Origin of the sequence: uncultured Roseovarius sp., from assembly GCF_947259555.1 — a bacterium.
Taxonomy (GTDB): Bacteria; Pseudomonadota; Alphaproteobacteria; order Rhodobacterales; family Rhodobacteraceae; genus Roseovarius.
This window is the reverse complement of the sequence record NZ_CAMYMD010000083.1, coordinates 1-54997: the sequence shown is the minus strand read 5'-3', so window position 1 is coordinate 54997 and position 54997 is coordinate 1. Positions and strand designations below refer to the sequence as shown.

Genomic DNA, 54997 nt, shown 5'->3' with positions numbered 1-54997 from the left:
GTAAAGTGTCAGCGCCGCAAACGGGGGCGTGGGTCCCATTCATGGTGACGCACGACACCACCGGGAGAGCGCAGGAAATGTTCTGCGTGGCCTTCCCGGACTTCCTGATCTGGCTGGCGACAATCACGCCGTCCCGCGTCAAGGAGGAGGCGCGCGCCGCGCTGATCCGCACCCGTGCAGAGATCAAGCAGGTCATTGCCAATCACTACCGCGAGCGCCTGTTGGGCGAGGCGGTCGCCGTCGAACAGGCCACGCAAGCCTTCGAGACGGAGTGGGCGGGCGCAAAATCGTGGCGTCCCGCGATCCTGATGGGCTGTCGCAACGGCTGGAGCTTTGCCCGGATCAGGGCGGCGGCGCGGCCCTCGACCCCGCAATGGCGGATTGCGGAGGATATCCGCAATGCGCATCGACTGGGACTGATCGACTGGATGCCGCAGGACACGCCCGCGCCGCGCGTTGCGCCGCAGCCGACGCCGGAGACCGATCCGCGCCAGATCAGCATGTTTGCGGAGGGCTGAGCGATGCAGTTTCTTCCGAAGGATGTGCCCGAACGCCTCGACGAATGCCGAGAGCGCGTGTGCGAAGCAATCTACCCGACGATAGACGAGGAACCCGGCATCGTTCTCGTCACGCTCGCCAATATCTGCGGAACACAACTTGGCGCGTCGTCCAAAAGCGTCGAGGAAGTGGAGACGGCGTGCGCCGCGCTCGCGGAGCTCATTCTTGGCAAGGCCACGGATACGTTCGAGATGGCCGAGCGGAATGGGATGCTCGACCATCAGCTTGCGGCGCGCTACGGCGGGCAGCCCGATGCCTGATCCCGATCCGCGCGACGAATTGCACGAGGCAACCATGGCCCTCTGGGGCGTGGTCAACCTGCTGTCCCTGTGCGACGAGCCGGTGGAGCGGCGCGGGATGGAATACATCCTGCGCACCATCCACGACCGGCTGGAACCTGCCAGCGAGGCGCTTCAGGACTTCCGCCCCCAGCAGTGACACCGCGCGGCCCCTTCTGATCGGGGGGGCCGCGTCATGAATCGGTCCCTCCACAAACTTATCTTCGCCGCCTGCCGCCAGTTGGGCCTCGACGACGAGGCGCGGCGCGACTTGCAGGTGACTGTAACCGGCAAGGCGTCCCTGCGCGACATGGACGATGGCGAGCTGAAGCTTGTGGTCAACCGGCTGAAGCAGGACGGCTTCGAGGACAAGCCCCGCACTCCGCGCCACAAACCCGCCCCGCGCGCTGATCTGCGCATGATCCACGTCCTCTGGCGCAAGCTCGGGCAAGCCGGCGCGCTGCGCGATCCCAGCCGCGCCGGCCTCAACACCTTCATTCGGGCGCGGTTCGAGGCGACATGGGGCTCGGTCCCGGCCGATGTGGACATGCTGCGCGACTGGCAACAGATCGATGCCGTCATCCAGGCGTTAAAGTCGTGGGGCCAGCGCGCCGAGATCGAGTTCGACTGGGAGGATCACGCGCGGTGAAAAAGCCCCTGCACCCCGTCACCGATCACGCTGTGATCCGCTATCTGGAGCGGGTGAAGGGCGTTGATATCGAGGCGCTGCGCCGCGAGATCGGGCGGGTGGCGGATGCCGGGATTGAGGCCGGGGCGACTGGGGTGATCAGCGGTGGCTTCGTCTACCGGATCGAGACGGGCGTGGTGATCACGGTTCTGCATCACAACCGTGCCGAGCGCGGCAAGCCCCGGAGGCGTCGCCGTGGAGCATGAGCCAACATGGGTGGATGAGCTGCGCGCCGATATCGGCGATGCTCCGGTCGATCGGTTTCTCGCGCGCGCTGGCGGCATGCGGGTCTACGTGCCCGGCGCGCGCCTCGCAGGCAGCCTGCTCGTGACGCTGGCCGGGAGGGATATTGCCAGATGGATATCCGACCGCTACGCTGGCGAATATCTCGACGTGCCCTCGGCCCGCGCCCAGGCGCGCGACGGTCTGAAACAAGCGCTCCGAGAGGCCCCGGACACACCGGTGAATGAACTGGCCAACCGGTTCGGCGTCTCCGCCCGCCGCGTGTTGCAGGTCAAGGCGGAGCTGGCGGCGGAGGAAGAGCCGCCCCTCCTGGCCGCCATGCGAAAGGCTTCATCTGAATAAGAGCGCCGCCGCTCTCTATCCTGCCCTTACCCAAGTTGGTTTTTTTGAACCTCGAACGGGAAAGGAGTGCGGGATGTGAATGTCCACGAGATTGCAACAGAGATCGTCGCCCGTGAGGGAGGCTTTGTAAACGACCCCGACGATCCGGGCGGGGCCACGAATTTCGGCGTGACGATCCACACCATGCGCCAGCTCGGTCTCGATCTGGACCGGGATGGCGATGTGGATGTGGCCGATGTGCGGCTGATGAGCCGAGAGCGCGCCGTCGACATCTATATCGAGCATTACTTCAAGCGGCCCCGCATCGCCGAGCTGCCGGAGCCTCTGCACGCGAGCGTGTTCGACATGCAGGTCAATGCCGGGGCCAATGCCGTGAAAATCCTGCAGCGGCTGGTGACGCAGATGGGCTTCAACGCGACGGCGGACGGCGTGATCGGGCCGAACACCCTGCGCGCGGTCCAGGCGGCACATGACGCGGCCCCGGACTACATTGCCGACGCTTATGCGATCGCGCGGCGCAACTACTATTTCCGCCTGGCCGATGCGCGGCCCGCGAGCCGCAAGTTCGCCCGGTCGCGCTCGGGTGGCAAGGGCGGCTGGATCCGGCGCGCCGAGGAGTTCATGAGCCCGCGCTATCGGATGACGCAGGCACAGTTCGATGAAAGGGTTTCAGCATGGGGTGGTTGAGAACGATCTTAGGGGCCGTGTTCGGGTCGGGGCGCAACGTGATCGCCGAGACGGCCGAGGTGTTCCGCCCGAATGCCGAGGCGGCAGACGCGCGCGAGGCCGCCTTCCAGCAGGCCGCGCTGAGCCAGATGGCGGCCGAGTTCACCGGTGGCGGCGGCTGGTGGGCGCAGCTCGTCGACGGCCTCAACCGCTTGCCGCGCCCGGCTATGGCCTTCGGCTGCATCTTCCTCTTTGCCTCGGCGATGCATGACCCGATCTGGTTCGCGGAGCGGATGCAGGGGCTGGCGCTGGTCCCCGAGCCGCTCTGGGCGTTGATGGGCGCGATCGTGGCCTTTTACTTCGGCGCGCGCGAGCTGCACAAGTTCCGGGGCTCGTCGATGCAAAAGGAGGCCGCGCGGATCATCGCGCAGGCCCCGGCCGTGGCCCGCAATGTCGCCACCCTACGCGCCCTGCGCCATGACAGCCCCGGCGCCGCCGATCCGGGCCCCGACGCGGAGGTGGCGCTGGCCGCGATCGAGGTTACCGACAATCCCGCGCTCGCAGACTGGAAGCGCGCGGCATGATGGAGTGGGATCTCTTTTGGAAGGCGTCTGGCGTGATCCTGCCGCTGCTCACGGCGATCTACGCCTTCATCGCGACGCGTCGCAAGGATCTCGACCGCAAGCTCGAAGATGGCCGCGCGAGAATGGACCGCCACGCCGCCCGGATCGACCGGCTGGAGCAGACCTTGCAGGGAATGCCCGGCAAGGATGACATGCACGCGCTGCAGCTAGAGCTCATCAAGCAGACCGGCGCGATGGAGAAGATGGCGGCCGTGATGGAGGGCAACGCCAAGATCACCGAACGGCTGGAGACCATCGTGACGCGCCATGAACAGCACCTGCTCGACGGAGGCAAGAAGTGACCGACTATCATGCAACCCTGCGCAAGCACCGCCGCCTGGCGATCCTGCGCCATCTCGAGCAGGTCTCGGGCTACACCACCAATGCCTCGATCCTGCGCGACGTGTTGCACGGCGTGGGCGTCGGCTCGACCTTTGACCAGGTGATCACCGAGCTTGCCTGGCTGCAGGAGAACGGCATGGTCACGATGACCGATCACGGCGAGTTCGTGATTGCCGAGGCCACGATGCGCGGCATCGAGATCGCGCGCGGCGAGGCCACGCATCCGGATATCCAGCGCCCCCGCGCGCGGAGGCTCTGACATGCCCCCGCGCCGGAAGGTGGACCTTTTGCCGAGCGAGCTGCGGTCGTGGCTTCAGGATGAGCTGCGTGCCTGCGGTTTCGCCAATTACGAGGAAATAGCGGATCGCCTGAATGCTCGCTGCGAGGAAGAGGGGATCGAGCTGCGCATCGGCAAGTCTGCCATTCATTCCTACGGGCAGGAGTTTCGCGAGTATGCGCAGATGCAGGAGCGCGCGCAGGATGAAATCCGCACCTTTCTGGAAGAAGCCAGCCTCAAGGAAGAGGTCGATGTGACCTCCGCGCTGTTCCAGCAGCTGACAACCATCCAATGGCGGTTGCAGATGATGATGGCCGACCCCGACGAGATGCCCGACCCGCGCGGCATGAAGGACCTGACCACCGCGCTCAACAACCTGATCCGTTCGACCAGCCTGCGCGACGGCATTCTCAAGGCAGAGCGCAGCGCGCAGTCGGCAAAGCTGGATCAGGCCATCGAAACCGGCCGGATCGACGCGGCGGCCGCGCAGGCGGCGCGGGAAGTGATGGGGCTGGCATGATCACCGATAAGGATAGTTCGATCAGGTCGCTTGCGACGCTCCCCAGTTCTGACATGTCGATCGGGGCCGTCGTGCTGGTCGGGGACTACAACTGGCGCAAGGGGCCGCACTGGCCGTCACTTTGCGCGCTGGTCGTGGGTCGGCGCCAACGGTTCACCCATCTCGGCATGCGCTGCACCGTGGCGTGGTGGCGCGATCAGCCTTTCCTGATCGGAATGCGCGAGGCACGGCCATGATCCGCGCCATCGAGCTCCCCGACCCGGCCGAGTTTCGGCGGCGCAAGCTGCCGGGCAGTTTTCATATCGACCTGACGCAGGGCGGCCCGAATGGCGCGGCCTTCTGGTTCTTCTGCCCCTGCGGCTGCGAGGGCTTTCACCAGATTATCGTCGGCCTGGGCCACAAGCCCGCCTTCAGCCCGAGCTGGAACTGGAACGGCTCAGTGTCAGAGCCGACGCTCACACCGTCGGTCAATCAAACGCGCTGCGGCTGGCACGGCTGGCTGCGCGGCGGCTACTGGGAGAGCGTGTGATGGCGACCCCGGCGCAGATCGCAAACGACATGGCTGCGCATGCGGCCTACTGGGCAAAGCGTGATCGTGAAATAGAGCGCGTCTGCCGCGATGCGGCGCGCGTGATCCGTGCGCTTATGGCGGGCGAACCCGTTGACGGCCGCACCTATGGGGGGCTTCATATGCGCCTCCTCGAGCGGGAACGTCGTCGGCCGGACTGGCATCCGGACTGGCATGTGCAAGGCTACCCCGACTTTGACCGCGCAAGGCTTTGCATGGAACGTCTGCGCCGGGAGGCGGGCTGATGCCGAAGGTGGACCTAAGGACGGCGATTGCAGAGGCCGAAGATCGGAAAGGCGATCTTTGCCGGTCTTGCACTGCGCCCGCAGAGGAAAGCTGGGAGCCGTATTGCGCGTCCTGTGGGTCTTATTGGCGGGATGTCGATGAGGGGGTGTTCCAGGATGGCTGACCGCGTCATCACCTTCTTGCCCTATCAGAAGCGCTGGCTGCAGGATGCCAGCCGGTTCAAGATCGGCATGTTCACGCGGCGCGGCGGCAAGACCTTCGGGGCGATGGGCGAGGCGGCGGATGACGCGATCCGCGCCGAGATCGAGGGGCGTCGCACGCGCTGGACCATCCTGTCACGCTCGGAGGCCACGGCCAAGGAGGCGATGGAGGACGCGCTCAAGCCCATCGTGCGCGGCTTCTGGGCGGCCTATAACCGGATGGCGCGGGGCGCGGGCCCGGTCTTTGAAGAGGGCGAGTTCCACGCGCCGGAGATGGACGCGACCTACAAGACCCATGAGGTGCGCTTTCCCGGCGGGTCGCGCATCGTGGCCCTCTCGGCCAGCCCGGATGCCGCGCGCGGCTTTGGCGGCAATCTCATTCTCGACGAGTTTGCCTTTCACCGCGACAGCCGCCGGATCTGGGGCAGCGCCTTTCCAGTCGCCGCGCGGGGCGGGCACAAGATCCGGGTTATCAGCACACCCAACGGCAAGGGCAACAAGTTCTACGAGCTGATGACCACCGAGGACGGCACCTGGTCTAGGCATCACGTCGATATTTACCAGGCCGTTAAAGAGGGGCTTGAAGTCGATATCGACGAGCTGCGCGCGGGGATGGCCGACGAAGATGCCTGGGCGCAGGAATTTGAGCTGCAATGGCTCGACGAAGCGGCGAGCTGGCTCGATTACGATCTGATTGCGGGCTGCGAGCATGGCGCGGCCGGGGATCCGTCGGGCTATACCGGAGGGTCGGTCTTTGTCGGCGTCGATATCGCGGCGCGCAACGACCTCTTCGTGATCTGGGTGGTCGAGGAGGTCGGCGACGTGCTCTGGACGCGCGAGATTATCGCGCGCAAGCGGATCAGCTTTGCCGAGCAGGATCAGCTGCTGGCGGGCGTGTTCCGGCGCTACCGCGTGGCGCGGGTCGCCATCGACCAGACCGGCATGGGCGAAAAGCCCGTTGAGGACGCGCAGCGGCGCTACGGCTCGGTGCGGGTGGCGGGTGTGCTCTTCACATCTGGCGCCAAGCTCGACATGGCGACCACGCTGAAAGAGCAGATGCAGGACCGCCGGTTGCGCATTCCCGAGGGCGATCCGGTGTTGCGCGCCGATCTGCACGCGATCCGCAGCCGCGTCGGGCCCACGGGCATCCGGCGGCTGATCTCGGACGGCGAGACGGACGGTCACGCTGACCGGTTCTGGGCCGGCGCCCTCGCCGTGTCCGCCGCAGACGGGGGCGAGGTGCCGATGGAATATCAATCGACTGGCCCGCGCCCAGGCCTGACGATCGGGGATTTCACGGGAGCGCTCGGCGGGCGGCGCATGGGCTTTGCCCGGGGCGGCGGCGGTATGGATTTCGGAGGGTTCGGAGATGGCTAGGAAGACCACGACCATGCGGCTGCGGGCCGTGCGGATGCGCAACCCGATGGAGCTGTCGGGCATCCAGAACGGCCGCGATATCACGCGGCCCTGGATCGGCCCGCTGCTGGAGCCCACCGACCCGATCCTGCGCACGCGGGGCGGCGGCAGTTTCGACATCTACAAGCCGATCCTGACCGACCCGCAGGTCAAGTCGGTGATGACGCAGCGCCTCTCGGCCGTCACCAGTCGCGAGTGGGAAGTGGTTCCGGGTGAGGATACCGCGCAGGGACGCCGTGCTGCAGACTGGCTGCGCGAAGAACTGCTGGCGATGAAGTTCGACCGGCTGACCGAAAAGATGCTCTGGGGGCTTTTCTATGGCTATTCGGTGGCCGAGCAGATGTTTCGCCGCGACGGGCAGCTCTGGGGTTGGGAGGAAATCCGCGTGCGCGACCGCGTGCGGTTCCGCTTCGATGAAGACTGCGGACTGCGGCTGCTGACCATGTCGGACATGCTCATCGGTGAAGAGATGCCGAGCGAGAAGTTCTGGGTGTTCTCTACGGGGGCGGATCACGATGACGAGCCCTATGGGCTGGGCCTCGCGCATTGGCTCTACTGGCCCGTGTGGTTCAAACGCAACGGGCTCAAGCTGTGGCTGATCGCGCTCGACAAGTTCGGCATGCCGACGGCGCGCGGCAAGTACCATCCGCAGGCCTCCGAGGACGAGCAGAAAAAGCTGCTCGAGGCCGTCATGGCAATCCGCTCCGAGGCCGGTATCATCATTCCGGAGGGCATGGAGATCGATCTGCTGGCCGCACCCGGCGGAGGCTCAAGTTCGCTCGACTACACCAAGCTGCACGATACAATGGATGCTGCGATCTCCAAGATCGTCCTGTCACAGACCATGACAACCGATGACGGATCGTCGCGCAGCCAGGCCGAGGTGCATGCCGACGTGGCCGATGCGGTCAAGAAGAGCGATGCCGATCTCGTGTGCCAGTCGTTCAACGAGGGCCCGGTCGCGCGGCTGTCGGCGTTCAACTTTCCGGGTGTTGCCCCGCCGCGCGTTTGGCGCAAGATGGAAGATCCCGAGGATACCTCGGCGGCGATCGCGCGCGACGAGAAGTTGCATCGCATCGGCTGGCGAATGACTGAGGAAAGGGTCAAGGAGACCTATGGCGACGGCTATGAGCGCGGCACGCCGGCGGGCGAAAACGGCGGAGAGGCACAAGGGACCCCGTCGCCCCCCGATTTTGCCGAGCACGCCCACGACAGTGCGCTCGACGATCTGGCGGCGCAGATCATCGCCGAGGGTCATGCCGAGGCGGCTACCGCGCCGCTGTTCGCGGATATCGCCCAAGTGCTCGAAGGGCTCGGCCCCGAGACCACACTGGAGGAGCTGCGCGACCGGCTCGACGGCTTGCGCGATGCTCCGGGTGACAGCGCCGCGCTGGTCGATCTGCTGACCGAGGCGAGCTTTGCCGCGCGCCTCGCGGGCGAGCTGGGCGCGGTCATTGATGACGAGGAGGCCCCGGACGGCGCGGACAGCCTGCCGGGCGCGGTGGCCCCGTGATCGATCTCAAGCGCCTGCGACCCGAGGATGCGCTTTCGTTCTTTCGATCGAAGGGCCTTGCCCCGCCCGACGCGCGGTTCGATTTCCGCGATGTGTGGCGCAATGAGCATGCCAGCAACTTCGTGGTGGCCAAGGCGATGCGCACCGAGGTGCTGGAGACGATCCGCGCCGAGCTGGACGAGGCCCTGGCAAATGGCGGCACGCTGCGGACCTTCACGGACCGGCTCGAGCCGGAGCTGAAGCGTCTGGGCTGGTGGGGCGAGGGGACGGAGCGCGACCCGCTCACCGGCGAGATGCGCAACGTCCAGCTCGGCTCGCCGCGGCGGTTGCGGATCATGTTCGATGCCAACATGCGTGCGAGCCACGCCGCCGGGAAATGGGCGCGCATCCAGCGGGTCAAGGATGCCTTCCCGTTCCTGCGCTACGTCCAGGTGCAGCGCGACACCAAGCGCGAGGCGCATGCGCGCTATCACGAGATCATCCTACCCGTCGATCACCCCGCCTGGGAGCGCATCTTTCCGCCCAACGGCTGGCGCTGCGGCTGCACCGTCCAGCAGCTGAGCCAGGGCATGCTGGATCGGCGCGGCCTGAAGGTGACTGAGGATTTCACGCTGGGGGAGCGCGGCGTGCTCAATCGGCGCAGTGGTGAGGTCGAGCCGACGGCACTCGGCGTCGATCCCGCCTGGGATGGCAATCCCGGAAAGGCCTGGCTAGATCTGAGCGGGCGGCACGCGCCGATTTCGGGCGATATGCCGCCTGCGGCCGCCGCGACGGAGCTGGGGTTTGCATCCCGCGCGCGGCTCTTCGGCCTTGCCGACGGTCGCGAGCGTCTCGGGGCATTCGATCTCGGGACCGGCCAGGAGATCGATTGGATCGCGGGCCGCGCGGATCGGGTCAGTCTCGGGCCGGAGATCGGCCAGCGCCTCCGCGCCGGAGGCGAACTCGGGCTTGTGCACAACCATCCCACTTCCGCGCCGCTCAGTCCGCAAGACTTGTCCACGATGTTCGAGAGCGGTGCCACCTCCATTCTGGCGGTGGGCCATGACGGGTCGCTTTACAAAGCGATCCGCCTCACGACGGCGCGGGCGAACATTTTTGGCTTTCAGCAGGTCGCGGGTGAAATGATCGACGAGGTCCGGCCGGATCTGGATATGAGAGACCGGGACCACGCAATCCGCCTGGTTGTTCTTGGCGTGTTGCGATCCCAGGGCCTGATCCTATATAATGAAAGTCCCGCAGCGCGCTCTCTCGCCGTTCGCCAGAACGTGGGAGGCCCGGTCGCACAGGTTGTCCGCGCAATCAACGAAATGCTGGAGGAGTGACGATTGGATTATCTGTTGACCGAACCCAAGGGTTTTGAGCGCACAGACTATGAAGACGCGTTGCGCGACGCCGAAAGCCTGCCAGACGACGACCCGGACAAGGCCGCAATCATCGCAGCCCGGGAAAAACAGGTCCAGATCATGTTCGGCTCCGCCCCCCGCCGCACCCCCGAAGAGCGACGCGCGATGCTGCGCAGATTTCTCGACGATCCGGTCTCCTGAACGCGTTTCTCTGGCGTTTTGAGCGCGCAGATGCGCCTACGGTCGGCCCCGTCAAACGCAATGGCCCCGTAGCGCGCCATTAAATACCCATTTAATACCCCCCTCGGGCTTTCCACGGCCCCACGCCCCAGCCGAGCAATAATCGCACTCAGCGGGCCGATATGGGCCCGTGGCCGAATGAGACTTGCCCGGCGCCCCCGCCTCCGGCTAGGGTGCTCTTGTCACGCGCGGACAATCTGCAGCCTTTCCGGTGAAGCCCTTCATCTGATAAGCGCGTCCGCCCCGGCCTAGTGTCGGTCGCATGACAAAGCCGCTTCACATTTTCCGCGCCGGTCGCCACACCGCCCAGTCGGGCACAAGCTTCGAGTTCTCCGAGGTTGAGGTGGACGCGATTGCTGCCGCCTACGATCCCGCCCTGCACGAGGCCCCGATCGTCGTCGGCCACCCCAAGGCCGACGCTCCCGCCTATGGATGGATCAAGAGCCTGCGCGCCGAGGGCGCGGAGCTCTTCGCAGAACCCGACCAGGTCGAGCCCGAATTCGCCGAGATGGTGCGCGCCGGTCGCTTCAAGCGGATCAGCGCGAGCTTCTATCCGCCGAAGGCCGCGAGCAACCCCGCGCCCGGCACCTATTATCTGAAGCATGTCGGCTTTCTCGGTGCGCAACCGCCCGCCGTGAAGGGGCTGAAGGCCGCCGAGTTTGCCGAAGATGCCGACGCCGTGACGCTGGAGCTCGACTTCTCCGAGGCGATGCATGACGGGTTTGGAAGCGGTCTCGCATCCGCAATCCGAAATGCGATCTCTGCCATCGCCGAATTCGCCCGCACGCCTGCCGGGCAGGAGGCGCTTCGCCGCGAATTCGTGTCAACGGTGCCTGAGCCTGCCTTCGCCGAGACCGACCTGTCGCGCCGCCTCAACGCCCGGCTGGATGAGCAGGCCGAGGATGCCGCCGCACGCTCGGAGCTGATCGGGCGGATGGCGACGGAGGCCGGGATCGAGCGCGGCACCGTGCTGCAAATCCTGCGCGGCGAGATCGCCACGCCCCCCGAAACCCGCCTGCGCGGCTTCGCGAAAGTGCTGGGCCTTAATGCCGATGACCTGATCGGCCTCGTCGATCTGGCGGAAACCGAAGAAGGAGAGACCGACATGTCCGAAAAGGACAAACAGACCCCCGAAGAGCGGCAGGCCGCGCTCGATGCGCGCGAGGCCGAGGTTGCCGCAAAGGAAACTGCGTTCGCCGAGAGCCGCGCGAAGGAGCGCCGCGATGAGGACGCGGCCCTGCTCGACACGCTGGCCAAGGATGGGCGCATTGCGCCCGGCCTTAAGGACGAGATGTTCGCCTTCATGGAGGCCCTCGATGCCGACGAGGAAATCAGCTTTGCCGAGGGCAAGGACGCGAGCCCGCGCGACTGGTTCCGTGATCTGCTCGCCAAGCAGAGCAAGCCGCTGATCGATTTCAGCGAGCGCGCAGGCGGCGAAGCCGTTCCGCAGATCAAGTCCCACGAGGACGTCACCGCCGCCGCGAAACGCCTCGTCACCGAGGCCGAGAAAGACGGGCGCGCGCTCAGCTTCTCCGAAGCGGTCCGTGAGGTCGCAGACACCATGGAGGCCGACAATGCCTAACCCCGGAGCATTCATCAAATCTTACCGCGCCGAGGCGGCCATCTCCGGCCGCACCGTCGTCAAATTCGGCTCGTCCGGGGGCGTTGTTGCCGCGACGGCCGCGACCGACGCGGCGATCGGCATCACCGATCAGCTCGACGCGGCCGCGGGCGACATGGTCGACGTGATCATGTCAGGCTCGGCGGAGGCCGCGCTGACGGGCACCGTTGACGCCGGTGATCCCGTGCGCGGCGGGTCCGGCGGTGCCGTGGCGGCGTCTTCCGGCACGGGCAACGTTGCCATCGGCTACGCGCTGAGCGCCGGTGTCTCCGGCGACATCATCGACGTGGCCATCGCCCGTCATTCCGTCACCTGACCTTTAGGAGCGCTGATCCATGAGCACCCCCACCCCCTTCGTCGTCGACCCGGTCCTGACCGCGATCGCCGTCAACTACCGCAACCCCGACGTGGCCTTCATTGCGGACGATATCATGCCGCGCGTGCCGGTCATGTCGACCGACTTCAAGTGGACCTATTTCCCGCCCGAGGAAATGTTCACGGTGCCCGACACCGAAGTGGGCCGCAAGGGCGTGGTCCAGCAGGTCGAGTTCACCGGCGAAGAGCGCACCTCGAGCGTCAGGGATTACGGCCTCGACGACGTGGTGCCGCAGCGCGACATCGATACCGCCCGGAGCCTGCGCGCCGCCGGCAACTCGGCCTTCGATCCGGAGGCCCGCGCTGTCGAGGGCCTCACGCACCTCACCATGCTCGACCGCGAGAAGCGCGTCGCCGCGATGGTGCAGGACGCGGACAACTACGACACGGACAAGAAAGTCGTGCTGTCCGGCACCGGCCAGTTCACCGACCCGGCCTCCGACCCGATCGGCGTAATCTCGTTGGCGCTCGATGCCACCTTCATCATGCGCCCTAACGTGGCGGCGATGGGGCGCAAGGCGTGGACCGCGCTCTCGACGCATCCCGACATCCTCAAAGCAATCAACCGCACGTCGGGCGACAAGGGCCGCGCCAGCCGCGAGGCTGTGGCCGAGCTCTTCGAGCTCAGCGAAATCCTTGTGGGCGACAGCTATATCAACTCTGCGCGCAAGGGGCAGACCGCGTCCTTTGAGCGGGTATGGGGCGGCAATATCGCCCTCGTCCATCGCAACCGGCAGGCCGGGCCGGACGGCACTGCCCCAGCCTGGGGCTGGACCGCGCAGTTCGACGGTCGCGTGTCCGGGCGGTTCTTCGATCCCAAGGTCGGGCTCAAGGGCTCTACTACGCTGCGCGTCGGCGAGCAGATCCGCGAGGTCATCGCGGCCCCTGCCACCGGATATCTGATCGAGGATGCGGCATGAGCTATCTCATCAAACGCACCGTGATCGCCGCCGCGCGGTTTGAGGTCGATGCCATCGTCGACGCGAACGAGATCGGAGACGAGACGCAGATCGCGCGCCTCGTTTCCCTCGGCGCGGTCGAGGAGGTCGCGGACGCGGCCCCGGAATTGCCCGAGATGGACGAGGCCCTGCGCGTGGCCATGATCGAGGCGATTAACGGGTTGCCAAAGGACGCCTTCGACAATGGCGGCAAGCCCAAGGTCAAGGCGCTGGAGGCCGCCCTGCCCGCCCACAAGGACCGGATCACCGCCGCCGCGCGCGACCTGATCTGGGCCGAAATGAAGGCCGCCGCGGACGCGGCGACCTGAGAATACCCACCCCGCCCAGGGGACGCCGCCGCAGAACAGGTGTGACAGCCGGGAGAGACCGGCATCCGAACGCGCACTCCGGAGGCCCCGATGTCCGATACGATCAAGAGTAGCGATACAATCCTCGGCGCACCTCCGGGCGATGGGATTTGTGGCTCGGCCCGAGAAGCAATTCTCAAAGACTACGCCGACCGCTTCATGAGCCAGCTCGCCCATCTTGATGGCCTCGAGTTTGACATAGCCCGTATCAAGATCGAAGAGGCCGTGATGTGGGCCGTCAAGGGGCTGACACGCTGATGCCCTACCTCACAGTTCAGGATATGATCGACCGCTTCGGCGAAAGCTTCCTCGCTGATGTCACCGCGCGCGATGATGCGCCCGGGGTGATTGACGCGACAGTGCTGGATACCGCCATTGAAGACGCGGTTGCGATCGTCGAGAGTTATGTGTCCGGGCTCTACGATCCCGCGAGCCCGCCCCGCGCCCTGACCGTCCACGCCGCCGCCATCGCCTGGTACCGGCTCTTGGGCGCGCGTGCGGCCGGGTTCGACGGGGCGAAAGAGGGTCACGACGCGGCGATTTCCTTCCTGCGCCACGTGCGGCGCGGCGAGGCCTCACTGGGCGACGAGACACCCCAAGACAGTTCTCGCGGCAACCTGCAAGCGCCCCGCATCGGCGCGCCTGAAGGCACGTTCACGCGCGATCGCCTGAAGGGGTTTTGAGATGGTCACGCTCACCGTCAGTCTCGACAGTCTGGATTTCGACAACGCGGTCGCGAGCGGCCTGCGCCAGCTTTCAGACCTGACACCTTTGATGCAGCGGGTCGGCACCGTCCTCGAAACCTCGGTGTCCCAGCGGTTCGAGCGCGGCGAGGGGCCGGGTGGCATCGCCTGGCCGGTCTCGATCCGGGCGCGCGAGACCGGCGGCAAGACGCTCGTTGACAGCACACGGCTGCGCGACAGCATCACCAGCGAGGCGGATGCGCAATCCGCGCGTGTCGGCACCAATGTTCCTTATGCCCATGTCCACCAGTTCGGCGCGTTCATCGAACCCATCGCCGCCGATGGCGATGCGACCGCGAAGCTCGCCTTCACGCTGCCCGGCGGCCAGTTCGTCATGGTCGACCAGGTCGAAATCCCGGCGCGGCCGTTCATCGGATTTGACGACGCCGACGAGGTCGAGATCGGCGAGACGACCGAAGCCTGGATGCGCGAGGTCTTCGCATGATCGATGCGGTCATCGCACGGCTGGAGGCTGAGGTGCCCGAACTCACCGGGCGCGTGGACGGCGGCCGGGCCTTTGTCGACCTCATCCGCTCCAAGAAGCTGCCCGCGCGCTCGATCGCGGCCTACGTCTTTCCCAGCGGCATCCAGGGCGCGCGCGCCGACGCCGCCTCTGGCGCCTACACCCAGATGCTGACCCACCGCACAAGCATCGTGCTGTTCGTGCAAAGCTTTGACCGCACCGGGAGCACCGCCCTTGACCGTATCGATGCGCTTCTCATGCGCGTTGTGCGCGGCATCGCGGGATGGGCCCCGGGCGACGAGGTGGGCGTTTATCGCTTCGAGCGTGGCCAACTGGTCGAGAGCGGCGCGGGCCGGCTCGCCTACCAGCTCGACTTTTCCATCGATGACCAACTGAGGATCCTGTCATGACCAAGCTACCCATCAGCGGCGGGGCCTATACCCGCGACGACAAGGGCGGCCTCAAGCGGGCCGAAGCCCCGACCGGGGCGAAACCGCCCCGCGCGCGCCGGACGGCCCCGCAAAAATCCGCCCCGACCGCCAAGCCCGAACAAAAGAAGGACAGTGACAAATGAGCCTGCTGTGGAGACGCAAGGTCGTGCTTGCCAAGATCGAAACCACCTATGGCACCGATGCCGCGCCCGCCGGCGGCGATGCCATCCTCGCCACCGATGTGCGCATGTCGCCGATGCAGGGTCAGGACCTCGACCGCAATCTCGACACGCCGCATGGCGGGCCCACGGGCACGATCCCCGTCGAGCTGCACCATACCATCTCGTTCAAGGTCGAGATGGCCGGGTCCGGCACCGCCGGGACCGCGCCCCGCTGGGGCCGCCTCCTGCGCGCCTGCGGTTGCGCCGAGACGCTCGCGGTTGGAACCTCTGTGACTTACAACAGGATCTATTCGGATCTCGAAAGCGTGACGCTGCATCTCAATATCGGGGGCACGCTCTACGCCATGGTCGGCTCGCGGGGGACGGCCGCCTTTGACGTCTCCGCGTCCGGTATTCCCTATATCGAGTTCGAATTCACCGCGCTCTACGTGGCCCCGGCCGACGCGACGATCCCGACGCCGGACTTCTCGGGCATTCCGGACCCGCTCGCAGCGTCGAACGCCAACACGCCGGTGTTCACCATCGACGGCACCTCGCTCGTGATGCGCAGTTTCAAGCTGAGCCTCGCAAACAGGATCGAGGCGCAGTTCCTGATCGGCGAGGAGGAGGTCCTGCTCGACGGGCATGAGAACACGATCGAGGCACGCGTCCGCGCCGTGCCTTTGTCGCAGTTCGACCCGTTCGGTGCGGCGGCGACGCAGGACAAGCTCGCCGTCGAGATCGAGCACGGCAAGACCGCCGGCAACATCGTCAACATCGCCTGCCCCAGTGCTCAGATGCAGCGGCCCGAAGGCCTCGAAGACGGGCAAGGCCGCAAGGAATGGCCGCTGCGCCTCGTGCCGCTGCCCACCGCGTCCACCGCTGCCGACCAGTGGGAAATGACGCTCACCTGACACCGCCCGAATGCCCCTTTCAAAGCGAGTTCAACCCCATGTTCAAGATCGACCAAAAACCCACCTTCACCCGCCGCGTCGAGATCAAGGTGCCCGCCGATGGCGGCCACGAGATGCAGGATCTGGAGGTCACGTTCCGGGTCCTGCCAGACGAGGAAATCGAGGCCTTCGACATGCGCACCACGCGCGGTGAGCGCGAGTTTCTCGCCGCCACCGTGTTCCATATCGACGACGTCGAAGATGAGAAGGGCAGCGCACTCCCCTATTCCGACAACCTGCGCGACCGCCTCGTCGGGCTGGCATATGTGCGGGTCGCTCTGATCAACGCCTACTACGCGGCGCTGATGGGGAGCCGGGTAAAAAACTGAAATGGGCCGGGCGGGCCTGGGCGCAGGGCGATCTGATCGAAGATGACACGGACAGTGACCATGACGACGAGGCGGCATTCTGGGGCATCGACCCCGGGCTTTTGCGTCGCGAGCCGCCCGGTCATGGTGTCTGGCCGCAAAATGCCCCGGCCGTTCGAGCCTTCCTGGCCATTTGCAACCAGTGGCGCACCGTCTCTGCCGGTCTGGCGGGCGCACGCGTGATCGGCCTCGACTACGGCGCCGCGCGCGACGGGCTGGAGATGAGCGGGATCACGGTGACCCCCGGGCTCTGGGCCGAGGTCCAGGTGATCGAAGGGGCGGCGGTGGCCGCAATGAGGGAGAGCTGAGATGACATTCCGCGTCCAGGGCGAGATCCTCATGGATGCCGAGCAGGCCAAGGCGCAGCTTAAGGCCACCGGCACGGCGGCGAAGGCCACGTCGCGCGATCTCAGGACGCTTGGCGCGGCAGGCACTGATATCGAGCGCAGCATGGGCTTGGTAACGCGCGGCCTGAATTCCGCAGAGGACAGTGCCCAGGCGATGTCGGCCGAGATGGATCAGCTGCGGGCGCGGTTCGATCCGATGTTCGCCCTGTCGCAACGCTACGAGGCCGAGCTCTCGGAGCTGAACCGCGCGCACCGTCTGGGGGCGCTGACCGCAGGCCAGTACGACACCGCCCTCGACCGGCTCAACAACGATTTCGCGCGGCATGCGACGGGTGCCCAGGGGATGGCGACCGCGAACCGGGCCGCGGCCGCCTCCAACCGGGCCGTGGCCGCCTCCAACCGGTTGGCGGCGGGCTCGATGGGCAATCTTGTCGCCCAGGGCAACGACGTCATCACCATGTTGGCAGCCGGGCAGAACCCGCTGCAACTGGCCCTGCAACAGGGTACGCAGATCACCCAGGAGATCGGCCCGCTCGGGGCAGCGGGGGCGTTCCGGGCGTTGGGCGGCGCGATCCTGTCGATGCTGAGCCCGATCAACCTGATCACCATCGGCGCGATCGCGGCCACGGCGGCGGTGGTGAACTGGTTCAACTCCGGCACCGATGAGGCCCAGAGCTTTGCCGAGGGCGTCGACGAACTTGGCAACAGCGTCGACAGTCTGCGAGAGCGGATCGAGGATGCTTCGCGCACGCGGGTGGAACTGGCCGAGGAGTTTGGCGACAGCTTTGTTGACCGCGCGCAGGACCTCCTCGACCGGATCGTCGAGGCCGAGCAGCGGTTCGCAGGGCGTCAGGCCACGGCGACGATCACCAGTTTTCTCGATGAGACCGACGTCGACCTTCAATCTGTCATAGCGGCGCGCAACCCTGCCCTGCCATCCTCGGCAATGGATGCCGGCTTTGCGGATAATGCCCGCGATCAGCTTGCGCGCCAATTCGAGCTTGCGGAGGGGTTGTTCGGACGGTTTACGGGACAAAACCGGCAGCTCGTGCAAGAGGTGCTCAACGATCTCGCAGACCTGAGCCTTGCCGCCGAGGGCACGCTGGAAGAACAGCAGGCGGCGCTGGCGGCGCTGATCCAAAGCTACGATCGCGCCGCCGTCGCCTCGGGCCGCCGGAGCCCGGCCGAGGACGAGAACCTCAGGCTCCTTCAGGAGCAGGAACTGGAGCTCGCCCGCGTCATCGAGCTGCAAAAGCAAGACCCGGCCGAGAACCGACGCACCGAGGAGATGCTGAGCTTTCTCGCCACCGTGACCGAGAGCACCGAAGAGCAGCTGCGCGCGAATGCCGCCATGCGGGACATGCTGGCGACGCAGCAAGAGCAGAACGCGATCGCCCAGGCCATCGCGCGCCATGGCGCCGACAGCGCCGAGGTGACGCGGCTGCGCGCGCAATTCGCACGCGACGCCAAGCTCGAGGAGATCGAGGCCAGCGAAGCGTCGGAGGAGCTCAAGAAAAAGGCGCGCGAGGCCGCGCAAGCCTTTTTCGAGATCTCGACGACGGATCTGACAGGTCCGATCAGCGCCGCCGCCGACGAGGCCGCGCGGCTCTCTGCCGAGGTGCGTGGCGCGGTGGGCGCGCTGATAGAGCTGCAGAACTCGGACGAGTTCAACCTCGCCCGCGCGCGGATCAATGCCGAGTTCCGGGACGATCCGATTGCCCGTGCCGGAGAACTCCGGGCCCTCGAATTCGATCGGGACGCGGCCCCGATACGTGAAGGCGGCTTTGAAAATCCTGGCGAAGAAGTATTTCTCAACAGTCAGCGTCAGGCCGCCATCGAGCGTGCCCGGGAGATCGCGCGCCTCAACCAGCAGTCCCGGCCCACCCGGTCAGGCCGTGGCGGCACGCGCCGCAGCTCGGCTGACGCGGTGGACCGCGAGCGCCAGAACATCGACCGGCTGATCGCCACCAAGCAGCGAGAAATCGAGGCCCTGCGCGAAAGCGACCCGGTTCAGCGCGAGATGATCCGCCTGCGCGAACAACTGACCGCCGCGACGCCAAAACAGCGTGAGGAAATCGAGGCAACCATCGAGGCGCATGAGGCAGAGCGTGCCGCGATGGAGCGCAAGGCGGAGTTCGAGGACACCCTTAACGACGTCCTGCTCGACGCGCGGAGCCTGCGCGACATCTGGGACGGGATCGGCGACGCGGTCATCCGCGCCGCCAAGGAAGCGCTGCTTCTCGGTCAAGGCCCCCTCGCCGGCCTGTTCGGAGGCGGTGGCAGCGGTGGCGGTACCGGGCTCCTCGGCGGCCTGTTTGGCGGGATCGGAGACGTGACAGAGCTGTTCTCGGGCGGCTCGCTGCTGAGCTTTGCGGATGGGGGTTTGCCCGCTGCCCGGCTGCTCGCGCTGGCCGGGGGTGGTGATCCGCGTGAGAGCCGTCCCGGCATCGTGCTGGGGTCGGGCACTGCGCGCTCCGACAGCATCCTGGCAAAGATCGGCGCCGGGGAATTCATCATGACGGGCGAGGCGACGGCCCGGAACCGGCCGGTGCTCGAGGCAATGAATGCCGGCGCCGTCATTCCGGGCTTCGCCGGGGGCGGGTTGCCATTACCGCGTCAATCGTTCGACGCGCGGCCCGGCGCTGGCCCGCGCGGTGGCGGCCGGGACGGCGGCATGACGCGCCTTCGGGTCGAGCCAAGCGACCTCTTTCGCATCGTGGCCGAGGAAACGGCGCGCGACGTTGCCCTCGACGTCGTTGACAATTTCGCGACCCAGCAATTGCCGCAGCGGGTCGAGAGCATCAACCGTGATCCAAGGGGCCGTGGCTGATGGCACCGCAAGTCTGGCCCATACCGCCCGAGGGCTTCATCGACCTGCTGGGCTTTGAGACCGCCACCTTCGGGCTGCCCGCAGACCTGTCTCCGTCGATCACCGGCGGTGGCGACGTGATCGCACATCGCAGGGGCTCACGCCTGTGGCAGGGCGAGGTGACGCTGGGCCGCTCGGAGCACGCCGATATCGCCGCGCAGAGCGCGCTCATCGAACATCTGCTGGAGCCCGGAGCCTCCTTCATGGTCTATGACCGGCGATTGCCCCCGCCGCAGGATCCTGCGCACCCCACCCAGATCGACTGGGACACCCAGCCCGTCACCATCAAGAGCCTGATCCCGGGCAACCGGGAACTGAGCCTGCGCGGCCTGCCTGCGAACTTCACACTTCGGCGCGGCCAATTGCTGGGATGGCAGTATCTCACCGACCCGGTACGCTATGCGCTCCACCGGATCGTCGATGCGACCGTCACGTCCAACGGCGTCGGCGAAACGGCGCGTTTTGAGGTGACACCCTTCATCCGGCCCGGCGTGGCGCTCGAAACCCCCGTCATACTCGCCTGGCCCACCTGCAAGGCCAAGATGCTGAGCTGGAAGCCCGGGCCCGGCCGCTCGAGCGTCAGCCAGGGCGGCAGTTTCACCTGGCAACAGACATTGAGGTGAGCCATGGCCTTTGACACCGAGCAGCTTGACCAGTTCGCCGAACGCCGTGGCACCGACGGGCAGATCCTCCTGCTGATCGAGCCCCGCAACCGCGAAACCGGCGAGATCGTTCCAATGGGGCTCTGGACCGGTGACGATCACCAGACCTTCACCGTGGACGGCGTGGAGCACTTTTTTCTGGGCGCCGGTGCGGTCATTGAGGTACCGCCAATTCGTGCCGGCATCGGCCTCGAAGTGCGCCGGCATCGCGTCGTTCTCCCGCCGCTCCTCGACGAGGTGAAACTCGCGTTGCAGATCTATCAGGCGGCGCAAGCCCGCGTGCGGGTCTGGTCGCAGCCGATGGATATCAATTCCGGCGCGCCGTTATCGGATCCGCGCCGCATCATCTAGGGACGGCTGGAGCGGGCACCCGAGACGCTTGGCAAGATCGGCGATCAGTCACGTACCGAGCTGGTGATCTCGTCGGCCACGCGCGCGCTGACCTTCAAGCAACCGCTTTTGAAATCCGACGCCGCGCTGCGCCTGCGCGACCCGAATGACCGCGCGCGCGAATACGCCGATGCCATCGGCGACCGCGCCATCCCCTGGGGGCAGGCGTCGGTGGTCACAGAGCCGCCTCCGCCACCACCACGGCTTTCCCCCGAGGAGCGCGGTAAATGACGGACCGGGCCCAGATACTTCGCGCCTTTCTCGAGGCGCGACGCGGGCGACGCTTCCGGCCCGGCGGCAGTGACTGTGCCATGTTTGTGGCCGACTGGATCGTGGCCTGTGGCCATGACGACCCCGGAGCCTCATGGCGCGGGCGCTACGCCACGCTCGATGAGGGGCGCGCCGCGCTATCCCGGGATGGCTTTGCCGTGCCCTCCGACGTCCTGCGCCCCTATCTGCTGGAGGGCGCGGGCTGGATGCAGGCCCGCACCGGGGACGTCGTCACCGTGAACGAGAACGGATGGGAAGCGTTTGGGATCGTCGGCGGTGGGCATATCCATGCCCTGCAAATGCCGCACGGAATTACCGCCGTGCCGCTTGATCGCGCAATACGGGTCTACCGTCCATGACGCTACTGGCCTGGATAGCATTTCTCGTGGTCGCATCCGCGGGCCCGGCGGCGGCCGACCCGCTCACGGGAATTGTAACGGCTATCTTTACAGCCGTTAAAGGGTCTGCGCTGCTCGGAACTCTCTTGAAGGGTTTTGCGGCCATTGGCCTCAACCTCATCCAGCAGCGCCGCTTGCGAAAGGGCCGCAACACGTCCGCCGGGCTTCAGGTCACGGTTACGACGCGCGGGGCGATCGAGAGCGAAACGGCGATCATCGGCGTCTATGCCACCAAGGGCCATCTGATCTATCACAACAGCCATGGTAAGAATAACCGCTACTACCAGACGGTCATAGAGGTGAGCGGCCTGCCCGGCGTGACGCTGAGCCGCCTGATGATCGACGGGGCCTATACCGAGCTTGGCGACGAAGAGCATCCCGACTATGGCCTGCCGATCATCGCCAAGCGCGATCTTGGCAAGGATCATGCCTGGATCAGGTTCTATGACGGCACGCAAACCGCCGCCGACCCGACGCTCGTCGCCAAGTATTCAGAGGACCCCGTAACCCCCTGGACCGAGGCGCATGTGAACACCGGCGTGGCCTACGCGGTCATAACCAATCTTGTGAGCGCCAAGGTCTTTCCCAACGGCGCCCCCGAGCTCCGGTTCGAGATCTCCGGTATTCCATTCTACGACCCGCGCGAAGACAGCACGGTCGGCGGTGACGGCCCCCAGAGATGGTCCGACCCGGCGACCTGGAAACAGACCCGCAACCCCATCGTCATATCGTATAACATTGTACGCGGCATCGCACTGCCGGACGGCTCGACCTGGGGGGGCGACGCGGAGGCCGAAGATGTCCCTCTGGCGTCGTGGGTGGCCGGGATGGAGACCTGCGACATCGACGTTAGCGGGCGCAGGCAATATCAGTGCGGCTTCGAGATACATTTTGCCGAGGATGAACCGTTTGACGTGCTCGAAGAGCTCATGGCCGCGTGCAACGGCCAGATCGCCGAGTTCGGCGGGTTCTTTTACGTTCAGGTCGGGGCGCCGGATTTCGCGGTGGCGCAGATCACCGATGACGATCTTCTGGTCACGGACGACGCAACAAAAGACCCGTTTCCTGAGCTCATGGAGATCTACAACAGGGTCTCGGCCACCTTTGTCTCGCCCGGTGCCTTGTGGAACGGCAAGCCGATCGACCTGATCCGAAATGCGGACTGGGAGGAGGACGACGGCACGCAGCGCACGTTCGAGCTCGAACTGCCGGCGGTTTTCTCACCTGCGCAAGCGGGACAATTGGCGGAGGACGTGCTGAGAGATCAGCGCCGCTGGCGACAGCACGCCTGGCCGCTGCCCCCTGACTATGCCAATCTCCGACCGCTCAACACTGTCTCCGTGACCAGCGCGTGGAACGACTACGCCGACAAGCTCTTCGAGGTCGCCGAAATCGCCCTCGATCCGCATAGGTTCGTGACCGTCGCCACCCTGCGCGAGCGCGATCCGGATGATTTTGTCATCAATCCCGATCTCGAGATCCCGGACCGCACCTCGATCCTGCCCGTGCCAATACCGACCGATGCGGGCCTTCCCGGCTTCACGACCGCCGCCACCGTGGTCTCCAACGAAGACGACACGATCCGTCGGCCCGCCGTCGCGGTATTCTGGGATGCCAGCGAGATTGCCGAAACCATCAAGGGCATCGCCATCGAATGCCAGCTGCGCGCCAGCGAGGAAGAGGTCTGGAGCGGCACGGTGCTTGATGTGGAACGCGGCTCGATGATCATCCGCCCGGTCTCGCCCGCGACCAACCTGCGCGTGCGCGCCAAGCCACTGGCCGACAACCGGCGCGGCCAGTGGACCGCCTGGGTGTTCGTGACAACGGGCGACGTGCGTCTCACTCAGGCCGATCTGTCGGATGCGCTGCGCGATGAGATCACCACGGCGTTCGATCGGCATGATGCGGTGTTGGGCGACGCGCAAATGCCACAGTCTGTCGCGGACCTTCTGTCCGAGATCGAGCAGAACATCGCGCCAATCAATATAAACGTGCCACCTCGCGAGACGCTGTTCGAGCGGCTGGTTTTTGAGCTACCGCAGATACGTGATGTGTCTGAGGCAGTGCGCAACATTGAGGACCGTCTGGTCGAGTTGGATATAGACCAGTTTGGCCTGTCGCGTCGCATGACGGACGCTGGCATTTACATTGATCCCGAGACTGGGTCAGTGCGCATCGCGGGCGTCGAGGCAACGCGAGATCGCCAGTCTTTGGTCGAGGCCAGTTTTGACGCCCTCGCGGCTACGGTCACCTTGAAGGCCAGTCGTTCCGAAGTGAACGACGCGATCGCCGCTGCGCAACTCGATGACGCCGACCTGGCCTCTTTGACAGACTTGCAGTTGCGGGTCTCTGATGTCGAAGTCGACCTGGACGCTGCAGAGGGTGCTCTTACGCTGTTGTCGGAAACGCTGACGGTTGACGAGGGCCTTGTCACGATGACCGAGGTGACGGGGCGTCTGGACAGCGTTGAGGGTGATCTCTCATTCACGGTCAACCAGAGCGAGTTCAATGATGCCGAGGCCCGGTTGTCCGATGCGGAAGTGCAGCTCGATACCCTGGACGGGTCTGGCATCACATTTGCGGTGTCTGACCAGCGGTTATTGCGTGATGAGCTAAAAACCGCAGATGATGCGGTTGCGGAGGGCATGCTGCGGTCCTGGCTGGATGGCCGGGCGGTGCGCGAGGCGGCGGCCTCTGGTCGGCGCGAGCTGAATGCCACGGTATCAGAGGGGCTGCAGGCCGAAGCGAGCGAGCGTTTGACGCTGGCCGCACAAGTGGATGCGGCGCAGGCTCAAATTGTGTCTGAGCAGATCGCCCGGGCCGATGCGGACGCGGCGTTTACCAGTGCGATCGCGACCGAGGCATCGCGGATCGACGACAACGCAGCTGCAATCACCTCGGAAGCGACAACGCGCGCCACTGCTGATGATGCCTTATCCAGCCGGATCGTCTCGGTCGAGGCCGCGGCGGACGATAACGCGGCCGCGATCACGTCAGAGGCCACCGCCCGCGCCGGTGCCGACAACGCCCTGGCCGGATCTCTTGATGTGCTCTCCGCGCAAGTTGGCGACAACGACGCGGCGATCGCGGCAGAGCAAACAGCCCGAGCAGACGGCGACAGCGCCCTGGCCGGATCTCTTGATGCGCTCTCCGCGCAAGTTGGTGACAACGACGCGGCGATCGCGGCAGAGCAAACAGCCCGAGCAGACGGCGACAGCGCCGAGGCATCGGCTCGGCAGCAGCTGGGCGCGACGCTGACTAGCGATATTGGTGCTGTGGCTACGCGGGTCACTAATGTCGAAGCTACCCGTGTCACCGCGTCGGGCGCGGTCGCGGCGGTCAATCAGGAGATCAGCGCGAGTTACGGTGATCTCGAAGCGATGGCCACGGCAACCTCGTTTGCCGAGGCGACGGCTGACGGAATATCATCTGGGTATGTCTGGCGTCTGAATGGCCAGAACGTACTGGAGGCGGTGAGTGTCGCGGACGGCGTAGACGCTGGGCCGACCAGCACGTTTCGGATCGCGGCGGATTATGTGCAGATCACCGGGGTCGCGCAGATAAACACAGCAGTGCTTGATGACCTTTTTGCGGACACGATTGTTGTGGGCCGCTTGACCGTGACCGAGCAGATTATCGGGTTGAACGCGACCGGCGAGATCAGCAACTCACGCCGAAGCACGGATAGCGGTGCCCTCGGCACGGCCTACAGCACGGTGCTCACACACATAGCCAATCACCAAAGCCGGTCAGTGGATAAAAACATGGTCCTGTTCCTGCGAATGCAGGTCGAGGGCAGTAACGCGGCGGCGGCGAACGTCCTGGAGTACCGCATCCTGCGCGACGGCGTGCCGATGCTTGGTGTGCCATCTCTCAAGCGGGAAATTCGGCCGGGCGAGGTCATCCAGGAATTTTTCGGGATCAAGCAGCGCACGACCTCCGGCGCCACGTCAACCACATACACGCTGCAGGCGCGGGTGGCGACAAACGGCTCGGGCATCGTCGCCGTCACCGTCAACGTGGGTACCGAGATGTGGACCGAGGAAAAATCAATCGCAGGGTTAGTCTGATGGAGGAGATACGCCGTATTCGAAATCAGCTTTTGGCGTCCTGCGACTGGACACAATTGCCCGATGTCCAGATGGGCGCCACCGCGCGGGCGGAATGGGTCGCGTACCGGCAGGCGCTGCGCGACGTGACCGAGGACGTGACGCACTCTTCCGAAATCGTATGGCCGAACAGGCCGGACAGTAACTGAAAGGGCAGCCGTGGGGATCTGGTATCGAGCGGGGACAATCAGTGTCACCAACGGCACTGCCGACCTGACGGGCTCTGGCACGGCGTGGGTGGCCAATGTCAGCCCCGGCATGATGGTGGTCTACAATCGTGAGATCATTGGCGAGGTGCAGGCGGTCAACAGCGACACCTCGATTACGCTCGCCATCGCCTATGCAGGCATGACAATCAGCGGCGGCGAATATGCAATAGCCAATCTCGGCGGGGTACGCACCGGGCTGACTGCGGCCGTGCAAAAGGCGCTCGATGCGCTCAACGACGCACAAGACCGCACCATTCAAAAGTATAACTCGCGGGCCGATTACATCGCGGCGGGCGTCACGCCGGTTACCGGTGAGACATACATGATCGACGGTCTGACGTACAAAGGGCTGACAGGTGCCACGGCAATCGGCGACCTGCCGGGCCTTGTGCCGCTCGGCCCGATTTACGACGATCATTTCGGGACTGCAGGTAATCTGACCTGGGAGGATAACGGCGAGGGGCCGGAGCGCCTTACGGGCTCAGACGACAGCGCCAGGATCCGCGCTGCCCTGGACTATGCAGTGTCCGTCGGGCTCGGCATCGTGCACTGCCGTTCAGACCTGTATTTGACCGGCGAGATTTCCTTCCCGGACGGCGCTGCCCTCGTCTGGACAACGAATTTTGCAAACACCGTCTGGCTTGATTTCGGAGAGCGCGAAAGCGGTTTTGAGCTTGTGAACCGGAACAAGCTGACGGGCGTCAATATCATCATGCAGCACAACACAGCGGGCAAGGAGGCCAACCGAGGGGACGAAGGCAACGCCATTCGGATCGGCGGGGAGTTCTTTTCAAACAGCCCGCAAACGACAAAAACCGGCTTTTACATCGATGTAAAAATCACGCTCGCTGCCGACGTACCAGGGCAGAACAGCTATCCGTCGCCCGAGGTTTCCGCCATCCACAACATCGACGGGGCCTTCATCCGGCTCGGGTCGTACACTACGTCTAACGTCCGATCCTCTTATAAGTACCTGTCTCACTGGTCAGGATATAACGGCACTGGCAATTCGCAGCTCGAGCCCACCGGCACGTACCACGCGCGCAATGTGACGCTGCGCTGGAACGGCACGATTTCGGGCTGCGTTCGGGTGGTTGGGTTATCCGCGGTGGCTATGCACGATATAAGGGGCTTTACCTGCGACGGCGTGCGCATGCCGGTGCTGATCCTCGCGGGGGACAACACAGACAAATTCACCGTGGCCGATCAGGTTGGGTTGCCGGGCAAAGGTATTCGTTTTGGCTTTATCCATGCGCGAAACTGCGAAACGCTATGGGGTGAGGAATGTATCCTTGTCACGTCTCAGGGGACGTCGAAGTGGGACGAGTACGACGGCACCAGTATTAAAAAGGTTGATCAGCTGGCCCTCGATGTAAAATTTGACGGCGCTTGGATCGGTATCAGCGAGAAGCGGCCGGCGATCACCGGGGTCACGAATGCAAATCCGGCGGTTGTCACCGCCCCTGGTCACGGGTTCTCGAACGACGAGCGCATTTCGATTGATGATGTGGTGGGTATGCTCGATCTGAATGGCAACAGTTATGTTGTACGGAACGTCACCTCGAGCACATTTGAGCTGCTAAACACCGACAGCACAAATTTTGGGGTTTATACGAGCGGTGGCATCGCGGGCTACGGTATCAGAAGCACGGCCATCCGGGGTTTCGGGATCCACGGAAATTGTGACTTCGGGACAGTATGGGAAACCGGTGCGGATCAGTCGAGTTTGGAAATCGAATTTGGCAACGGTCAGGTGTCCTTCAATCTCATGTCAGGCACGGCTGAGCTGCGCGTCGAAAACCGTCGCAACACGACCATACTTGGTAGCGCTGTTGATTATGGGGAGGACTTTCAGACCGACTATTGTGTGCGGATCACCGGAACGACCTACACTAGCACCCTTGGGTCGGCGGCGACAAAGGGCGACACGACAATCACCCTGGCAAGCGGGTTCTCTGAGAATGTCTCCAAAGGGGACAAGATACTTGTGGGGGTGCAGCCGGTCACCGCGACAGAGTTCATTAAAAAGGGCGTTACGGAATTACAGGTGACGCCGCTCTTGGCAGATGTCGCATCAGGCACGGTCACGCTGGACCTTCGTACGACCGTAGACCGCTTCGTTGCGAGTTTCCACGGCTCTGAAAAGGGATCCCTGCTCGACTATGCCGACGTGGATCATGCGGATTACACCAACGTCGCAGTCACAGGCCGGAACCTGGGTGTATTGGAGAATACCGCCAGCGTCATGCTTGAGGGGACCATACCCGCTGTGTCCTCGGAAATCCCGACGACGGGGGATTACGCGTTTGTCCTCAACCCGGGCTGCGTCGCGAGCCTTTTGCCGCGCACGCGGGTGCCCCACAACTCTGCTACCACCGCAACATTCCAGCTGCAGAGGGGGGGCACTGGGGGACCTTGGGCACAGCTCATAGCGAGTGGCGCAATCATTCAGAACGTCTCGAACCTGTATTCTGCGTCTGACCCCATCCGGCAGGTCAAGCTGCAGGATTGTACTAATTTTGATGGCGATGAGGTTGACTCCCCTCATCATGCCGCCCCCTGGTCACCGCTGATCGAACGCAGCACGTCGGGTGGAACAGGCATCACCACTACCATCGATTACGCGTACTATTTGGTGATGGGGCCGTTCATTGAAGTGGACTTTAAGCTGACGATAACCACGTGGCCATCCACAACCGGAGCGGAGCACGTGCTGCTTAAAGGCTTTCCTGCGGACATGTTTCCTACGCAAGTCGTCACTGGCTCCCTTGCCGTAGACAATGGTGATGGCGCGCTCTCCGTACCGGGCAATGACTTATATCTGCGCACAAACGCAGCTGAGAGCGAAGCCTGGATATTCCGACAGGCCTCAAGTGGGGTCGCTACCGTAAAGGATGACGAGATCCTGGATGAAAACATTCTGTGGGGTAATCTGCGATATCGTTGGCGGTGATCTATCGCGCCAGCCCGCAATGGGCTGCGCAACGTGAAAAAGGGCCGACAGGCCAGACCTGAAATGAGAGGGATACAATGGGACTTTGGTATCGAACGGGCACGATCAGTGTCACCAACGGCACTGCCGACCTGACGGGCTCTGGCACGGCATGGGTGGCCAATGCCGCGCCCGGTATGATGGTGGTGCACGACCGTGAGATCATTGGCGAAGTGCAGGCGGTGAACAGCAACACTTCGATCACGCTCGCGAGCGCCTATGTGGGCACGACGATCAGCGATGCCGAATACGCAATCGCCAACCTCGGTGCGGTGCGTGACGGGCTGATCGAGGCGGTGCAGGAGGTAGTGACAGTACTCGGCGCGGCACAGGACGGCGCGCTGGCGGGTCGGTTTGACGACGGTACCCTGTCCGAACCGGGGCTGGCCTTTGCCGATGATATCGACACCGGATTTTACCGGCCCGGTGCCAACAGGATCGCGGCGACCAAGGTGCTTGAGGCCCCGTCATTCGGCGGCGCCGGGGTGCAGTCGAGCAACGGAGATCTGGCGGTCGGCCGGGTCATGCTGACAGGTGCAGGGGGCATCCTTGGTGCCGCGCCGCGCCAGCATGACGCCGGGTGGAGCGACTTCGATGACCTGGTAGAGGGCGGGATCTGGACCCTTGGTCTGACCGACCTCGCCAACGGGCCGCTCGGCGCGGCGGCAACCGCCTATAATGGCACCTGCATGGTCTTGCGGCGGACGTTTTCCACTGGCGAAAGCATCACCCAGATCGTCAGTCAGGGCGGAGAGCTTTACTGGCGCTCCGGCAGTTTTGATCCGATGAGCTGGCGCCCGTGGAGGTTGGTCTACAACTCGGAGAACTTCGGGGAATTTGGCTCAACGCCAAACGGCTGGTATCAGCGACTGCCAAACGGGTTGCAGGTCTGTGGCTCTCCAGATTTCGACAGCGTCGATGTCACCACGGCGACGGGCTCGCTCTATCGAAATGCGACCCCGATTGTCTGGAACCTGCCTGCGTCATTCACCGGCGGGAACGACACGATGTCCGGAGGATTGACATCACTGGCCAACTCGCAAACACACTTCGGCACAATCCGAGTAACCGGTGGCTCGACTGCAGAGATTACCGTGTTTGCTCCGGCGTCTGTCACGGGCCGATCGGTGCGAGCCCACATGGTTGGCCTCTGGGAATAGGAACACTCTCATGAACATCAATTTGATACCAACTCGCCACAACACGCGGCTCACGCTGACCCGCTCTGGCGACGTCCTCACGATCAACGGCGCGGATTATGACTTTGCGCCTCTACCCGAGGGGGCAACCCTGCCTCCGGAGGCCGTGGATAGCGAGTTTATCACCGGTCCCGTCGAGCGGATCGGGGGCGTTTTGCATTTTCACGGGGTACTGTTGCCGTTTGGCGCGAATACCCCTCACGAGACGCGATCCGCCGACGCAATCACACTCACCGAGGATGGTCCGGTGAGCCTGCCGCCCTATGACATGGAGACCGACAATGCCGCTGATTGATTTCACGCAAATTATCACACCCGAGCATAGGGCCGCACAGGCAAGCGCCAAGCGCGCGGCAATGATCAAGGCTGAGTGTCGCGACCGCATTCTCTCGGTCGGGTCCGAGACCACGCAAATGAACATCGCGCAGGCAGGCATTGTGTTCACGGCGGCCATGCTCGATGGCGCGGCACGCGCGGACGCGCTTACGGTGTCGGGTCTGCGCGACGGTGATTTGATGCTGGCCCAGGCGTGGAAGGGGTGGGTCGCTGCGATGCAGGCCGAATGCCGGGATGCCATCGAGACCGGCGACAATCCGGTCTGGCCGGATGTGCCCGCCGGGGTGACCGACCTGGCGGCACGGTTTTAACGGCCCGTTAAAGGGCCCTGCAGTACCCGTTCTTTAAAAATCGGTTGCTGTAATCTTCACTGTAATTCACTGTAAACTTCGGTGTCACGCTACAAGGGTGTTGCGCCTTGCAACAGTTCTGCAATAGTTGCTAATTAAACAAGCGTTCATTTCAGCGAACAGGAGCCCGTGATGGACTTTGCCCTCAGCGAGGAACAGACCGCCATTTTCGACATGGCCCATGCCTTTGGACAGGACCGCATCGCGCCGCATGCCCGCGCGTGGGAGCGCGACGGCACCATTCCCAAGGAGCTGTGGCCCGAGATCGCCGCCCTCGGGTTTGGCGGGCTATACGTGAGCGAGGAGTCGGGCGGCGCAGGGCTGTCGCGGCTCGATGCGACGCTGGTCTTCGAGGCGCTGTCGATGGCCTGCCCGTCGGTCGCGGCGTTTCTGTCGATCCACAACATGTGCGCCAAGATGATCGACAAGTTCGGGTCGGACGACATAAAGGCGCGGGTGCTGCCCAAGGCGATGACGATGGAGACGGTGCTGTCCTATTGCCTGACCGAACCCGGCTCTGGCTCGGACGCGGCCGCCCTCAAGACCCGCGCCGAGCGCACCAATGAGGGCTACACCCTCAACGGCACCAAGGCATTCATCTCCGGCGGCGGGTATTCAGACGCCTACGTGGTGATGGTGCGCACCGGCGGCGACGGCCCCAAGGGGATCTCGACGGTCTATGTCGAGGACGGCACAAAGGGCCTCAGCTATGGCGGGTTGGAGGATAAAATGGGCTGGCGCAGCCAGCCGACGCGACAGGTGCAGTTTGACAATTGCAACATTTCCGCACATGATTTGGTCGGTGAAGAGGGGAAAGGTTTCACATATGCGATGAACGGGCTGGATGGCGGACGGCTCAATATCGCGGCCTGTTCCCTGGGCGCCGCACAGCAGGCACTCACCATGACGCTGAGTTACATGGCCGAGCGCAAGGCCTTTGGCAAACCGATCGACCAGTTTCAGGGCCTGCAATTCCGCCTTGCCGACATGGAGATCGAGTTGCAGGCCGCCCGCACCTTTCTGCGGCAGGCGGCGTGGAAGCTGGACCATGAGGCACCCGACGCCCCCAAGTTCTGCGCCATGGCCAAGACGTTCGTAACCGAGGCAGGCAGCCGCATCGTCAACCAGTGCCTGCAACTGCATGGTGGCTATGGCTACCTCGCCGATTACGGGATCGAGAAACTGGTGCGCGACCTGCGCGTGCATGAAATCCTCGAAGGCACCAACGAGATCATGCGCCTGATCGTGGCGCGGCAGATGCTGGCAGACCAATGAGCGGTGATATCCATATTCGCAAGGACGGCCGCGCCGGGCGCATCACCCTGACCCGGCCCAAGGCCTTGAACGCGTTGAGTTACGACATGGCGATGGCCATCGAGGCCGCGCTTGATGACTGGCGCGACGACCCGGAGGTGGCGCTGGTGCTGATCGACGCCGAGGGCGACAAGGCGTTTTGCGCGGGCGGCGACATTCAGCAGCTTTACGACACCGGCCGTGCCGGGGATTTCGCCTATGGGCGGCGGTTCTGGGCCGATGAATATCGTCTGAATGCCAAGATCGCCGAATATCCGAAACCCTATGTGGCGCTGATGCAGGGCTTTGTCATGGGCGGTGGCGTGGGCATCTCGTGCCACGGGTCGCACCGCGTCACCTGCGAAAGCACGCAAGTGGCGATGCCCGAATGCGGCATTGGGCTGGTGCCGGATGTGGGCGGCTCGCTCTTGCTGGCGCGGGCACCGGTGCGGATGGGGGAGTATCTGGGGACCACCGGCACGCGCATGGGGCCGGAGGATGCGATATATGGCGGTTTTGCAGATGTTTACGTGCCGCAGCTGACGTGGAAAGACTTGATCGCAGCGCTGGTTGAAACGGGTGATCCGGCGGTGATCGACGCCGCCACAGAGACGCCTCCGACCGGCAGTCTGCGCAGTTTTGAGCCACAGGTCGCCGCACATTTCGGCGGCGAACGTCTGGGCGATATCGTCAATTCCCTGCGCGCCGAGGACAGCGACTTCACCGCCAAGGCGCTCAAGGCGATGTCGCGCGGCTCGCCGCTGTCGATGGCCTGCGCGGTCGAGATGGTCCACCGGCTGCGCGGCCCCGGCGCGGATATCCGCCGCGCGCTTGGCCTTGAATACCGTTTCACCTATCGTGCGATGGACACGGGCGATTTCCTGGAGGGCATTCGCGCCGCGATCATCGACAAGGACCGTGATCCGCATTGGCAACACGCGCTGGACAGCCTGCCGGGCACGGCGGTCGCATCCATGCTGACGCCCCTCGGGGCGGACGCGCTGACATTCGAAAGGGAGGGAGTGACATGAAGATCGGGTTCATCGGGCTGGGCAATATGGGCGGGCCAATGGCGGCCAATCTGGCCAAGGCCGGGCATGAGGTGACGGGCTTTGACATGGCCGACGTCAAGATCGAGGGCCTGCGCATGGCAGGCAGCGCCGCTGCCGCGGCCAAAGAGGCCCGCGTGGTGATCACGATGCTGCCCAATGGCGACATCCTGCGTAAGGTGGCGGATGAGATAATCCCGGCGATGGGGACGGGCACGGTGCTACTCGACTGCTCGACCGTCGATGTCGAAAGCGCGCGCGACGTCGCCGCGCAGGCGCAGGCCGCAGGGCTTTCGGCGCTCGATGCACCGGTGTCGGGCGGCGTCGGCGGCGCAGCGGGCGGCACGCTGACCTTCATGGTGGGCGGCGACGAGGCGGGGTTCAATATCGCCAAGGAACTCTTTGACATCATGGGGCAAAAGGCGGTTCATTGCGGCCCATCCGGCAACGGGCAGGCGGCCAAGATCTGCAACAACATGATCCTTGGGGCGACCATGATCGCCACCTGCGAGGCCTTTGCCTTGGCCGACAAGCTGGGGCTGGAGCGGCAGGCGATGTTCGACGTGGTCTCGACCTCCTCGGGTTATAGCTGGTCGATGAACGCCTATTGCCCGGCCCCCGGCATCGGCCCCAAATCACCCGCCGATAACGGCTATCAACCGGGCTTTGCCGCCGACCTGATGCTCAAGGATCTGCGGCTGTCGCAGCAGGCCGCCGAGGCCGTCGATGCCGACACGCCGATAGGCCGCGCGGCCTGTGATCTCTATGCGGACTTCGTCGAGAAAGAAGACGGCAAGGGTCGTGATTTCTCGGCCATGCTGCCGCGATTCGAGACGCGCGGACGCGGCTGATGGGCTGGGTGGCGCGCGCCCCCGGCCTGCCCGTGCTGGAGCCCGACGCGGTGGCCCTGCTCGACCGGCTGATCCCGATGCGCGTGCCCGCGGGGCAAGTGTTGTTTCACCCCGGCGAGACGGTCAAGGGGTTCGTGATCGTGCTCGAAGGCCGGGTCGAGGTGTTCCTGACCGGCGCGTCAGGGCGCGAGATGCTGCTCTACGCGGTGGAGCCGGGGCAAAGCTGCGTGCAGTCCACCCTCGGGCTGATGGGCGGCGAGGACTATTCCGGCGAGGCGGTCGCGAGCCGCGACAGCGAACTGGTGCTGGTGCCGCGCGACGCCTTCCTGCACCTGATGGATCTCTCGGACGTGTTCCGCAAATTCGTCTTCGCCGCCTTCGCGCAGCGCCTGCAATCCATGATGCACCTGCTGGATCGCGTCGCCTTTCAACGGATCGAGACGCGGCTGGCGCAATGCCTGCTGGAGCGCGCCGAGGGCGATACGCTAAAGGCGACCCATGCCGAGATCGCGGTGATGATCGGCACCGCGCGCGAGGTGGTCTCGCGGCGTCTCGATGCGCTGGCGCGGCGCGGGATCGTGGCGCTGGATCGGGGCGTGGTGCGTATTCTCGATGCCGAGACCCTGGGCGAGTTGGCCAGCCTCGACGCGTGAAAACGGGGCGGCGCTGCGCGCCACCCCGTCCGGGTAATGGGCCTTGTGGATTTGGCTCGCGATCAGGGACGCGGCGGCAGGATCACCCGATCGACCACGTGAATCACGCCGTTTGACTGTTTCACATCGGCGATGGTGACGTTGATCACGCGCCCGCGCTCGTCCTCGAGCATGATCTTGTCGCCCGAATAGGTCGCCTTGAGCTCGCAACCGCCGAGCGTCGGCACGATATGCATGCCGCCATCATCGTCGATCATGCCCTTGATCGCCATGGCCATCGCATCGGCGCCAACGACGTGGCAGGTCAGGATCTGGGTCAGCTGTTTCTTGGCTTCGGGCTCGAGCAGCGCCTCGACGGCGCCGTCCTTGAGCATGCCGAAGGCGGCATCGGTGGGCGCGAACACGGTAAACGGCCCCTCGCCCTGCAGCGTCTCGACGAGGCCAGCGGCCTTGACCGCCGCGACCAGCGTTTCGTGATCGGCAGAATTGACGGCATTCTCGATGATGTTCCGCTCGGGATACATCTCCGCCCCGCCGACCATCGGGTTATCCATCGCCGCAAGCGCCATGGTGGCGGTCAGGGCAAGCGCGCCGGTGGCTGCGAAAATTGTCTTGGATGTCATGTCGTGTCTCCTCGGTTGGATACCAATGCCCCCGGCGGTATGGCCGAGGGTCAGGGGAAGGCACGACACGGGGGGCGAAAGAGTTTCAGATTTTATGCGCGTCAGTGTTCGAGCGGTGTTGATTGCGTCGGAAATGGCCTTGACCTGCCGTTCGATCAGCAGTCCCGGCGCGGAATCAAGGCCGAAGGCCGCCGCGCATCGACGGGCCGCCCCGACGGCACGGCGATTTGGCTGCAACCTGCGCATCGCGTGGATGTTTTCCCGACTTTGCAGAGATAAAATTCTGCCGAACAGGCGTTGGAACGCCGTACCGCGGCCCGTCGATGCGCGGCTCACGCCAACGACAGCAAAAGGCCACCCACGAAACGCAACACGCCGGGACAAGGCCCGGCGCGCGCACTCTTTCAAACCTGCAAGCGGGATCAGGTGATATCCACCAGCTCGATGGCAAAGGTCAGATCCTTGCCCGCCAGCGGGTGATTGGCATCGAGTACGACCTGCTCCTCGGTCACCTCGACCACGGTCACCGGCATCACTTGCCCCTGCGGCGTCTGCACCTGCAACTGGGTGCCCAGATCGAGCGGAATATCCTCAGGAATCTCGGCGCGCGGCACAGCCTGATGCGCGCTCGGATCGGGATGTCCATAGGCCTGATCGGCCGGCACTTCGACGGTCTTTTTCTCGCCGACGGCCATGCCTTCCATCGCGGCATCGAGACCGGGGATGATCTGACCGGACCCAACGGTAAACTCCAGCGGGTCGCGGCCTTCGCTGGAATCGAATGTCTGACCGTCCGTGAGGGTACCGGTATAATGAATGCGGACCGTATCGCCCGATTTGACTTGCGTCATGGCTGTTCCAATCTGTTAGGATATTGGGGAGGGTGAGTTTGCAAGGCCGCGCCGGTCGCGCGGGTGCTTGTGTGGCTGGCGCGAATCGTAACCGCCCATAGCCGGATTTGCAAACCGATCCTTGGCCGCTCACTTTGCCGTGTGCGCATGAGGCCTTTCCCCCCCGCCCCGTCCATGCCAGTCTGCGCGCGAAACCGCCCGCACTCGCACCCAAGAGGGGATACCATGCCGATCACCACCTGCATTTTCGACGCCTATGGCACGCTCTTCGACGTGGCCGCCGCCGCGCGCAGCGCCGCGTCCGAGCCGGGGCGCGAGACCTTCGCCCGCCACTGGCCGGCCATCGCCGAGAAATGGCGGCTCAAGCAGTTGCAATACACCTGGCTGCGCGCCGTGACGGGCGAGCATGTGGGCTTCTGGCAGGTCACGCAGGACGGGCTCGACTGGGCGCTCGAGGCCGAAGGTCTGGGCGATGACGCCGAGCTGCGCGAACGCCTGCTGCAACTCTACTGGGAACTGGAGGCCTACCCGGAGGTGCCCGCCATGCTCAAAGCCCTCAAGGAGGCCGGCCAGCACACCGCGATCCTGTCCAACGGCGCGCCCGACATGCTTGACGGGGCGGTGAAATCGGCGGGCATCGGCGCGCTCCTCGATGATGTGCTCTCGGTCGAGAGCGTTGGTATCTTCAAGCCCGCCCGCGTGGTCTATGACCTTGTCGGGCAACGCTTCGGCTGCGCCCCCGAAGAGGTGCTCTTTGTCTCCTCCAACGGCTGGGACGCCTGCGCCGCCGCCGGGTATGGCTTCAACACCGTCTGGGTCAACCGCGCGGGCGATCCCGTGGACCGCCTGCCCGCCGCCCCCGACCGGCAGCTGACCGACCTCTCCGGCATTCCCGATCTGGCGCGCGGCTGATGGCGCATTTCACCACCTCCGACGGGCTGTCGCTCTATTTCACCGATGCAGGCCATGGCCACGCGATCCTGTGTCTCGCGGGCCTCACCCGCAACAGTGCGGATTTCAGCTTTCTCACCCCGCACCTCTCGGGCTACCGGGTGATCTGCATGGATTATCGCGGGCGCGGGCAATCTGATCACGCCCCCGATTTCATGTCCTACAACATCCTGCGCGAGGCGCAGGATGCCGTCGAGTTGCTCGATCATCTCGGCATCGACCGCGTCACCCTGATCGGCACCTCGCGCGGCGGTCTCATTGCCATGGCCCTCGGCCACACCGCCCCTGACCGGCTCGCAGGCGTGGTGCTCAACGATATCGGCCCCGAGGTCACGACCATCGGCATCGAGCGGATCATGGATTATGTCGGGCGCGCACCCGACCTGCCCGATCTCGACGCCGCCGGCGGTGCGCTGGCCCATGTCAACGCGCGCGCCTTTCACGGCGTGCCGCTGGCCCGCTGGCGCGCGCAGGCCGAGGCGATGTTCTTTGAGAAGCCCGGCGGCGGGCTGGGCCTGCGCTATGACGCACGGCTGCGCGACGCGCTCGTCGGTCAGGCCGGTGCGGGCGAGGCCCCGGACCTGTGGCAGCTCTTCGATGCGCTGAAGGACACCCCCCTCGCCGCCATCCGGGGCGCCAATTCCGACCTGCTGAGCAAGGACACCTTTCAAAAGATGCAGGACCGCCGCCCCGACATGATCGCCACCACCGTGCCTGACCGGGGCCACGTGCCGTTTCTCGATGAGACCCAATCCCTCACCGCAATCCGCGCCCTTCTGGACCAGACAAGATGACCGATATCACCATGATCCGCAGCGCCGCCGCCCGCCTCGCAGGCCATGCCCGCCGCACGCCATTGCTCTCCTCGCCCTTTCTGGATGAGATCGCCGGGCGGCGCGTGTTTATAAAACCCGAATGCCTGCAACATACTGGCAGCTTCAAGTATCGCGGCGCGCGCTCGGCCATCTCTGCGCTCGACGCTGATATGCGCGCCCATGGCGTGATCGCGTTTTCCAGCGGCAACCATGCGCAGGGCGTGGCGCTCGCCGCCAGCGAATTCGGCGTGCCTGCCGTCATCATCATGCCAAGGGACGCGCCGCGCATGAAGATCGACAACACACGCGCCCTCGGCGCCGAGGTGGTGCTTTATGATCGCGCGGCCGAGGATCGCGATGCCATCGGTGCCACGCTCAGCGCCAAACGCGGCCTGACCCTGATCAAGCCCTATGACGACCACCAAGTGATCGCAGGCCAGGGCACCACGGGGCTTGAGATCGCCGAGGATGCGGCGGCCCTCGGGATCGAGACGGCGGATGTGCTGGTCTGCTGCGGCGGCGGCGGCCTCACCTCGGGCATTGCCCTGGCGCTCGAGGCCGACGCGCCCGGCCTGCGCGCCCGCCCCTGCGAGCCGGAGGGGTTTGACGATGCTACCCGTTCGCTCAGCCAGGGCCAGATCATGCGCAACGCGCAAACCGCGACCGGCCTTTGCGACGCCATCGTCACGCCGCAACCGGGCGAAATCACCTTTCCCATCATGGCCCGCCTCTGCGGTCCGGGCCTTGTGGTCACCGAAGACGAGGCGCTGCACGCCATGGCGCTCGCCTTTGCCCGGCTCAAGCTGGTGGCCGAGCCCGGCGGCGCGGTGGCCCTCGCGGCAGCCCTCTTCCGCACGGACGAGATCGAGGGCGACGCGGTGATCTGCACCATTTCAGGCGGCAATGTCGATGCGGATGTCTTTCAGATGGCCCTGAGCCGCTTTGCCTGAAGGACGCAAGATGCCTTTCGTGGAATTCGACGACGTCACCCTGCATTATCTCGACGAGGGCACCCCGACAGGCCCGCCCCTCGTGCTCGCCCATGCGCTCGGCACCGGCACGCATCTGTGGGACAAGATCCTGCCGCTGCTACCAGAGGGCCTGCGCGTGGTCCGCTACGACGCGCGCGGGCACGGGCAATCCTCCACCCCGCCCGCGCCCTATTCCATGGGCGCGCTGATCCGTGACGCGGAACGGCTGATGGATCATCTTGGCTTACGCGATGCGGTGTTCGTCGGTCTCTCTATCGGCGGCATGGTGGCACAGGGGCTCGCCGTAAAACGCCCCGACCTCGTGCGCGCACTGGTGCTCTCGAACACCGGGGCCAAGATCGCCACGCCCGAGATCTGGGCCGAGCGCATCGCCACCGCCCGCCGCCCCGGCGGAATGGAAGAGCTCGCCCAAGGCTCCTGCGAGCGGTGGTTCCCCCGCGCCTATGTCAAGGCCGGGCACCATCTGCCGTGGTACGCGCGTCTCTGCGCCCATGACCCCGAGGGATACGCGGGCTGCGCCGCCGCCATTTCGGGCACCGATTTCTACACGCCCACCTCGGGGTTGCGCATCCCCACCCTCGGGATAGCCGGGTCAGAGGACGGCTCCACCCCGCCCGATCTGGTGCGTGAAACCGTCGATCTCGTTCCCGGCTCGCAATTTTGCCTGCTGCGCGGCACCGGGCATGTGCCACCCGTGGACGCACCCGCCGATTATGCCGCCTGCCTTGGGGATTTCATCGCCGCCACGGGACATCTGCGCGCGGGGCCGTCATAGCGCTGATGTTTGGGATTATTGGCCTGTTGCTGCCGGTGCCGCATCCCGCGCGAAACGCACCGAAGGTGCCGCGCGATCGTCATGCCAGAGGCATGCCTCCGGCATGACGCCTTCCCGCGGCCTGGCGATTTGATATGGCGCGCAACGTGTCGAGGTTGCAATGACTTGGCTGGGATAAAGTACCCGCCACACCCGTCGCATCGCCAGTCCCCGGCCCTGCGACCGCGTGGCACCTCCTAGCGGGGTGCGATGTCCGCTCAAGGCCAACCCGCACCCCATCCCAACCCCACACCCCCCGCATAATTGCCCTTGAACCCTCCGGCGAATCCCCGTCACCTGTGAAAAAACGAGGGAGAAATTCATGCACACCATCAAGGCCGCCGTCTGCCATGCATTCGGCACCCCGCTCACCGTCGAGGACGTCCACCTGCGCGGCCCCGAGGCGGGCGAGGTTCTGGTCGATCTCGACGCCGTGGCGATCTGCCATTCGGACATTTCCTATGCCGATGGCGGCTGGGGCGGATCGCTCCCGGCGGTCTACGGCCACGAGGCGGCGGGCCGGGTGCGCGGCATCGGCGCCGGTGTCACCGGGCTGAACGAGGGCGACCCGGTCGTCGTCACCCTCATTCGCGCCTGCGGGCAATGCCCAAGCTGCGGCAGCGGGCGGCCCACCGGATGCGAAACGCCCTATGACGGCGATCACGGCCCCCTCACGACCACGGATGGCGGCAAGCTGCATCAGGCCATGGCCTGCGGGGCCTTCGCCGAAAAGGTTGTGGTGCATCACAGCCAGGTTGTGAAACTGCCCGAAGGCATCGACATGGCGGCGGCCTCCCTGCTGGCCTGCGGGGTGATCACCGGCGTCGGCGCGGTCGTCAACGCGGCGCATCTGCGCGCAGGGCAGGACGTGGTGGTGATCGGCGCGGGCGGCGTCGGCCTCAACGCCATTCAGGGCGCGCGCATCGCGGGCGCGCGGCGCATCGTGGCGGTGGACATGAACGACGAAAAGCTCGCCATCGCGCGCGAGTTCGGCGCGACCGACGGCGTGCTTGCCACCGAGGACAAGCCGTGGCGCGCGGCCAAGGCGGCGATGGGGCGCGGCGCCGACGCGGTGCTCGTTACCGTCGGGGTCGCGCGCGCCTATGACGAGGCGCCGCGCTACCTCGCGGGTGGGGGCCGGATGATCATGGTCGGCATGCCCCATAGCGGCGCCGAGAGCCGCTACGAGGCCGCCAATTTCGCCGCCATGGGACAGGCGCTTGTCGGCTCCAAGATGGGCGAGGCGGTCATCCGCCGCGACATCCCGTGGATGGTCGATCTCTACGAACAGGGGCGGCTGAAGCTCGATGAGCTGATCTCGGGCCGCTGGCGGCTCGACCAGATCAACGACGCCATCGCCGACACCAGGACCGGATCGGCCAAGCGCAACGTGATCGTGTTCGACTGAGGCGCGCGGGCACCGACGCGATACCGACGCAATACCGACCGGCAAAATCAGCCCCCGGAGACCGCCATGAAACTGCAAGACCTCGACATCATCGTGACCTCACCCCCCGCCCCCGGCTGGGGCGGGCGCTACTGGATATTGGTGAAACTGACCACCGATAACGGCATCACCGGTTGGGGCGAATGCTATGCCGCCTCCGTCGGGCCGAACGCGATGCGCGCCGTGATCGAGGATGTGTTCGCGCGCCACATGGCAGGTGAAAGCCCTGAAAACATTGAACTTATGTTCCGCCGCGCCTATTCCTCGGGCTTTACGCAGCGCCCTGATCTGACGGTGATGGGGGCGTTCTCAGGGCTGGAAATCGCCTGCTGGGACATCTTGGGCAAGGCGCGTGAGCGGCCTGTCTGGGCACTCTTGGGCGGGCGCATGAACGAGCGCATCCGCGCCTATACCTATCTCTACCCCCTGCCGCACCACGATCTGAGCCTATTCTGGACCTCCCCCGAGATGGCCGCGGAGAGTGCGCTCGACTGCGTAAGTCGCGGATATACCGCGATAAAATTCGATCCGGCAGGCCCCTACACGATGCGCGGCGGGCATATGCCCGCGATGTCCGACATCTCGATGTCGGTGGCCTTCTGCCGCGCCATCCGCGAGGCCGTGGGCGACCGCGCCGACCTTCTCTTTGGCACCCACGGGCAGTTCACCACCGCCGGTGCCATCCGCCTCGGACAGGCGCTCGAGCCTTACTCCCCGCTCTGGTATGAAGAGCCCGTGCCGCCCGACAATGTGGCGGCCATGGCGCGTGTCGCGCAGGCCGTACGTATTCCGGTGGCGACCGGTGAACGCCTGACCACCAAGGCTGAATTCGCCCCCATCCTGCGCGAAGGCGCGGCGGCGATCCTGCAACCGGCTCTGGGCCGCGCGGGTGGCATCTGGGAGATGAAGAAGGTGGCGGCCATGGCCGAAGTCTATAACGCACAACTGGCCCCGCATCTCTACGCCGGCCCAATCGAATGGGCAGCCAATGTGCATCTGGCCACCTCAATCCCCAATATCTTGATGGCCGAAACCATTGAGACGCCGTTTCACGACGCGCTCATCAAGGGGGGCATACGTGTCGAAAATGGTTTCGTGGTGCCTCCTGAAACACCCGGCCTCGGCATCAAGGTAGACGAGGACCTGGCCCGCGCGCATCCTTTCGACGGGGACGGGCTGCACCTGGAAATGCAGGACGCGCCCTGTGATTACGTCCACGGCAACAGCTTTGCCGGGGGCGCACCACTCAAGACGTGATGAGGGGCGAAGAGAACGGGCGGATTTGGCCTGGAGCTGCCGTTGCATCCCGCCAGAAGGTGCCGCGCGGTCGCAGGGCCGGGGACTGGCGATGCAACGGCCTTTGCGGGCGCTTTATGCCAGCCAAGTCATTCTCAACTCAACACGTTGCACGCCACATCAAATCGCCAGGCCGCGGGACGGCCCGGCGATCGCGCGGCACCTTCGGTGCTGTTCGCGCGGTTGGCTCTTAGGTCCGCTCAAGGCCACTCACGGCAAGACCTGCAACCACACCCAAGCCGTCACCACCGTGAGCGCCGTAGAAATCAGCACACTTGACGCCGCCACGCGCTTGGCATGGCCGTAGATATTGGCAAAGACATACGCATTCACCCCGGGCGCCATCGCCGCCGTCACCACCGCCGACCGCACGCCCTCGTCAGGCAGGCCCAACCCGACGCCCAGCCCCAGCGTGATCGCCGGATGCACGACCAGCGAGATCAGGCAGACATAGAGGATCACCCGAAGATCCCCCTCGGGCCGATATTGTACCAACACACCGCCCAGCCCGAAGAGCGCCGCTGGCAAGGCCGCACGCACCATCAGGTCGAGCCCGTCCTGCACCGGACCGGGCAGAGCGACCCCAGTGAGGTTGACAACGAACCCCGCCGCAACCCCCATGATCAGGGTGTTCGAGAACATCGCCCTGAGCACTTTGTACGCCACCTTGGGGCCCGCCACGCCGCGCGCCTTGACGACCTCCATTACCGTGATGCCCACCCCGTAACAAAACGGCGAATGCACCGCGATGATGGCAAAATTCGCCGCCAGTGCCTCGGCCCCATACGCGCGCTCCATGATGGGAAGGCCCAGAAGCAAAGAGTTGGAGAACAGGCAGCAAAATCCAATGGCGACCGCGTCTTCCCATGAGCGACCAAAGATCAGTCTCGCACCAAAGAGCCCCAGACCAAAGCCCGAGAGCGCGCCGAGATAAAAGCTCGACAAAAGCCGCAGGTCGAAACTCTGCCCGAGATCGAGCCGGGAGATCGCCGTGAACAACAGGCAGGGAATGGCGAATTTCTGGGTGAAAGTCATCAGCCCTTCCACCCCGGCCTGGCTAAACCAGCCGCGCCAAACTGCCAGATAACCAAAGCCGATCACCAGAAACACCGGCAGGATGATCTCGAAAAGCGCCTGCACCGGATCAGACCGCGTAGCGGAGGATCATCCCGTCATAAGCTGGGGTGATATGCTCGGGCGTCTCGTCGGCGACGGTCTGATAATCAAGGTCGATATGCATATTGGTCAGCACGGCCCGGCGCGGCGCCACCCGCGCGATCCACTTGAGCGACAGTTCAAGATGCGCATGCGTCGGGTGCGGCGTGCGGCGCAGCGCGTCGAGCACCCAGCAATCAAGGCCTTGGAGCATAGGCCAGGCCCCCTCGGGGATTTCGGCCACGTCCGGCAAATATGCGAGGTCGCCCACCCGGAAGCCAAGCGCGTCGATGGCGCCATGCCCAACCTGAAACGGGATGAGAGGAATAGCCCCCCCTGCCCCCTCGATCTCGAACGGGCCGTCAATCGTGTGCATGTCGAGGATTGGCGGATAGGGGCTGTCCTCGGGTTGCACGAAGGCGTAGCCGAACCGGGAATAAAGCGCGTTCTGCGTATCGCCATCGGCATAGACCGGAAGGCGTTGGCGCATGTTGAACACGATCATCCGCAGATCGTCGATCCCGTGGACATGGTCGGCATGGGAGTGCGTGTAGACCACCGCATCGAGCGCGCCGATGCCGGCGTCGAGAAGTTGCGCGCGCAGGTCGGGCGAGGTGTCAATCAGCACGCGGGTCAGACCATTTTCCGTCTCGCGCTCGATCAGCATGGAACAGCGCCGCCGGGCGTTGCGCGGCTCGTTCGGGTCACAATCCCCCCAATGGCCGCCAAGACGTGGCACACCGCCCGACGAACCGCAGCCAAGGATGGTAAAGCGCAACTCGCCCATTACAGCACCGCCTTGGTGAACAGCCGCTCGAAATTGGCCTCGGTCTGTGCGGCGAACTCTGCCCAGTCCATGCCGAACACCTCGGCCCCTTTCTGCGCGGTATGCACAGTGTAGGAAGGCTCGTTGCGCTTGCCGCGATAGGGCGGCGGGGCAAGATAGGGCGCGTCGGTCTCGACCAGAATGCGATCCACCGGGGCGGACGCGAAGATATCACGCAGGGCCTGGCTCTTGGGAAAGGCGGCGATGCCCGACATCGACAGGTAGAACCCGAGATCGAGCGCCGCCTTGGCCAGACCGGGCCCCGAGGAAAAGCAATGCATCACGCAGGTATAGGCGCCGGTGCGATATTCCTCGGTCAGGATGCGCGCCATGTCGTCATCCGCATCACGGGCGTGGATGATAAGCGGCAAGCCGGTCTCCCGCGCCGCCGCGATATGGGTGCGCAGGCTTTGCTTTTGCACCTCGGCGCTCTCGGCAGTGTAGTGATAGTCAAGCCCTGTCTCGCCGATGCCCACGAATTTCGGATGCGCTGCCAGTTTCACCAGGTCGTCCACACTCGCCATAGGCTCGGCCGCGGCGGACATCGGATGCGTTCCAGCGGCATAGAAGACCTCCGGATACGCCTCAGCTATTGCGCGCACTTGCGGCTCCTGCCGTAGCTTCGTGCAGATCGTCACCATGCGGTTCACGCCCGCAGCCAATGCGCGCTCGATAACGTCGCCGCGCTCGGCATCGAAATCGGGAAAGTCGAGATGGCAATGGCTGTCAGTAATGCGAATGTCGGTGCTCATGCCTGTCCTTGTCGGGGTCTCATGCCCCGGCGGTTTGCTGAATCCTGAACACCGTATCTAGGACCAGGCTGGCAGGGTCAAGGTTGACCGCCCGGCCATGCCGCGCCCGTGCGCCAATCACCTCGGCGCAATCGGCCCAGGCCCGCCCCTTGCGCGCGTCCGGCGCGAGCCGTGCCAGCAGGGCCGCCTCACCAGGTGCCGCCTCCGAGGCTGGAAAATGTCCCGTGGCCCCGGTCTTGGCCAGACGGGACAACATGAGATCGGTCAGCGAGAACAGCAGGTCGAGCCGCTCTTCGGCACCACGCGTCGCCGCCGCCTCGGCCAGCCTGAGCGCGCGAGGACGGTCAAGCCTCGGAAGGTTTTCCATCAGGCCGACCAGTTCGGCATATAGCTTAAGCCCGCCAAGATTGATCAGCCGCACTGCCGCGCCGACCGATCCGCCAGACAGTTCCGCCAATGCGACAGGATCGCCCTCGGGTGCGATGCCCGCCTGATCGAGCGCGACGGCCATATCCTCTGGCCCCAATGGGGCCAGCCGCAACGTCCGGCATCGCGAGCGGATTGTCGGCAAAAGACCGGATGGCTGGTGCGAGATCAGCAGCATGACGGTGCGCGCAGGCGGTTCTTCCAGCATTTTCAACAGCGCATTTGCAGCCTGCATGTTGAGATTGTCCGCCGCGTCAACGATCACCACGCGCCGCCCTCCATCCGCTGCGGACAGCGAAAAGAAATTGCCGAGCTTGCGAACCTCCTTCACCAGAATTTCGCTGGCCAGCCTGTCACCCTTGTCGGTCGGGCCGCGCCGTAAAAGGAAAATCCCTGGATCGGCCAGGGCCATGACCCGCCGCGCAACCGGGGTCTCTGGATCGACATCGAGCGTCTCGGGCGGAGGCGGCGCCCCGAACAGCCCGCCGTCCTGCGGCTCCGGCGTGGCCAAAAGAAACCGCGCGATGCGCCAGGCCAGCGTCGCCTTGCCTACACCGTTCGGCCCGCTGACAAGCCACGCGTGATGCAGGCGCCCGGTATTGAACGCGTCGAGAAACGCAGCCTCGGCAACGCCCTGCCCGAACAGTCGGAGCGTCTGACGCGGGTGCGGTGCTCCTTCGATGCGATCCGGTTCCGGAAGCACTCCATCGCTCATGGCAAGCGCGCCTCCACGACGCAGGCCACATCCACCGCAACGGCCTCGATGGCGCGGCCACCATCAATCACGACAAAGCGGTCGGCAAACTCCTCCGCCAAGGCCAAAAAGCCGGCGCGCATCCGCGATTGCAAGCTCTCACCGAAGGACTCGAAACGCTCCTCAGTACCGCCACGCGACAGCGCACGTCCAAGCCCAACACCAGGATCAAGATCAATTAGCACCGTTAGATCCGGGTCACGCCCGATCATCAGGCTATGAAGCTGATCCACAGCGCCGCGCAGGTCCCCGCGGCCAAGACCCTGATACATGCGCGTGCTGTCAGCAAAGCGGTCACAGATCACCACCTGACCAGCGGTCAGGGCGGGGGCAATCACGCGCTCCAAGTGATCCCGCCTTGCGGCGGTGAAGAGCAATATCTCCGTCTCTGCCGACCAGCGATCCTTGTCGCCCTCCAGCACCAGCCGCCGGATCTCCTCGGCCCCTTCGCTGCCACCCGGCTCGCGAGTCAGCACGACATCCCGGCCATTTTCGCGCATAGCCTCAGCAAGTCGGCGCGCCTGTGTGGATTTGCCTGACCCGTCGATTCCCTCGAAACTGATAAAGAGACCCTGCCCGCTCAAAGCGCGCCCTCGGGCCCCTGTTGCAACCGCGTGAGCAAGAGCCCCGAAACCGTGCGCAAACGGGTCAGAAATCCACCCTGCGCGACATTCTCTGCCGCCACCAGCGGCACCCGTGTCTCTGGCAGGCCCTCGGGGGCAAAGACAAGTTCGGCCAACGCGTCACCCTTGGCGATCGGTGCCCGCATCGGGCCGGTATAGACGACCTGAGCGTTGAGCTGATCGCCACCGAGCACCGGAAGCAACGTGCTCACGTTCTCGGCAGGTGTCAGTCCAACACTCGCGGATTCGCCCATCCAGACCTCGGCGCGCGCGACTTCCTGCCCGGCCGTCGCGACAGACTTGCGCGCAAACTGACGAAACGCCCAATTCACGATCGCCTCGGATTCCTGGGCCCGCGCCTGCGCGGTGTCCAGTCCGGACAGCGCGAAAATAACCCGCCGCTCCCCTTGCTGCGCCGATCCGGTCAGCCCATATCCGGCCTCTTGAGTATGTCCGGTCTTGAGACCGTCCGCGCCGATCCCCAACCCCAAAAGCGGGTTGCGATTGTAGATATTGCTGGGCGCGCGCCCGTCGAAGCTAAACTCCTTTTCCGCGAACATCTCGTAAAATTCGGGGAAGTCCTCGATGATATGGCGCGACAGCAACGCAAGATCGCGCATGCTCATAACATGGCCCTCGGCGGGCCAGCCATTGGAATTCTTGAAAATCGAATTGGTCATACCCAGACGTTGCGCACGCTCGGTCATGAACCGCGCAAAGCCTGCCTCGGTGCCGTCCGGGCTCAGCGCCTCGGCAATCACCGCGCAGGCGTCATTGCCGCTGAGTACGATGATACCGCGCAACAGGTCTTCCACCCGCACGCGGTCTGTCGTGTCGAGAAACATGGTCGAGCCGCCATAGCTCATCGCATGGCGCGACACCGGCAGCCGCTCATCCAGCGACAGACGCCCGCTGCGCACAGCCTCGAACGCCACATAGAGCGTCATCAGCTTGGACATGGAGGCGGGCGGCAAGGGCGTATCCGCGTTCTTGTCAAGCAGGACCGTGCCGGTGGTGACATCCACCACAAAGGCCGCCCTCGCCCCCGTCTCGAAGGCCCGCGCGGGCAAGGCAACGCCGAGGCAAATCACCAGAACGGCCAGATGGTGCATGATCCGCATCAGTGTCTCCTGCGATCAGTTTGTGACAGCGTAGGCATCGTCAAACCCGATCCCCTTGATTTTCTTGAGGAGCGTCGCGCGTTCCGACACGCTACTGGCCGGACCGACAATCACCCGCCAGAACGCCTTGCCCTGCGAATTCTGTTCCAGCACGGTCGGCACCATGCCCGCGCGCCGCATCGAGGTGGCTGTATTGCGTGCATTCTGCTCGACGCTGAAGATCCCGATCTGGATAAACGGACGGTCGAGCGATGAGCTGCTCGGTGCCGCGGGCTTGGCGCTCGGCTCAGGTGCCGGTGCCGCTTCGGCCGCTTCGGCCTTTTCTATAGCCGCCGCCGCGGCCCCCGCCACCGGATCGAGCGTCGTGGCCTCGACATCCGCAGGCGCCGCAAGAGCGGTTTCGTCATCCGGTTCGTCTGTTTCGGCTTGCCCCGCACCAGGCGCGGCTGGCTCGGGAGCCTCCTCGCGACGCAGCGCCGTCACGTTGAGTTGCGCGGGCGCCCCCGCCAGCATCCCCAATGCCGCCGCAGCATCGGACGACACCTGCAAAGCTGGTCCGGGAACCTCACGCTCACGCCGGAACAACGCGCCAATCACGAATTTCGAGTCCGACGTGCTGCGGATGATCACACGCTCCGGTTCTTTGACATCCGGGTGGGCCACCCAGACTCCGCCCAGCGATGGGCGCCCGTCCCACAACCCCATATCCGTCACCTGAAAGACGTCCGGAGCCTCGACGTCGCGCTCCACCAGTTTGACCGACGGCCCCGACGCCGCTCCATCCTGCGTCGTGCTCTGTTTCCCGCTGCCCTCCGGCAAAAGCGCAAAGTTTCCATTGTCGTCACAGCCTGCCATCGCCGCAAATGCGGCTCCCATCAGCATGAGCCGGCACAGCCGCGCATGGTCGCCCTGTCTCGCAAATCTCATTTCTTGCCCCTTGCCTCTAAGCACAAAACCAAAGCACCCGGCTGATCCGCCGGGTCTCCGGTCGGGTCTGCTCTTGTTCCGGCGCGATCCCGCGAGCGCAGTCTAGCGCCTTGCCTCCGCCGTGAAAAGTCCACAGGCGTTCGATGCGCGAATTTCCCCGTGAAACATGTCTTCCAGAATCGCATGTGCCGCTATAGGGACATCCAAACCGGAGGAGTGGCAGAGTGGTCGATTGCACCGGTCTTGAAAACCGGCGTGCGTGAAAGCGTACCGTGGGTTCGAATCCCACCTCCTCCGCCACTTGCCCCCGCGAAAGCGTTCTCCCGATCCGGCTCCGGCCGGATTTTCTCGTTGTATTCGAGGGTTATGCGGGTGAGGCTGAGCACTGGCCCCTGTGCGAGGTGGCTCGAAAGCGGTCTCTCGGGACCGGTATTCTCCGGACCTCATGACTGCGCTGATTTGGTGAATTGCTTGCAAGCGTCAGAAACTGTGAGGCTTTTTCGAGTCCATGGCTGAGCACTTCGATGCCAGGGGCGTTGGGCAGACAGGACCGGGATCGAAAACCTAAAGCCGATATCCTGCGTTCTGGGATGCATGCCAGCAGAGCGACGCTCTGACTGCGGCACAAATGCTATGTGCTCCAATCATCATGCGCCAGGGGCTCGGCGTTGAGCTCGTCACGAACGATCCGCCAATGCGGAAGCATCCGGTCCAGAAGGGCCACGAATTGCTCTGTGTGGTTGCGCTCAAAGAAGTGCGCCAGCTCATGGACGATCACGTATTCAAGACACTGCGGCGGCTTCTTGATCAGTTCGAGGTTCAACCAGACTCGACGTGCTTCGATATTGCAGGTGCCCCATTTGGTCTTCATCCGCTTGATGCCCCAATTCGGCATTGCGATACCGTATTCCGCCGCCCAGCGCTCCATTAGGGGTCTCGCTCGCGCACGAAGCTCTCGCCGGTACCAATCGAGGAACACCCGTTCTCGAATGGCCAGATCGCTGTCATTGCGCACATTGAGATCGATTGTCTTGCTGTTGCGAACCCGAACCTGCCCCGCCCTGGCCCCCTCGATCAGGTTCAGTCGATACCGTTGGCCCAGGAAGAAGTGGGTTTCCCCTGATACATAGCGTCGCTCGGACTGGCGCGGCTGCGCCGCGAACTTAGCCTGCTGGCGCTTGATCCAGGCAAGGCGGGTGACAACAGCGAGCCGGACGGCCTCGTCACCCATCTCTAGCGGCGCTGCAACGCGGACACGTCCATGAGGCGGGTAGACACCGAGGTGCAAATTCTTGATCGGCTTGCGAACCACCTCTACCTCGAAGCCTCCAACGGACAGCTGGGCGGCATCAGTACTCATCCTGGTTCCATACCAGTTCAAAGATCGCATCGAGTTGACCGGGGTCAGAGATGTGCTTCTTGATTGCGTTGCGCACCTCCTTCTCCTTGAACCTGTTGCCGCGCCAGGAGTCCTTCTTGGTGAGGCGAATTTCTTCGTCGATCGCCAAAGCGAGGGCCTCGTCCCCATCGAGATTGTCGAAAAGCGCGCGCTTCGCCTTCGAATTCAGCGCGGCTGGATACGAAGCGGCCGTTTCGGTCCCTTGGGCCTTTTTCGTGAGCTCGACTATCTGAGCGAGATACTCCTGATAACTCAGCGCCTCGCGCTTGCGCTGCTCGATTAGGGCGTCCAGCAGTTCGGACATCTTCTCATAGTACTTCGGATTAATCGGCGTCTCGTCGATGATCAGCTTCCGGACGTTGTTCTCGATCGTCTCCGCCACGGCTTCTTTGCTCTGACGAATGCCCTGGGGCAAGGCGTTGACCGCATCCACCCCCCTCTCAACGATAAGCTGGATCAGCGAAACATCGTCAAAGGCCGAGATCACTTCGCTTTCTTCGGCGCGGATATAGGTGTCGATCAGGTGCCGCATCGCCGGCTCGTACATCTTCAGATCGATATAGTCACCGCTCGACAGCTTCACCTCATTCCGCACCTTCTCGAAGTGATCGACATCCGCTTTGATACTGGAGACCTCGGCCTCGGAGTAGCCGGCCTCGCTCATCTCGTTTGCCACATCGGCATAGGCGCGCAACAACGAGGCCACCAGCCGATAGAGGGTTAGCCGCTTCGGCTCATTCTCCTTCAGCGCCTCCTTGTCGGCCGTGTCCTTTGCACAGAAGAAGCGCTGGTAGGCGAGGGTATCGCGGGGCAGCTCGACCGGTTCACAGAGAGCCCGGACAGCTTCCAATGCCTCGTCCAGCCTCTCGCGCGCCTTTTCAAGCCGATCCGAAAGCAGGCCCGCTACATCCGCCTTGTCATAACCATCGAAAGCCTCGGCCGTGTAGTCCTTGATCGAGGTCTCAAGGCTCTTGAACAGGTCCTTGTAGTCGATGATGTAGCCGTATTCCTTGTCGTCCCCGTCCAGCCGGTTCACCCGGCAGATCGCCTGGAACAGGCCGTGGTCCTGCATCTTCTTGTCGATGTAGAGATAGGTGGCCGAGGGGGCGTCAAAGCCGGTCAGCAGCTTGTCCACGACGATCAGCAGTTTCATCTGCCCTGGCTCATCGATGAACTTCCGCTTCGCCTCCTTCTCGAATGCCTCGGGCTCCTTGCCCCCCAGCATCTTGTTGTAGATATCGTATTGTCGCAGGCGTTCCGTCAGCCCCTCGCCGCTTTCCTCGCCCTTTATGTCGTTCGGCGACGGTTTGTAGGAGGTGACGATCGCGCACTTGCCCGCCAGATCGGTCTTGTCGAACAGCTCAAAGAACTTGCACGCCTGATAGATGCTCGACGACACGAGCATGGCGTTGCCGCGGCCGCTTTGAAGCCGGTCCCGGGTCTCCATGTCCATCAGGATATCGGCCACGATCTTTTCCAGCCGCGACTGGCTGGACAGCACCTTCTGCAACGTGCCCCAGCGCTTCTTCAGCTGCGCCTTGGCCATATCGGTCAGGCCCTTGGTCTTGGCCTCGAACCATTTGTCGATCTTCGCCTGCGACGTGATGTTTTGATCGATATCCCGGGCCTCATAGCGCAGGTCGAGGACCACACCGTCCGACACCGCCTCGTCGAACTTGTAGGTATGGATATATGGGCCGAACACTTCTAGGCTGGTTTGCTTGTCGGCCTTCAGCAGCGGCGTGCCGGTGAAGCCAATGAACATCGCGCTTGGCAGAATCGCCTTCATCGCCTTGTGCAGATCGCCGCTCTGCGTGCGGTGGCACTCGTCAACGAAGACGAAGATGTCGCCCTTGGCCTGGAAATCCTTGGGCAGCGCGCTCTTCAAATCCTCGACGTAACCTTCGACATCCGCGTCGCTGTCCTCCTTGCCGCCAAACTTGTGGATCAGCGAGCACAGCAGCCATGGGTTCGTGTCGTTCAGCCGGGCGATCAGATCGGCGCCGGATTTCGTGCGCAGAATTTCCTCGTTGACCCCGTTGAAGACCTTCTCGATCTGCTCGTCCAACTCAGTGCGATCGGTGATCACCACCACCCGGCTGTCAGGCACGTTCTCGCGAATCCATTTGGCCAGCCATACCATCGTCAGGCTCTTGCCCGACCCTTGCGTGTGCCAGATGATCCCGCCCTCGCGTCGACGGATGTGGTCCTGCGCGGCGCGCACACCGAAATACTGGTTGTGACGGCAGGTCTTCTTCACGCCGGCGTCGAACACCAGAAAATCGTGGATCAGTTCAAGGAGCCGCGGCTTGGCACACATCTGGACCAGCGCGCGGTCCAGGGGGTTTTCCGGCCCGCCTTCCTCTTTCCATGTCAGCCAGTACTTTTCGGGCGTCTCGATAACGCCATAGCGTAGCCCTTCGGTGTCGTTCCCCGCCATGATCAGCTGCAGGGTGGTGAAGAACGGCTGGATGAATACCGGTTTCTGGTTGTCGAGGCTCTGCCGGATGCCCTGGGACACCGACACGGTGGAGCGCTTCAGTTCCAGCACGCCCAGCGCGATCCCGTTGACATAGATCACCACGTCCGGGCGCTTGCCGAAGGATTTGTCGCCCGCGGGCTTCACCGCGACCTCTTCGGCAATGGCGAAATGGTTGGCCTCAGGCTTTGCCCAATCGATCAGCCAGACTGTGCGGGTCTGGTCGCCCACATCGGCCTTCACCTTCACCCCGTAGCGCAGCAGGTCATAGACCGCGCGATTGGTGTCGTAGAGGCCGCGGGACTGATCGGTGGCGACCTTCGTCAGCTGCTGGATCGCGCGGGTGATCAGTTCGGGGGAATAGCCCTGCCTGTCCAGGAAGGGGCGCAGATACTCGTCCTCAATGTTGCGATTCGGTCGACCGATCTTGTCGGCGCGATCGATCCAGTTGCCCAGGTAGTCATAGCCCAACGCGTTCCGAAACAGGTCGACAACGCGCTTCTGGGTTCTTCTCTCGATCTGGCCAACGGTGCACATCGTGAACTATGCCTCAACAGAAACGCGGCGCGGCGCCCAGATCCAGCCTTCCGATGCCGGGGTGTCATCGGTCGGGGGTTCAAGGCGCTCGCGGTTCAAATGGAAGTCTCTGGCGATGCGGGCGCAGGCCTCGGCGTCATGGATGTCTGCTTCACGGCCGGTCTTCGGGATCGGTTCAGTTCCAACCTGCGGCCCGAGGCGGGCGCGGCAGAGCGCCGGATAGGTTTCGATCACGGTCAGATGCGTTCCATCTGTCCAGACGCCGGGCGACGGGCGCTGTGGGGCAAAGCGGGCGACCACGTGCATGGCCTTCGTCGCTTGGCTGCCGATCATGTCCTTGATCGCCGAGAGCGGCGTGACCCCTTCGGCCACCAGGCGCCGTTCGGTGTGGCGGAAGAGATAGGGGTTCGCGGCCGAGCGACCGATCTGATCGACCGGGGTGCCACCCGCAATCATGCGGGCGAAGGCCTCGGGGAAGCCAAGCGGCGCGTCGATGGCGAGCGTGGCGTGGCAGGATTGGCTAGGAATGCCCAGCTTGCAAAGGGCGAGCAACGCGGCGAGGAACGCCATGGGCGTGGTCGCGCTGTTGATCGTCTCGCGCAGGTTGCCGCGCCAGGGCTGGCCGAGGGTCTGGCTCGCGTGATCCAGCACGACCAGCGCGTCGCGGCTGTTCTGGTTCCTGTCGCAGTTCCAGCCGCCGACATCCCAGCCGATAAACAAGTGTTCGCGCTGGGCGTCGGCCACCGTCATACCAGCCGCACCTTTCCGGTCAGCAGGTTCTGCATCATGCCTTGCTTGATGGCGCGGGCCTTTTCGGCCTCGGCTTCCAGTGCTGCGATTTCTTCATCCATGTCGGAGAGGATTTCGGCGATGGCAGTTTGTTCTTCGAAAGCCGGGCATTTGAACGCGATGCTCTCGACGGTCCGTGAGCTAAGACTTGGAACCCCAGAAGCCTCATTGTAGTTGCGCCAGTCAATTGTGAGGAACTTATAGAAAATAAACTTGGGAGACGCGTTTGCAGAAACCTCCGTGTAGAACAGGGTGTCAATGGTCCAAAACGGCTTTTCGACATATTGAGGCTGGTCGATTGTTCCCTTCCGTCCAATCAGCACTGAAGGTCGATCATAAAGGTAGGTGTTGGTGCGCCCAATTTCTCCACCCGTCGCGAGGATAGGATAACGACCACCCGAAACCTCAAATCCACGCTGACTTTTGCCATGTCGAACAGTCAATATCTCCCCCAGCCGCTTCGCCTCCCAATCACCCGAGAAGCCCGGCAGGCGGATTTTGCCGGTGAGGAGTTGTTGCATGGCGGCCTGCTTGAGGTCGAGCTTCTTGGCGATCAGCGCCTCCAACGCCGCAATCCGCGCATCCGCATCCGAGAGCACTTCGGCGATGGCATTTTGTTCGGAATCTGTCGGCACCGCGATGGGCAGCTTCCTCAGAGACGCAATAGGAATTTCCTGAAGTGCGGAGCCATTGAAGTTTTTTTCGATTAGCGCTTGGCCAATGCCGGATGACAAATATTGAAGAAGGTAGTCTGGGGCATAACGGGAGCTCTTCGAGAGCAGAGCCACGCCGCGGGTTAAGTTAGCACCCTCGAGTGCAGCATCTACCTTCGCCGGGAAACGCGCGAAAGTTGGTGATGCCCTGAGGGGCGGCATATCATGGCGGTGTTCAGACGCCGTCAATTCTCTGGTGAGAAAAGGATATGCCACATGTCAAAGACTACCATCACCCAACTGCCC

The 54997-nt window shown here is 64.3% G+C and carries 64 protein-coding genes and 1 tRNA gene; 52 read left to right on the top strand and 13 right to left on the bottom strand.

What is annotated here, in order from left to right; all coding sequences use genetic code 11:
- The 45 genes from Q0X85_RS13605 to Q0X85_RS13385 form a co-directional block, all read left to right on the top strand.
- On the top strand, positions 1-518 hold a 518-nt coding region (locus Q0X85_RS13605; protein ID WP_297772730.1), incomplete at its 5' end, for a phage antirepressor N-terminal domain-containing protein.
- Between the two features lie 3 nt (positions 519-521).
- Positions 522-818 carry a hypothetical protein gene (locus tag Q0X85_RS13600; protein WP_297772728.1) on the top strand — a complete coding sequence of 99 codons (297 nt, stop codon included), beginning with the start codon at positions 522-524 and terminating at the stop codon, positions 816-818.
- Positions 811-996 (top strand): hypothetical protein, encoded by a 186-nt coding sequence (locus tag Q0X85_RS13595; RefSeq protein ID WP_297772727.1) that lies wholly within the window; start codon positions 811-813, stop codon positions 994-996. Before Q0X85_RS13600 ends, Q0X85_RS13595 begins: the two co-directional genes overlap by 8 nt.
- A gap of 36 nt (positions 997-1032) precedes the next feature.
- The gene (locus Q0X85_RS13590; RefSeq protein WP_297772725.1) at positions 1033-1485 is read left to right on the top strand and encodes a regulatory protein GemA; all 453 of its coding nucleotides are present in this window, start codon (positions 1033-1035) and stop codon (positions 1483-1485) included.
- Positions 1482-1730 (top strand): hypothetical protein, encoded by a 249-nt coding sequence (locus Q0X85_RS13585; protein ID WP_297772724.1) that lies wholly within the window; start codon positions 1482-1484, stop codon positions 1728-1730. The genes Q0X85_RS13590 and Q0X85_RS13585 overlap by 4 nt, the downstream gene beginning before the upstream one ends.
- Positions 1720-2109, top strand: a complete 390-nt coding sequence (locus Q0X85_RS13580) for a hypothetical protein (protein ID WP_297772723.1) — start codon at positions 1720-1722, stop codon at positions 2107-2109. The genes Q0X85_RS13585 and Q0X85_RS13580 overlap by 11 nt, the downstream gene beginning before the upstream one ends.
- 75 nt (positions 2110-2184) lie before the next feature.
- Positions 2185-2796 (top strand): holin-associated N-acetylmuramidase, encoded by a 612-nt coding sequence (locus Q0X85_RS13575; protein WP_297772722.1) that lies wholly within the window; start codon positions 2185-2187, stop codon positions 2794-2796.
- Positions 2784-3359 carry a holin family protein gene (locus Q0X85_RS13570; RefSeq protein ID WP_297772721.1) on the top strand — a complete coding sequence of 192 codons (576 nt, stop codon included), beginning with the start codon at positions 2784-2786 and terminating at the stop codon, positions 3357-3359. Before Q0X85_RS13575 ends, Q0X85_RS13570 begins: the two co-directional genes overlap by 13 nt.
- Positions 3356-3700: a DUF2730 family protein gene (locus Q0X85_RS13565; RefSeq protein ID WP_297772719.1), complete on the top strand. Its 345-nt coding sequence runs from the start codon at positions 3356-3358 to the stop codon at positions 3698-3700. The genes Q0X85_RS13570 and Q0X85_RS13565 overlap by 4 nt, the downstream gene beginning before the upstream one ends.
- Positions 3697-3999, top strand: a complete 303-nt coding sequence (locus Q0X85_RS13560) for a hypothetical protein (RefSeq protein WP_297772717.1) — start codon at positions 3697-3699, stop codon at positions 3997-3999. The genes Q0X85_RS13565 and Q0X85_RS13560 overlap by 4 nt, the downstream gene beginning before the upstream one ends.
- A 1-nt stretch (position 4000) precedes the next feature.
- The gene (locus Q0X85_RS13555; RefSeq protein WP_297772716.1) at positions 4001-4537 is read left to right on the top strand and encodes a phage protein Gp27 family protein; all 537 of its coding nucleotides are present in this window, start codon (positions 4001-4003) and stop codon (positions 4535-4537) included.
- On the top strand, positions 4534-4773 hold the full coding sequence (locus Q0X85_RS13550) for a hypothetical protein (protein WP_297772715.1): 240 nt from the start codon (positions 4534-4536) through the stop codon (positions 4771-4773). The genes Q0X85_RS13555 and Q0X85_RS13550 overlap by 4 nt, the downstream gene beginning before the upstream one ends.
- Positions 4770-5066 carry a DUF6527 family protein gene (locus tag Q0X85_RS13545; RefSeq protein ID WP_297772711.1) on the top strand — a complete coding sequence of 99 codons (297 nt, stop codon included), beginning with the start codon at positions 4770-4772 and terminating at the stop codon, positions 5064-5066. The genes Q0X85_RS13550 and Q0X85_RS13545 overlap by 4 nt, the downstream gene beginning before the upstream one ends.
- A complete protein-coding gene (locus Q0X85_RS13540; RefSeq protein WP_297772708.1) occupies positions 5066-5350 on the top strand; it encodes a hypothetical protein in 285 nt (94 codons plus the stop codon). The genes Q0X85_RS13545 and Q0X85_RS13540 overlap by 1 nt, the downstream gene beginning before the upstream one ends.
- 156 nt (positions 5351-5506) lie before the next feature.
- A complete protein-coding gene (locus Q0X85_RS13535) occupies positions 5507-6928 on the top strand; it encodes a terminase family protein (RefSeq protein ID WP_297772705.1) in 1422 nt (473 codons plus the stop codon).
- The gene (locus tag Q0X85_RS13530) at positions 6921-8480 is read left to right on the top strand and encodes a DUF935 family protein (RefSeq protein WP_297772702.1); all 1560 of its coding nucleotides are present in this window, start codon (positions 6921-6923) and stop codon (positions 8478-8480) included. Before Q0X85_RS13535 ends, Q0X85_RS13530 begins: the two co-directional genes overlap by 8 nt.
- Entirely contained in the window at positions 8477-9802 is a 1326-nt protein-coding gene (locus tag Q0X85_RS13525) for a phage minor head protein (protein ID WP_297772700.1), read from the top strand. Before Q0X85_RS13530 ends, Q0X85_RS13525 begins: the two co-directional genes overlap by 4 nt.
- Before the next feature lie 3 nt (positions 9803-9805).
- Positions 9806-10024, top strand: a complete 219-nt coding sequence (locus Q0X85_RS13520; RefSeq protein WP_297772698.1) for a hypothetical protein — start codon at positions 9806-9808, stop codon at positions 10022-10024.
- 301 nt (positions 10025-10325) lie between these two features.
- Positions 10326-11645 (top strand): hypothetical protein, encoded by a 1320-nt coding sequence (locus tag Q0X85_RS13515; RefSeq protein WP_297772696.1) that lies wholly within the window; start codon positions 10326-10328, stop codon positions 11643-11645.
- Positions 11638-12000, top strand: coding sequence for a capsid cement protein (locus Q0X85_RS13510; protein WP_297772694.1), 363 nt, complete (start codon positions 11638-11640; stop codon positions 11998-12000). The genes Q0X85_RS13515 and Q0X85_RS13510 overlap by 8 nt, the downstream gene beginning before the upstream one ends.
- Before the next feature lie 19 nt (positions 12001-12019).
- On the top strand, positions 12020-12979 hold the full coding sequence (locus Q0X85_RS13505; protein WP_297772693.1) for a hypothetical protein: 960 nt from the start codon (positions 12020-12022) through the stop codon (positions 12977-12979).
- Entirely contained in the window at positions 12976-13326 is a 351-nt protein-coding gene (locus Q0X85_RS13500; RefSeq protein ID WP_297772690.1) for a hypothetical protein, read from the top strand. The genes Q0X85_RS13505 and Q0X85_RS13500 overlap by 4 nt, the downstream gene beginning before the upstream one ends.
- Positions 13327-13416: 90 nt before the next feature.
- Positions 13417-13623, top strand: a complete 207-nt coding sequence (locus tag Q0X85_RS13495) for a hypothetical protein (protein WP_297772689.1) — start codon at positions 13417-13419, stop codon at positions 13621-13623.
- Positions 13623-14048 carry a DUF1320 domain-containing protein gene (locus tag Q0X85_RS13490; RefSeq protein WP_297772687.1) on the top strand — a complete coding sequence of 142 codons (426 nt, stop codon included), beginning with the start codon at positions 13623-13625 and terminating at the stop codon, positions 14046-14048. The genes Q0X85_RS13495 and Q0X85_RS13490 overlap by 1 nt, the downstream gene beginning before the upstream one ends.
- A 1-nt stretch (position 14049) precedes the next feature.
- Positions 14050-14553, top strand: a complete 504-nt coding sequence (locus Q0X85_RS13485; protein WP_297772684.1) for a phage virion morphogenesis protein — start codon at positions 14050-14052, stop codon at positions 14551-14553.
- On the top strand, positions 14550-14981 hold the full coding sequence (locus tag Q0X85_RS13480) for a hypothetical protein (RefSeq protein ID WP_297772682.1): 432 nt from the start codon (positions 14550-14552) through the stop codon (positions 14979-14981). The genes Q0X85_RS13485 and Q0X85_RS13480 overlap by 4 nt, the downstream gene beginning before the upstream one ends.
- Entirely contained in the window at positions 14978-15145 is a 168-nt protein-coding gene (locus tag Q0X85_RS13475; protein WP_297772679.1) for a hypothetical protein, read from the top strand. The genes Q0X85_RS13480 and Q0X85_RS13475 overlap by 4 nt, the downstream gene beginning before the upstream one ends.
- Positions 15142-16077, top strand: coding sequence for a phage tail tube protein (locus Q0X85_RS13470; RefSeq protein WP_297772676.1), 936 nt, complete (start codon positions 15142-15144; stop codon positions 16075-16077). Before Q0X85_RS13475 ends, Q0X85_RS13470 begins: the two co-directional genes overlap by 4 nt.
- Positions 16078-16115: 38 nt before the next feature.
- Entirely contained in the window at positions 16116-16445 is a 330-nt protein-coding gene (locus Q0X85_RS13465) for a hypothetical protein (RefSeq protein ID WP_297772674.1), read from the top strand.
- A 101-nt stretch (positions 16446-16546) separates the two neighbouring features.
- On the top strand, positions 16547-16792 hold the full coding sequence (locus Q0X85_RS13460) for a DUF1799 domain-containing protein (protein WP_297772672.1): 246 nt from the start codon (positions 16547-16549) through the stop codon (positions 16790-16792).
- Position 16793: 1 nt separating this feature from the next.
- On the top strand, positions 16794-19661 hold the full coding sequence (locus tag Q0X85_RS13455) for a phage tail length tape measure family protein (protein ID WP_297772669.1): 2868 nt from the start codon (positions 16794-16796) through the stop codon (positions 19659-19661).
- The gene (locus Q0X85_RS13450; RefSeq protein ID WP_297772667.1) at positions 19661-20323 is read left to right on the top strand and encodes a hypothetical protein; all 663 of its coding nucleotides are present in this window, start codon (positions 19661-19663) and stop codon (positions 20321-20323) included. Before Q0X85_RS13455 ends, Q0X85_RS13450 begins: the two co-directional genes overlap by 1 nt.
- Before the next feature lie 3 nt (positions 20324-20326).
- Entirely contained in the window at positions 20327-20713 is a 387-nt protein-coding gene (locus Q0X85_RS13445) for a hypothetical protein (RefSeq protein WP_297772664.1), read from the top strand.
- Between the two features lie 63 nt (positions 20714-20776).
- The gene (locus Q0X85_RS13440) at positions 20777-20983 is read left to right on the top strand and encodes a hypothetical protein (RefSeq protein ID WP_297772662.1); all 207 of its coding nucleotides are present in this window, start codon (positions 20777-20779) and stop codon (positions 20981-20983) included.
- A complete protein-coding gene (locus tag Q0X85_RS13435) occupies positions 20980-21381 on the top strand; it encodes a hypothetical protein (RefSeq protein ID WP_297772660.1) in 402 nt (133 codons plus the stop codon). The genes Q0X85_RS13440 and Q0X85_RS13435 overlap by 4 nt, the downstream gene beginning before the upstream one ends.
- 125 nt (positions 21382-21506) lie before the next feature.
- The gene (locus Q0X85_RS13430) at positions 21507-25490 is read left to right on the top strand and encodes a hypothetical protein (protein WP_297772657.1); all 3984 of its coding nucleotides are present in this window, start codon (positions 21507-21509) and stop codon (positions 25488-25490) included.
- Positions 25490-25678: a tail fiber assembly protein gene (locus tag Q0X85_RS13425; protein ID WP_297772655.1), complete on the top strand. Its 189-nt coding sequence runs from the start codon at positions 25490-25492 to the stop codon at positions 25676-25678. Before Q0X85_RS13430 ends, Q0X85_RS13425 begins: the two co-directional genes overlap by 1 nt.
- Before the next feature lie 10 nt (positions 25679-25688).
- On the top strand, positions 25689-28691 hold the full coding sequence (locus Q0X85_RS13420) for a ubiquitin-activating E1 FCCH domain-containing protein (protein ID WP_297772652.1): 3003 nt from the start codon (positions 25689-25691) through the stop codon (positions 28689-28691).
- A gap of 77 nt (positions 28692-28768) precedes the next feature.
- Positions 28769-29890 carry a hypothetical protein gene (locus Q0X85_RS13415; protein WP_297772649.1) on the top strand — a complete coding sequence of 374 codons (1122 nt, stop codon included), beginning with the start codon at positions 28769-28771 and terminating at the stop codon, positions 29888-29890.
- Positions 29891-29900: 10 nt separating this feature from the next.
- The gene (locus Q0X85_RS13410) at positions 29901-30224 is read left to right on the top strand and encodes a hypothetical protein (protein ID WP_297772646.1); all 324 of its coding nucleotides are present in this window, start codon (positions 29901-29903) and stop codon (positions 30222-30224) included.
- Positions 30211-30576, top strand: coding sequence for a hypothetical protein (locus Q0X85_RS13405; RefSeq protein ID WP_297772644.1), 366 nt, complete (start codon positions 30211-30213; stop codon positions 30574-30576). Before Q0X85_RS13410 ends, Q0X85_RS13405 begins: the two co-directional genes overlap by 14 nt.
- A 171-nt stretch (positions 30577-30747) precedes the next feature.
- Positions 30748-31890, top strand: coding sequence for an acyl-CoA dehydrogenase family protein (locus Q0X85_RS13400; protein ID WP_297772642.1), 1143 nt, complete (start codon positions 30748-30750; stop codon positions 31888-31890).
- Positions 31887-32939, top strand: coding sequence for an enoyl-CoA hydratase/isomerase family protein (locus Q0X85_RS13395; protein WP_297772640.1), 1053 nt, complete (start codon positions 31887-31889; stop codon positions 32937-32939). Before Q0X85_RS13400 ends, Q0X85_RS13395 begins: the two co-directional genes overlap by 4 nt.
- Complete coding sequence (gene mmsB, locus Q0X85_RS13390) at positions 32936-33808, top strand: 3-hydroxyisobutyrate dehydrogenase (protein ID WP_297772637.1); 873 nt, start codon at positions 32936-32938, stop codon at positions 33806-33808. The genes Q0X85_RS13395 and mmsB overlap by 4 nt, the downstream gene beginning before the upstream one ends.
- A complete protein-coding gene (locus tag Q0X85_RS13385; protein WP_297772634.1) occupies positions 33808-34461 on the top strand; it encodes a Crp/Fnr family transcriptional regulator in 654 nt (217 codons plus the stop codon). Before mmsB ends, Q0X85_RS13385 begins: the two co-directional genes overlap by 1 nt.
- A 62-nt stretch (positions 34462-34523) precedes the next feature.
- On the opposite strand, the gene Q0X85_RS13380 is transcribed toward Q0X85_RS13385, so the two are convergent.
- Both Q0X85_RS13380 and Q0X85_RS13375 read right to left on the bottom strand, forming a co-directional pair.
- Positions 34524-35084, bottom strand: coding sequence for a fasciclin domain-containing protein (locus Q0X85_RS13380; protein ID WP_297772632.1), 561 nt, complete (start codon positions 35082-35084; stop codon positions 34524-34526).
- A gap of 422 nt (positions 35085-35506) precedes the next feature.
- The gene (locus Q0X85_RS13375; RefSeq protein ID WP_297772629.1) at positions 35507-35935 is read right to left on the bottom strand and encodes a peptidylprolyl isomerase; all 429 of its coding nucleotides are present in this window, start codon (positions 35933-35935) and stop codon (positions 35507-35509) included.
- A 225-nt stretch (positions 35936-36160) separates the two neighbouring features.
- Here Q0X85_RS13375 and Q0X85_RS13370 point away from each other — a divergent pair, with 225 nt between their 5' ends.
- The 6 genes from Q0X85_RS13370 (at position 36161) to Q0X85_RS13345 (ending at position 42211) form a co-directional block, all read left to right on the top strand.
- Positions 36161-36847: a haloacid dehalogenase type II gene (locus tag Q0X85_RS13370; protein WP_297772626.1), complete on the top strand. Its 687-nt coding sequence runs from the start codon at positions 36161-36163 to the stop codon at positions 36845-36847.
- Positions 36847-37680, top strand: a complete 834-nt coding sequence (locus Q0X85_RS13365) for an alpha/beta hydrolase (protein WP_297772623.1) — start codon at positions 36847-36849, stop codon at positions 37678-37680. Before Q0X85_RS13370 ends, Q0X85_RS13365 begins: the two co-directional genes overlap by 1 nt.
- Entirely contained in the window at positions 37677-38651 is a 975-nt protein-coding gene (locus Q0X85_RS13360; RefSeq protein ID WP_297772621.1) for a threonine/serine dehydratase, read from the top strand. The genes Q0X85_RS13365 and Q0X85_RS13360 overlap by 4 nt, the downstream gene beginning before the upstream one ends.
- Positions 38652-38661: 10 nt before the next feature.
- Positions 38662-39468, top strand: a complete 807-nt coding sequence (gene pcaD / locus Q0X85_RS13355) for a 3-oxoadipate enol-lactonase (RefSeq protein WP_297772618.1) — start codon at positions 38662-38664, stop codon at positions 39466-39468.
- 361 nt (positions 39469-39829) lie between these two features.
- Entirely contained in the window at positions 39830-40915 is a 1086-nt protein-coding gene (locus Q0X85_RS13350; RefSeq protein WP_297772615.1) for a Zn-dependent alcohol dehydrogenase, read from the top strand.
- 66 nt (positions 40916-40981) lie between these two features.
- Positions 40982-42211 carry a mandelate racemase/muconate lactonizing enzyme family protein gene (locus Q0X85_RS13345; protein WP_297772613.1) on the top strand — a complete coding sequence of 410 codons (1230 nt, stop codon included), beginning with the start codon at positions 40982-40984 and terminating at the stop codon, positions 42209-42211.
- 249 nt (positions 42212-42460) lie between these two features.
- Here the strand turns inward: Q0X85_RS13345 and Q0X85_RS13340 are convergent, their stop codons facing one another.
- From Q0X85_RS13340 to Q0X85_RS13310, 7 genes are read right to left on the bottom strand one after another with little or no spacing between them, the layout of a single operon-like run.
- Entirely contained in the window at positions 42461-43390 is a 930-nt protein-coding gene (locus tag Q0X85_RS13340) for an AEC family transporter (protein WP_297772610.1), read from the bottom strand.
- Between the two features lie 4 nt (positions 43391-43394).
- A complete protein-coding gene (locus Q0X85_RS13335; RefSeq protein ID WP_297772608.1) occupies positions 43395-44192 on the bottom strand; it encodes an MBL fold metallo-hydrolase in 798 nt (265 codons plus the stop codon).
- Entirely contained in the window at positions 44192-44983 is a 792-nt protein-coding gene (locus Q0X85_RS13330; RefSeq protein ID WP_297772606.1) for a TatD family hydrolase, read from the bottom strand. Before Q0X85_RS13330 ends, Q0X85_RS13335 begins: the two co-directional genes overlap by 1 nt.
- A gap of 19 nt (positions 44984-45002) precedes the next feature.
- A complete protein-coding gene (locus Q0X85_RS13325) occupies positions 45003-46124 on the bottom strand; it encodes a DNA polymerase III subunit delta' (protein ID WP_297772603.1) in 1122 nt (373 codons plus the stop codon).
- Positions 46121-46747, bottom strand: coding sequence for a dTMP kinase (gene tmk / locus Q0X85_RS13320; RefSeq protein ID WP_297772601.1), 627 nt, complete (start codon positions 46745-46747; stop codon positions 46121-46123). The genes Q0X85_RS13325 and tmk overlap by 4 nt, the downstream gene beginning before the upstream one ends.
- A complete protein-coding gene (locus Q0X85_RS13315; protein WP_297772599.1) occupies positions 46744-47907 on the bottom strand; it encodes a D-alanyl-D-alanine carboxypeptidase family protein in 1164 nt (387 codons plus the stop codon). The genes tmk and Q0X85_RS13315 overlap by 4 nt, the downstream gene beginning before the upstream one ends.
- A 15-nt stretch (positions 47908-47922) precedes the next feature.
- A complete protein-coding gene (locus Q0X85_RS13310) occupies positions 47923-48834 on the bottom strand; it encodes an SPOR domain-containing protein (RefSeq protein ID WP_297772597.1) in 912 nt (303 codons plus the stop codon).
- A 210-nt stretch (positions 48835-49044) separates the two neighbouring features.
- On the opposite strand from Q0X85_RS13310, the gene Q0X85_RS13305 reads away from it, so the two are divergent.
- Positions 49045-49134 (top strand) — tRNA-Ser (locus Q0X85_RS13305).
- A 331-nt stretch (positions 49135-49465) separates the two neighbouring features.
- Here the strand turns inward: Q0X85_RS13305 and Q0X85_RS13300 are convergent.
- The 4 genes from Q0X85_RS13300 to Q0X85_RS13285 are packed head-to-tail and all read right to left on the bottom strand — an operon-like array spanning position 49466 to position 54826.
- The gene (locus Q0X85_RS13300) at positions 49466-50194 is read right to left on the bottom strand and encodes a SprT family zinc-dependent metalloprotease (protein WP_297772594.1); all 729 of its coding nucleotides are present in this window, start codon (positions 50192-50194) and stop codon (positions 49466-49468) included.
- Entirely contained in the window at positions 50184-53249 is a 3066-nt protein-coding gene (locus Q0X85_RS13295; RefSeq protein WP_297772592.1) for a type I restriction endonuclease subunit R, read from the bottom strand. Before Q0X85_RS13295 ends, Q0X85_RS13300 begins: the two co-directional genes overlap by 11 nt.
- Before the next feature lie 6 nt (positions 53250-53255).
- Positions 53256-53999: a hypothetical protein gene (locus Q0X85_RS13290; RefSeq protein ID WP_297772589.1), complete on the bottom strand. Its 744-nt coding sequence runs from the start codon at positions 53997-53999 to the stop codon at positions 53256-53258.
- Complete coding sequence (locus tag Q0X85_RS13285) at positions 53996-54826, bottom strand: restriction endonuclease subunit S (protein WP_297772588.1); 831 nt, start codon at positions 54824-54826, stop codon at positions 53996-53998. The genes Q0X85_RS13290 and Q0X85_RS13285 overlap by 4 nt, the downstream gene beginning before the upstream one ends.
- Positions 54827-54997: the final 171 nt, after the last annotated feature.

Bases quoted from the DNA above. Each gene is read 5' to 3' on its own strand.
- Q0X85_RS13600 (WP_297772728.1), top strand. From the start codon at position 522: ATGCAGTTTCTTCCGAAGGATGTGCCCGAACGCCTCGACGAATGCCGA.
- Q0X85_RS13595 (WP_297772727.1), top strand. From the start codon at position 811: ATGCCTGATCCCGATCCGCGCGACGAATTGCACGAGGCAACCATGGCC.
- Q0X85_RS13590 (WP_297772725.1), top strand. From the start codon at position 1,033: ATGAATCGGTCCCTCCACAAACTTATCTTCGCCGCCTGCCGCCAGTTG.
- Q0X85_RS13570 (WP_297772721.1), top strand. From the start codon at position 2,784: ATGGGGTGGTTGAGAACGATCTTAGGGGCCGTGTTCGGGTCGGGGCGC.
- Q0X85_RS13565 (WP_297772719.1), top strand. From the start codon at position 3,356: ATGATGGAGTGGGATCTCTTTTGGAAGGCGTCTGGCGTGATCCTGCCG.
- Q0X85_RS13555 (WP_297772716.1), top strand. From the start codon at position 4,001: ATGCCCCCGCGCCGGAAGGTGGACCTTTTGCCGAGCGAGCTGCGGTCG.
- Q0X85_RS13550 (WP_297772715.1), top strand. From the start codon at position 4,534: ATGATCACCGATAAGGATAGTTCGATCAGGTCGCTTGCGACGCTCCCC.
- Q0X85_RS13545 (WP_297772711.1), top strand. From the start codon at position 4,770: ATGATCCGCGCCATCGAGCTCCCCGACCCGGCCGAGTTTCGGCGGCGC.
- Q0X85_RS13540 (WP_297772708.1), top strand. From the start codon at position 5,066: ATGGCGACCCCGGCGCAGATCGCAAACGACATGGCTGCGCATGCGGCC.
- Q0X85_RS13535 (WP_297772705.1), top strand. From the start codon at position 5,507: ATGGCTGACCGCGTCATCACCTTCTTGCCCTATCAGAAGCGCTGGCTG.
- Q0X85_RS13530 (WP_297772702.1), top strand. From the start codon at position 6,921: ATGGCTAGGAAGACCACGACCATGCGGCTGCGGGCCGTGCGGATGCGC.
- Q0X85_RS13515 (WP_297772696.1), top strand. From the start codon at position 10,326: ATGACAAAGCCGCTTCACATTTTCCGCGCCGGTCGCCACACCGCCCAG.
- Q0X85_RS13510 (WP_297772694.1), top strand. From the start codon at position 11,638: ATGCCTAACCCCGGAGCATTCATCAAATCTTACCGCGCCGAGGCGGCC.
- Q0X85_RS13505 (WP_297772693.1), top strand. From the start codon at position 12,020: ATGAGCACCCCCACCCCCTTCGTCGTCGACCCGGTCCTGACCGCGATC.
- Q0X85_RS13500 (WP_297772690.1), top strand. From the start codon at position 12,976: ATGAGCTATCTCATCAAACGCACCGTGATCGCCGCCGCGCGGTTTGAG.
- Q0X85_RS13495 (WP_297772689.1), top strand. From the start codon at position 13,417: ATGTCCGATACGATCAAGAGTAGCGATACAATCCTCGGCGCACCTCCG.
- Q0X85_RS13490 (WP_297772687.1), top strand. From the start codon at position 13,623: ATGCCCTACCTCACAGTTCAGGATATGATCGACCGCTTCGGCGAAAGC.
- Q0X85_RS13485 (WP_297772684.1), top strand. From the start codon at position 14,050: ATGGTCACGCTCACCGTCAGTCTCGACAGTCTGGATTTCGACAACGCG.
- Q0X85_RS13480 (WP_297772682.1), top strand. From the start codon at position 14,550: ATGATCGATGCGGTCATCGCACGGCTGGAGGCTGAGGTGCCCGAACTC.
- Q0X85_RS13475 (WP_297772679.1), top strand. From the start codon at position 14,978: ATGACCAAGCTACCCATCAGCGGCGGGGCCTATACCCGCGACGACAAG.
- Q0X85_RS13470 (WP_297772676.1), top strand. From the start codon at position 15,142: ATGAGCCTGCTGTGGAGACGCAAGGTCGTGCTTGCCAAGATCGAAACC.
- Q0X85_RS13465 (WP_297772674.1), top strand. From the start codon at position 16,116: ATGTTCAAGATCGACCAAAAACCCACCTTCACCCGCCGCGTCGAGATC.
- Q0X85_RS13455 (WP_297772669.1), top strand. From the start codon at position 16,794: ATGACATTCCGCGTCCAGGGCGAGATCCTCATGGATGCCGAGCAGGCC.
- Q0X85_RS13450 (WP_297772667.1), top strand. From the start codon at position 19,661: ATGGCACCGCAAGTCTGGCCCATACCGCCCGAGGGCTTCATCGACCTG.
- Q0X85_RS13445 (WP_297772664.1), top strand. From the start codon at position 20,327: ATGGCCTTTGACACCGAGCAGCTTGACCAGTTCGCCGAACGCCGTGGC.
- Q0X85_RS13435 (WP_297772660.1), top strand. From the start codon at position 20,980: ATGACGGACCGGGCCCAGATACTTCGCGCCTTTCTCGAGGCGCGACGC.
- Q0X85_RS13425 (WP_297772655.1), top strand. From the start codon at position 25,490: ATGGAGGAGATACGCCGTATTCGAAATCAGCTTTTGGCGTCCTGCGAC.
- Q0X85_RS13415 (WP_297772649.1), top strand. From the start codon at position 28,769: ATGGGACTTTGGTATCGAACGGGCACGATCAGTGTCACCAACGGCACT.
- Q0X85_RS13410 (WP_297772646.1), top strand. From the start codon at position 29,901: ATGAACATCAATTTGATACCAACTCGCCACAACACGCGGCTCACGCTG.
- Q0X85_RS13405 (WP_297772644.1), top strand. From the start codon at position 30,211: ATGCCGCTGATTGATTTCACGCAAATTATCACACCCGAGCATAGGGCC.
- Q0X85_RS13400 (WP_297772642.1), top strand. From the start codon at position 30,748: ATGGACTTTGCCCTCAGCGAGGAACAGACCGCCATTTTCGACATGGCC.
- Q0X85_RS13395 (WP_297772640.1), top strand. From the start codon at position 31,887: ATGAGCGGTGATATCCATATTCGCAAGGACGGCCGCGCCGGGCGCATC.
- mmsB (WP_297772637.1), top strand. From the start codon at position 32,936: ATGAAGATCGGGTTCATCGGGCTGGGCAATATGGGCGGGCCAATGGCG.
- Q0X85_RS13385 (WP_297772634.1), top strand. From the start codon at position 33,808: ATGGGCTGGGTGGCGCGCGCCCCCGGCCTGCCCGTGCTGGAGCCCGAC.
- Q0X85_RS13380 (WP_297772632.1), bottom strand. From the start codon at position 35,084: ATGACATCCAAGACAATTTTCGCAGCCACCGGCGCGCTTGCCCTGACC.
- Q0X85_RS13375 (WP_297772629.1), bottom strand. From the start codon at position 35,935: ATGACGCAAGTCAAATCGGGCGATACGGTCCGCATTCATTATACCGGT.
- Q0X85_RS13370 (WP_297772626.1), top strand. From the start codon at position 36,161: ATGCCGATCACCACCTGCATTTTCGACGCCTATGGCACGCTCTTCGAC.
- Q0X85_RS13365 (WP_297772623.1), top strand. From the start codon at position 36,847: ATGGCGCATTTCACCACCTCCGACGGGCTGTCGCTCTATTTCACCGAT.
- Q0X85_RS13360 (WP_297772621.1), top strand. From the start codon at position 37,677: ATGACCGATATCACCATGATCCGCAGCGCCGCCGCCCGCCTCGCAGGC.
- pcaD (WP_297772618.1), top strand. From the start codon at position 38,662: ATGCCTTTCGTGGAATTCGACGACGTCACCCTGCATTATCTCGACGAG.
- Q0X85_RS13350 (WP_297772615.1), top strand. From the start codon at position 39,830: ATGCACACCATCAAGGCCGCCGTCTGCCATGCATTCGGCACCCCGCTC.
- Q0X85_RS13345 (WP_297772613.1), top strand. From the start codon at position 40,982: ATGAAACTGCAAGACCTCGACATCATCGTGACCTCACCCCCCGCCCCC.
- Q0X85_RS13335 (WP_297772608.1), bottom strand. From the start codon at position 44,192: ATGGGCGAGTTGCGCTTTACCATCCTTGGCTGCGGTTCGTCGGGCGGT.
- Q0X85_RS13330 (WP_297772606.1), bottom strand. From the start codon at position 44,983: ATGAGCACCGACATTCGCATTACTGACAGCCATTGCCATCTCGACTTT.
- Q0X85_RS13325 (WP_297772603.1), bottom strand. From the start codon at position 46,124: ATGAGCGATGGAGTGCTTCCGGAACCGGATCGCATCGAAGGAGCACCG.
- Q0X85_RS13315 (WP_297772599.1), bottom strand. From the start codon at position 47,907: ATGCGGATCATGCACCATCTGGCCGTTCTGGTGATTTGCCTCGGCGTT.
- Q0X85_RS13310 (WP_297772597.1), bottom strand. From the start codon at position 48,834: ATGAGATTTGCGAGACAGGGCGACCATGCGCGGCTGTGCCGGCTCATG.
- Q0X85_RS13300 (WP_297772594.1), bottom strand. From the start codon at position 50,194: ATGAGTACTGATGCCGCCCAGCTGTCCGTTGGAGGCTTCGAGGTAGAG.
- Q0X85_RS13295 (WP_297772592.1), bottom strand. From the start codon at position 53,249: ATGTGCACCGTTGGCCAGATCGAGAGAAGAACCCAGAAGCGCGTTGTC.
- Q0X85_RS13290 (WP_297772589.1), bottom strand. From the start codon at position 53,999: ATGACGGTGGCCGACGCCCAGCGCGAACACTTGTTTATCGGCTGGGAT.